This window comes from Corynebacterium glaucum (assembly GCF_002287505.1).
Lineage (GTDB): Bacteria > Actinomycetota > Actinomycetes > Mycobacteriales > Mycobacteriaceae > Corynebacterium > Corynebacterium glaucum.
On the sequence record NZ_CP019688.1, the window covers coordinates 1,865,809 to 1,922,498 of the forward strand.

Annotated in this window: 57 protein-coding genes and 1 tRNA gene (2 of these 58 only partly in view); 21 read left to right on the forward strand and 37 right to left on the reverse strand. The window is 60.4% G+C overall.

From position 1 onward, the window contains the following. Positions 1-602, forward strand: partial view of a polysaccharide pyruvyl transferase family protein gene (locus CGLAU_RS09060; protein ID WP_095660413.1) — the 3' portion only. It extends 529 nt beyond the left edge of the window; only the last 602 of its 1,131 coding nucleotides appear in the window; its start codon lies beyond the left edge, outside the window; it ends in the stop codon at positions 600-602. Between the two features lie 219 nt (positions 603-821). Here the strand turns inward: CGLAU_RS09060 and CGLAU_RS09065 are convergent, their stop codons facing one another. Then, a complete protein-coding gene (locus tag CGLAU_RS09065; protein WP_095660414.1) occupies positions 822-1,421 on the reverse strand; it encodes a hypothetical protein in 600 nt (199 codons plus the stop codon). Further along, the gene (locus tag CGLAU_RS09070; RefSeq protein ID WP_095660415.1) at positions 1,408-3,465 is read right to left on the reverse strand and encodes a glycosyltransferase; all 2,058 of its coding nucleotides are present in this window, start codon (positions 3,463-3,465) and stop codon (positions 1,408-1,410) included. Before CGLAU_RS09070 ends, CGLAU_RS09065 begins: the two co-directional genes overlap by 14 nt. A 551-nt stretch (positions 3,466-4,016) precedes the next feature. Here CGLAU_RS09070 and wecC point away from each other — a divergent pair. Further along, positions 4,017-5,270 (forward strand): UDP-N-acetyl-D-mannosamine dehydrogenase, encoded by a 1,254-nt coding sequence (wecC, locus tag CGLAU_RS09075; protein ID WP_095660416.1) that lies wholly within the window; start codon positions 4,017-4,019, stop codon positions 5,268-5,270. Positions 5,271-5,341: 71 nt separating this feature from the next. Here wecC and CGLAU_RS12630 read toward each other — a convergent pair whose 3' ends face one another. After that, positions 5,342-5,827 (reverse strand): DUF6270 domain-containing protein, encoded by a 486-nt coding sequence (locus tag CGLAU_RS12630; protein WP_415877158.1) that lies wholly within the window; start codon positions 5,825-5,827, stop codon positions 5,342-5,344. Here CGLAU_RS12630 and CGLAU_RS12635 point away from each other — a divergent pair. From CGLAU_RS12635 to istB, 3 genes are read left to right on the forward strand one after another with little or no spacing between them, the layout of a single operon-like run. Further along, the gene (locus tag CGLAU_RS12635) at positions 5,823-6,176 is read left to right on the forward strand and encodes a helix-turn-helix domain-containing protein (protein ID WP_415877129.1); all 354 of its coding nucleotides are present in this window, start codon (positions 5,823-5,825) and stop codon (positions 6,174-6,176) included. The genes CGLAU_RS12630 and CGLAU_RS12635 overlap by 5 nt on opposite strands. Further along, positions 6,089-7,033: a Mu transposase domain-containing protein gene (locus CGLAU_RS09085; RefSeq protein ID WP_157731316.1), complete on the forward strand. Its 945-nt coding sequence runs from the start codon at positions 6,089-6,091 to the stop codon at positions 7,031-7,033. The genes CGLAU_RS12635 and CGLAU_RS09085 overlap by 88 nt, the downstream gene beginning before the upstream one ends. After that, entirely contained in the window at positions 7,030-7,824 is a 795-nt protein-coding gene (gene istB / locus CGLAU_RS09090; RefSeq protein ID WP_095660419.1) for an IS21-like element helper ATPase IstB, read from the forward strand. Before CGLAU_RS09085 ends, istB begins: the two co-directional genes overlap by 4 nt. Here istB and CGLAU_RS12290 read toward each other — a convergent pair. Beyond that, entirely contained in the window at positions 7,766-8,509 is a 744-nt protein-coding gene (locus tag CGLAU_RS12290) for a DUF6270 domain-containing protein (protein WP_157731318.1), read from the reverse strand. The two genes, istB and CGLAU_RS12290, sit on opposite strands and share 59 nt — an antisense overlap. A 224-nt stretch (positions 8,510-8,733) precedes the next feature. Between CGLAU_RS12290 and CGLAU_RS12525 the strand changes: the two genes are divergently transcribed. The 4 genes from CGLAU_RS12525 (at position 8,734) to CGLAU_RS09110 (ending at position 12,940) form a co-directional block, all read left to right on the forward strand. Further along, complete coding sequence (locus tag CGLAU_RS12525; protein ID WP_232507094.1) at positions 8,734-9,573, forward strand: DDE-type integrase/transposase/recombinase; 840 nt, start codon at positions 8,734-8,736, stop codon at positions 9,571-9,573. Between the two features lie 110 nt (positions 9,574-9,683). Continuing rightward, positions 9,684-10,373 carry a Mu transposase domain-containing protein gene (locus CGLAU_RS12640; protein ID WP_415877149.1) on the forward strand — a complete coding sequence of 230 codons (690 nt, stop codon included), beginning with the start codon at positions 9,684-9,686 and terminating at the stop codon, positions 10,371-10,373. Positions 10,374-10,376: 3 nt separating this feature from the next. Beyond that, the gene (locus tag CGLAU_RS09105; RefSeq protein WP_095659072.1) at positions 10,377-11,144 is read left to right on the forward strand and encodes an ATP-binding protein; all 768 of its coding nucleotides are present in this window, start codon (positions 10,377-10,379) and stop codon (positions 11,142-11,144) included. A gap of 602 nt (positions 11,145-11,746) precedes the next feature. Continuing rightward, on the forward strand, positions 11,747-12,940 hold the full coding sequence (locus CGLAU_RS09110) for a glycosyltransferase (RefSeq protein ID WP_157731320.1): 1,194 nt from the start codon (positions 11,747-11,749) through the stop codon (positions 12,938-12,940). Between the two features lie 42 nt (positions 12,941-12,982). Here CGLAU_RS09110 and CGLAU_RS09115 read toward each other — a convergent pair whose 3' ends face one another. The 9 genes from CGLAU_RS09115 to CGLAU_RS09155 form a co-directional block, all read right to left on the reverse strand. Next, complete coding sequence (locus CGLAU_RS09115) at positions 12,983-14,932, reverse strand: glycosyltransferase (protein ID WP_095660422.1); 1,950 nt, start codon at positions 14,930-14,932, stop codon at positions 12,983-12,985. 10 nt (positions 14,933-14,942) lie between these two features. Next, the gene (locus CGLAU_RS09120; RefSeq protein WP_198304906.1) at positions 14,943-17,315 is read right to left on the reverse strand and encodes a CgeB family protein; all 2,373 of its coding nucleotides are present in this window, start codon (positions 17,313-17,315) and stop codon (positions 14,943-14,945) included. Between the two features lie 95 nt (positions 17,316-17,410). Continuing rightward, complete coding sequence (locus CGLAU_RS09125; RefSeq protein WP_095660424.1) at positions 17,411-18,280, reverse strand: ABC transporter ATP-binding protein; 870 nt, start codon at positions 18,278-18,280, stop codon at positions 17,411-17,413. Continuing rightward, positions 18,264-19,187 (reverse strand): ABC transporter permease, encoded by a 924-nt coding sequence (locus CGLAU_RS09130; protein ID WP_095660425.1) that lies wholly within the window; start codon positions 19,185-19,187, stop codon positions 18,264-18,266. Before CGLAU_RS09130 ends, CGLAU_RS09125 begins: the two co-directional genes overlap by 17 nt. Positions 19,188-19,237: 50 nt before the next feature. Then, positions 19,238-21,265 (reverse strand): glycosyltransferase, encoded by a 2,028-nt coding sequence (locus tag CGLAU_RS09135; RefSeq protein ID WP_095660426.1) that lies wholly within the window; start codon positions 21,263-21,265, stop codon positions 19,238-19,240. Beyond that, positions 21,262-21,846 carry a hypothetical protein gene (locus CGLAU_RS09140; protein ID WP_095660427.1) on the reverse strand — a complete coding sequence of 195 codons (585 nt, stop codon included), beginning with the start codon at positions 21,844-21,846 and terminating at the stop codon, positions 21,262-21,264. The genes CGLAU_RS09135 and CGLAU_RS09140 overlap by 4 nt, the downstream gene beginning before the upstream one ends. Continuing rightward, on the reverse strand, positions 21,843-23,123 hold the full coding sequence (locus CGLAU_RS09145; RefSeq protein ID WP_095660428.1) for a glycosyltransferase family 4 protein: 1,281 nt from the start codon (positions 23,121-23,123) through the stop codon (positions 21,843-21,845). Before CGLAU_RS09145 ends, CGLAU_RS09140 begins: the two co-directional genes overlap by 4 nt. Before the next feature lie 46 nt (positions 23,124-23,169). Further along, a tRNA-Ile gene (locus tag CGLAU_RS09150) sits at positions 23,170-23,243 on the reverse strand. Beyond that, positions 23,243-24,892: a glycosyltransferase gene (locus CGLAU_RS09155; RefSeq protein WP_095660429.1), complete on the reverse strand. Its 1,650-nt coding sequence runs from the start codon at positions 24,890-24,892 to the stop codon at positions 23,243-23,245. Before CGLAU_RS09155 ends, CGLAU_RS09150 begins: the two co-directional genes overlap by 1 nt. Here CGLAU_RS09155 and CGLAU_RS09160 point away from each other — a divergent pair. Beyond that, positions 24,816-25,628 carry a YqiA/YcfP family alpha/beta fold hydrolase gene (locus CGLAU_RS09160; protein ID WP_232507097.1) on the forward strand — a complete coding sequence of 271 codons (813 nt, stop codon included), beginning with the start codon at positions 24,816-24,818 and terminating at the stop codon, positions 25,626-25,628. The two genes, CGLAU_RS09155 and CGLAU_RS09160, sit on opposite strands and share 77 nt — an antisense overlap. Here CGLAU_RS09160 and wecB read toward each other — a convergent pair. Next, on the reverse strand, positions 25,625-26,779 hold the full coding sequence (gene wecB, locus CGLAU_RS09165; RefSeq protein ID WP_095660431.1) for a non-hydrolyzing UDP-N-acetylglucosamine 2-epimerase: 1,155 nt from the start codon (positions 26,777-26,779) through the stop codon (positions 25,625-25,627). The genes CGLAU_RS09160 and wecB overlap by 4 nt on opposite strands. Before the next feature lie 167 nt (positions 26,780-26,946). On the opposite strand from wecB, the gene CGLAU_RS09170 reads away from it, so the two are divergent. Beyond that, the gene (locus CGLAU_RS09170) at positions 26,947-27,222 is read left to right on the forward strand and encodes a hypothetical protein (protein ID WP_095660432.1); all 276 of its coding nucleotides are present in this window, start codon (positions 26,947-26,949) and stop codon (positions 27,220-27,222) included. Between the two features lie 3 nt (positions 27,223-27,225). Here the strand turns inward: CGLAU_RS09170 and CGLAU_RS09175 are convergent, their stop codons facing one another. The 8 genes from CGLAU_RS09175 to CGLAU_RS09205 all read right to left on the reverse strand — a co-directional run bounded on the left by CGLAU_RS09175 (position 27,226) and on the right by CGLAU_RS09205 (position 33,346). Then, positions 27,226-28,206, reverse strand: a complete 981-nt coding sequence (locus CGLAU_RS09175; protein WP_095660433.1) for a Ppx/GppA phosphatase family protein — start codon at positions 28,204-28,206, stop codon at positions 27,226-27,228. Continuing rightward, entirely contained in the window at positions 28,206-28,733 is a 528-nt protein-coding gene (locus CGLAU_RS09180; RefSeq protein ID WP_095661154.1) for a DUF501 domain-containing protein, read from the reverse strand. Before CGLAU_RS09180 ends, CGLAU_RS09175 begins: the two co-directional genes overlap by 1 nt. Positions 28,734-28,762: 29 nt before the next feature. Continuing rightward, positions 28,763-29,677, reverse strand: coding sequence for a hypothetical protein (locus CGLAU_RS09185; protein ID WP_095660434.1), 915 nt, complete (start codon positions 29,675-29,677; stop codon positions 28,763-28,765). A 103-nt stretch (positions 29,678-29,780) separates the two neighbouring features. Continuing rightward, on the reverse strand, positions 29,781-30,155 hold the full coding sequence (locus tag CGLAU_RS09190) for a type II toxin-antitoxin system death-on-curing family toxin (protein WP_095660435.1): 375 nt from the start codon (positions 30,153-30,155) through the stop codon (positions 29,781-29,783). Further along, positions 30,155-30,343: a hypothetical protein gene (locus CGLAU_RS12295; RefSeq protein WP_157731330.1), complete on the reverse strand. Its 189-nt coding sequence runs from the start codon at positions 30,341-30,343 to the stop codon at positions 30,155-30,157. The genes CGLAU_RS09190 and CGLAU_RS12295 overlap by 1 nt, the downstream gene beginning before the upstream one ends. Before the next feature lie 129 nt (positions 30,344-30,472). Then, positions 30,473-31,075: a septum formation initiator family protein gene (locus tag CGLAU_RS09195; protein WP_095660436.1), complete on the reverse strand. Its 603-nt coding sequence runs from the start codon at positions 31,073-31,075 to the stop codon at positions 30,473-30,475. Between the two features lie 125 nt (positions 31,076-31,200). Next, positions 31,201-32,475 carry a phosphopyruvate hydratase gene (eno, locus tag CGLAU_RS09200; protein WP_095660437.1) on the reverse strand — a complete coding sequence of 425 codons (1,275 nt, stop codon included), beginning with the start codon at positions 32,473-32,475 and terminating at the stop codon, positions 31,201-31,203. A 64-nt stretch (positions 32,476-32,539) separates the two neighbouring features. Continuing rightward, entirely contained in the window at positions 32,540-33,346 is an 807-nt protein-coding gene (locus CGLAU_RS09205) for a lytic transglycosylase domain-containing protein (protein ID WP_095660438.1), read from the reverse strand. Between the two features lie 142 nt (positions 33,347-33,488). Here CGLAU_RS09205 and CGLAU_RS09210 point away from each other — a divergent pair, with 142 nt between their 5' ends. Next, positions 33,489-33,956: a hypothetical protein gene (locus CGLAU_RS09210; RefSeq protein ID WP_095660439.1), complete on the forward strand. Its 468-nt coding sequence runs from the start codon at positions 33,489-33,491 to the stop codon at positions 33,954-33,956. A gap of 70 nt (positions 33,957-34,026) precedes the next feature. Here CGLAU_RS09210 and CGLAU_RS09215 read toward each other — a convergent pair whose 3' ends face one another. Next, positions 34,027-34,617, reverse strand: coding sequence for a MazG nucleotide pyrophosphohydrolase domain-containing protein (locus CGLAU_RS09215; protein ID WP_095660440.1), 591 nt, complete (start codon positions 34,615-34,617; stop codon positions 34,027-34,029). A gap of 18 nt (positions 34,618-34,635) precedes the next feature. Here CGLAU_RS09215 and CGLAU_RS09220 point away from each other — a divergent pair, with 18 nt between their 5' ends. Continuing rightward, complete coding sequence (locus tag CGLAU_RS09220) at positions 34,636-35,283, forward strand: 8-oxoguanine DNA glycosylase OGG fold protein (RefSeq protein WP_095660441.1); 648 nt, start codon at positions 34,636-34,638, stop codon at positions 35,281-35,283. Positions 35,284-35,300: 17 nt separating this feature from the next. On the opposite strand, the gene CGLAU_RS09225 is transcribed toward CGLAU_RS09220, so the two are convergent. Genes CGLAU_RS09225 through dnaG form a run of 3 tightly spaced genes read right to left on the reverse strand, consistent with a single transcriptional unit; the run spans position 35,301 to position 38,896 of the window. After that, positions 35,301-35,855: a hypothetical protein gene (locus tag CGLAU_RS09225; RefSeq protein ID WP_157731332.1), complete on the reverse strand. Its 555-nt coding sequence runs from the start codon at positions 35,853-35,855 to the stop codon at positions 35,301-35,303. Beyond that, a complete protein-coding gene (locus CGLAU_RS09230) occupies positions 35,839-36,921 on the reverse strand; it encodes an AAA family ATPase (protein WP_095660443.1) in 1,083 nt (360 codons plus the stop codon). The genes CGLAU_RS09225 and CGLAU_RS09230 overlap by 17 nt, the downstream gene beginning before the upstream one ends. Before the next feature lie 43 nt (positions 36,922-36,964). Beyond that, a complete protein-coding gene (gene dnaG, locus CGLAU_RS09235) occupies positions 36,965-38,896 on the reverse strand; it encodes a DNA primase (protein ID WP_095660444.1) in 1,932 nt (643 codons plus the stop codon). Between the two features lie 37 nt (positions 38,897-38,933). On the opposite strand from dnaG, the gene CGLAU_RS09240 reads away from it, so the two are divergent. The 5 genes from CGLAU_RS09240 (at position 38,934) to CGLAU_RS09260 (ending at position 42,932) form a co-directional block, all read left to right on the forward strand. After that, complete coding sequence (locus tag CGLAU_RS09240) at positions 38,934-39,479, forward strand: guanyl-specific ribonuclease (RefSeq protein WP_232507098.1); 546 nt, start codon at positions 38,934-38,936, stop codon at positions 39,477-39,479. Further along, positions 39,472-39,735, forward strand: a complete 264-nt coding sequence (locus tag CGLAU_RS09245; RefSeq protein WP_157731334.1) for a hypothetical protein — start codon at positions 39,472-39,474, stop codon at positions 39,733-39,735. The genes CGLAU_RS09240 and CGLAU_RS09245 overlap by 8 nt, the downstream gene beginning before the upstream one ends. Before the next feature lie 169 nt (positions 39,736-39,904). Next, on the forward strand, positions 39,905-41,692 hold the full coding sequence (locus CGLAU_RS09250) for a carbon starvation CstA family protein (RefSeq protein ID WP_095660447.1): 1,788 nt from the start codon (positions 39,905-39,907) through the stop codon (positions 41,690-41,692). A gap of 2 nt (positions 41,693-41,694) precedes the next feature. Further along, a complete protein-coding gene (locus CGLAU_RS09255) occupies positions 41,695-41,952 on the forward strand; it encodes a cory-CC-star protein (protein ID WP_095660448.1) in 258 nt (85 codons plus the stop codon). Then, a complete protein-coding gene (locus CGLAU_RS09260) occupies positions 41,943-42,932 on the forward strand; it encodes an ArsA family ATPase (RefSeq protein WP_095660449.1) in 990 nt (329 codons plus the stop codon). Before CGLAU_RS09255 ends, CGLAU_RS09260 begins: the two co-directional genes overlap by 10 nt. Positions 42,933-42,945: 13 nt before the next feature. Here CGLAU_RS09260 and CGLAU_RS09265 read toward each other — a convergent pair whose 3' ends face one another. Continuing rightward, positions 42,946-44,208: a deoxyguanosinetriphosphate triphosphohydrolase gene (locus CGLAU_RS09265; RefSeq protein ID WP_095660450.1), complete on the reverse strand. Its 1,263-nt coding sequence runs from the start codon at positions 44,206-44,208 to the stop codon at positions 42,946-42,948. A gap of 58 nt (positions 44,209-44,266) precedes the next feature. Between CGLAU_RS09265 and CGLAU_RS12570 the strand changes: the two genes are divergently transcribed. Then, positions 44,267-46,369 (forward strand): TPM domain-containing protein, encoded by a 2,103-nt coding sequence (locus CGLAU_RS12570; RefSeq protein WP_095660451.1) that lies wholly within the window; start codon positions 44,267-44,269, stop codon positions 46,367-46,369. Between the two features lie 11 nt (positions 46,370-46,380). Here CGLAU_RS12570 and CGLAU_RS09275 read toward each other — a convergent pair whose 3' ends face one another. The 3 genes from CGLAU_RS09275 to CGLAU_RS09285 are packed head-to-tail and all read right to left on the reverse strand — an operon-like array spanning position 46,381 to position 48,734. After that, positions 46,381-46,827: a hypothetical protein gene (locus tag CGLAU_RS09275; RefSeq protein WP_095660452.1), complete on the reverse strand. Its 447-nt coding sequence runs from the start codon at positions 46,825-46,827 to the stop codon at positions 46,381-46,383. Continuing rightward, positions 46,824-47,333 (reverse strand): hypothetical protein, encoded by a 510-nt coding sequence (locus tag CGLAU_RS09280; protein ID WP_095660453.1) that lies wholly within the window; start codon positions 47,331-47,333, stop codon positions 46,824-46,826. Before CGLAU_RS09280 ends, CGLAU_RS09275 begins: the two co-directional genes overlap by 4 nt. 18 nt (positions 47,334-47,351) lie before the next feature. After that, on the reverse strand, positions 47,352-48,734 hold the full coding sequence (locus tag CGLAU_RS09285) for a glycine--tRNA ligase (protein ID WP_095660454.1): 1,383 nt from the start codon (positions 48,732-48,734) through the stop codon (positions 47,352-47,354). Between the two features lie 252 nt (positions 48,735-48,986). Between CGLAU_RS09285 and CGLAU_RS09290 the strand changes: the two genes are divergently transcribed. Continuing rightward, complete coding sequence (locus tag CGLAU_RS09290) at positions 48,987-49,448, forward strand: ArsR/SmtB family transcription factor (protein ID WP_095660455.1); 462 nt, start codon at positions 48,987-48,989, stop codon at positions 49,446-49,448. 11 nt (positions 49,449-49,459) lie between these two features. Then, entirely contained in the window at positions 49,460-49,903 is a 444-nt protein-coding gene (locus CGLAU_RS09295; RefSeq protein WP_095660456.1) for a Fur family transcriptional regulator, read from the forward strand. Here CGLAU_RS09295 and CGLAU_RS09300 read toward each other — a convergent pair. The 7 genes from CGLAU_RS09300 to CGLAU_RS09330 form a co-directional block, all read right to left on the reverse strand. Next, positions 49,900-50,661, reverse strand: a complete 762-nt coding sequence (locus CGLAU_RS09300; protein ID WP_095660457.1) for an isoprenyl transferase — start codon at positions 50,659-50,661, stop codon at positions 49,900-49,902. The two genes, CGLAU_RS09295 and CGLAU_RS09300, sit on opposite strands and share 4 nt — an antisense overlap. 7 nt (positions 50,662-50,668) lie before the next feature. Next, positions 50,669-51,427 (reverse strand): DNA repair protein RecO, encoded by a 759-nt coding sequence (gene recO, locus CGLAU_RS09305; protein WP_095661155.1) that lies wholly within the window; start codon positions 51,425-51,427, stop codon positions 50,669-50,671. After that, the gene (era, locus tag CGLAU_RS09310; protein ID WP_095660458.1) at positions 51,417-52,499 is read right to left on the reverse strand and encodes a GTPase Era; all 1,083 of its coding nucleotides are present in this window, start codon (positions 52,497-52,499) and stop codon (positions 51,417-51,419) included. Before era ends, recO begins: the two co-directional genes overlap by 11 nt. 263 nt (positions 52,500-52,762) lie before the next feature. Continuing rightward, complete coding sequence (gene pdxY, locus CGLAU_RS09315; protein ID WP_095660459.1) at positions 52,763-53,581, reverse strand: pyridoxal kinase; 819 nt, start codon at positions 53,579-53,581, stop codon at positions 52,763-52,765. A gap of 22 nt (positions 53,582-53,603) precedes the next feature. Continuing rightward, positions 53,604-54,590 carry an Abi family protein gene (locus CGLAU_RS09320; protein ID WP_095660460.1) on the reverse strand — a complete coding sequence of 329 codons (987 nt, stop codon included), beginning with the start codon at positions 54,588-54,590 and terminating at the stop codon, positions 53,604-53,606. A 98-nt stretch (positions 54,591-54,688) separates the two neighbouring features. Further along, a complete protein-coding gene (gene pdxY, locus CGLAU_RS09325) occupies positions 54,689-55,600 on the reverse strand; it encodes a pyridoxal kinase PdxY (RefSeq protein WP_095660461.1) in 912 nt (303 codons plus the stop codon). 24 nt (positions 55,601-55,624) lie between these two features. Continuing rightward, positions 55,625-56,690: the 3' portion of a hemolysin family protein gene (locus tag CGLAU_RS09330; RefSeq protein ID WP_095660462.1), read on the reverse strand. 257 nt of this gene lie beyond the right edge of the window; the window shows 1,066 of its 1,323 coding nt (coding positions 258-1,323); its start codon lies off the right edge, out of view — the gene reads right to left on this strand; the stop codon is at positions 55,625-55,627.

Consider the following 56,690-nt stretch of genomic DNA (forward strand, 5'->3'; position numbering starts at 1 on the left):
AGCGGCTACAAAGGCAATTACGCAATCCCGAACCCGGAGTTACGACCTTCTCAGGCACCCAATTTAAACGGCATGAGGAACTGACGTGGTTAGTGAACATTGCGAAAAGTGACGGTTACCTCATTGAACCCGTATCGAGATTCCATCACCGGGCCCACCTCACCGCAATAAAAGGAAAGCCCTTTGCGGTCCCTCCGCATCTGAGAAAGGTGCCAGCTTCCGAAGTCTCCTCGGCCCAACTAGTTGATCTTTTCAAGAATCGTTATCGCCTTTTCCACAACCCCGACGATTGGATTGATTTCAACAAAAAAGTTGTAGCCTTCGGGTTTGGAACAAGGTTCCATGTAAACATGGCAACCTTGCTAGCCGGGAAGCCTGCACTCTGGGTTACGCACGACAGCAGAACCAGGGAACTAGTCGATTTCCTTAACCTACCCAGCGTTAGCCTGGCCGAACTCGAAGGCCAGACGCTCAAGGACCTTCCCAACTTGGCTGCATACGACTCAATGTTCGAGCGTCTTGAAGACCGATTTGATAACTGGGCGAACTACATGGAGGCACATGACCTCCCTTATCGTCGCCCGGATCTAAAGCTCTCGTAAATCCAAGAAGCTTAATGCGTTGTGTTACCTCCAGCCCAAGGTACCCAGATGGTGCATCACAGCTCTTAGAACCGATTTGCATTGACCCAGTCCCATAAGTCTGTCGGGTTTCAATGTATCCGAGGTGCGACGCGATCAGGGCCGTCTAGGCTGACCTCCGCGACCCCACAATGGACATGCGCCGGGAGATGGCACCTTTGACCCAATCGAATCGCTGGATCATGAAACGGATCCTCCTTCTAGGGAGAGACCCGCTGCGCTGCTCAACATTTGGAATGGTTCAAGCTGGGCTTCGAATGCAGGCAGGATCTTAAGAGTTCTCGCGTCCAACTCTCCAGCTAGAAGAATTGCGGCCGCGATCAACGGCCTCACATCGCGCTCGCTCGTTCTAAAGAATCCGGTATTGGACGCGACTACAAGGGAAGATGTGGATCTCAGACTCCCGTTCCACTCAGAAGAATCGAGGCAGACAAGCGAGTTGGGACCGATGTCCCTGATTGAATCGGAAACATGAGTCAGGCCAGTACCCAACGGTAAAGCTTTCGGATAAAACTCGATCGGCCCAGGAAACATTGCGATTCCTGAGTGCTGGGCTATGAGACTCGCAGTATTGGGGCCGAATTTCTGGGGGACGGTGAACTCTCCGCCACACCAGGGACCAAAGATCATGTAGAGGGCAAGCGCTTCGAGTTCGGGGTTGACCCTCCAAGGCAAATCATCGAATACCCAACTCTTAGACGGCGGCTCGGCATCATACTCAGAGAGTTCGACGCTGTACGCCACCTGGCGCAACTTGGTCTTGTGCTTAGTTATCTTCAACGTTCTCTTCCCAAAACTCGTTGCCGAAGATCAACCACTCTCGATCTTCCGCAAGCAGACTGCCAACTTGATCTCCCTGGCAAATTCTCACTTCCCATGGAAGCGATTCAAGGGAGGAGCTTTCCTTTCGACGCATGAGGACAAAATGGTTGTCTAGTCCGTGCGACTTCATGACGGAATCAGCACAATCCAGAATCACCCGAATTTGCGCCGCGATTTCGTTCGGCGCTGCCGCCGTCGCTTCATCCCCAATAACGGTGTAATTCAGCCCATGCTTGCGGGCCCTGACCATGTCGTCAAAGCTCGCGCGCTTGAGGATCTGTACAGGGACATCCGGGGCCTCGTCGAGGCCAGTGGAGATTGTGGCGACAACCAAATCGCCCTCCCAACCTGATCGGGGTAAGTCCAGATCGTGGCCGGACGAGAGAAGAAGATTGCGTTGGGCTAGGTGATCGGGGAGAAACAGTCGCGCTTCCTCCAGCATTGCTTCGCGGGATGGAGTTTGTGGATATTCTCCTGTGTCTTTAGCAGATTTAGTGATCTCCTCTATCGCATTGGGGTCCAGACGCCATTGGATAAACCTCAGGGCAGAGTTGGCGTTAGATAGCTGACGATCCAAATCCAGAACTGTCACTTGTCGACTGTGCATGCGCCTAAGGGTTACGACCTCACCAATGTGGCTCAGTTTCGCCCCCGATCTGAGGAGGCGGAGCATGAAGTTATTGTCCACCCCGCTGGTTAAAGTCTCGTCGTACTTCAGTCGCCGAACAACATCCGTTCGGATGAGCCAGGTGCTATGCCCCGGAGCTGATCCCCTTTCCATCGCAGTTTCGATAGATGGAACCTTGGAGACGATCAGTGCAAGCTCGCCGGTTTGGTCGTCGAAATTTACAAAGGACCCAACGTTTCCAACGAAGCCTGGCTGGATGCCTGCAACCTGCCGCTCGAGACGCCGCGGGGGCATGAGATCATCATCATCGAGCACGGCCGTGTATAGACCTCTACTCAATTCCGCAGCTCGATTTCGAGCTGCAGAAATCCCCGCTTTCTCTTGCCAGTGGTACTTGATCCTCGGGTCAGCGAAAGACTCCAGCACTTCTCTGGTATTGTCATCGCCCCCGTCGTCGACTACGACGATTTCGAAATCCTGCATCGTCTGGGCCAGCACCGATTTGATCGAATCACCTATCAAGGTGGCGCGGTTATGGGTGCAGATCGCCACGGTTACTAGCGGAGGCGCATCCGCAGGACGGTGAGTCCAGTCGAGATAGTTTCTTACGAACGATCGATCGTTGTACACGATTTCCCGATTCCTTTGAACTACCTCACGGCTTTCTTCATCTTGATCAACCGCTGCGCGGGTTGAAGGATGCCACATGTGGTACATGCGTACTTTAGGGTCATTCACCCACACAGTTGGGTATCCAGCTCGACGAGCTCGTTGAGCAAAGTCCAAGTCCTCACCCCCGTAGGTGTGGAAGCGCTCGTCGAAGCCCCGGATTTCAAAGAACCCCCTCCGCGAAATGGCCATCATGCCGCCCATACCCCAACGCGGGCGCAGCCTAGCTACTTGCTCTAGCTCGTCCCACGAACCGGGATTCGCTTCGACCCATTCGTCGTCGAATCCTCTCGGAAGATCGCGGCATTGCAGAAAGTATGCGGCACCCTTGTCAACTTTTGAAATCTCAACAATCTTTTCGAATGAGCCCGGCGAGAACAACATATCTGCATCAGTGGAGACCAAAAGCTCACCTTGGCTGATCTCAAATCCCGCGTTCAACGCCCTCGATCTAGACCACACCGCCGAACCGTGTGTGTAAACGTATTGACACCCAAGGTCGTCGGCAAGGTTCTTATTTTGCTCAGGATCGATTGAACCGTAATCGGAGATTATGACCTCCCCCGTGCAATTCCCGAGCGCCTCTTGAATCGACGTAACAGCCAACCGGATACGCCGCAGACCCCAATCGCGGAAACCGATTACTACAGAAACGTCTGGCCTAAGCGAAAGACTCTCTACCCCCGAGCTGGTGCCAAGCGCCATTATTGTGCCACCCCTTCAAGAGCCAGTTTTCCAAAGTGCTTCCAAGGAGCGTCGATCTGAAGACCCAAGGATTCGAGTTGCGCTCCGTCACTTTCGACATGCCACGGAACAGCGTGAACTGTTAGGGATCCCTCGCTTACCGGAAGTCGGAAAAACGAAGTGCGAGCTACTGCACCTTGTTGTTGAGGGCTATAGAGGAAGAGTGAATCCAAATTTTTCGAATACGAGACTCTAAGCAAATCAGCGGTCTCGGGAGTTGCTTCCACCCCTGCGAACTGGAATTTGAGCACGTAATCCCTGAAATTCAACGGACCCCGGGACCGGACAATGAGTCTCGCAGGGACATCTGAAACGGGCAGGTTGAATCGCCAAATCACAGATCAGAATCTACCAATTCGCAGGACGTTTGTAGAGATCTCTCATGGCGTTTCATTCTCGTTAATCAACGCAATATGCGCACCAGGACTCTATGACGTGCCGCAGGGTTGATTGTTCAGGCAGTGGCGTTAGAATTTACCGCATCCATTCAATCGTTCTGAAAGACCATATTTATGAGTGCACACGTCGCGTTTATAGGCCTCGGCTACATCGGTTTACCCACGGCAGTAGTAATGGCCAATAGTGGTCTCGAAGTGACAGGTGTGGATGTCGATCCCACCAAGGTCGATTCGATTAACCGCGGTGAAGTCACCATCGTCGAACCCGGTTTGGAAGAGGAGCTCAAGTCCGCCCTCGACAGTGGCCGGTTCCGAGCCTCCATCGACATGCCTAAGGCGGACGCCTACATCATCGCCGTACCTACCCCGTTCACCGAGGTTTACGACGTTGACATGCGCTTCATCTACTCGGCAGCGGAGGCTATCGCACCCCAGCTCGAAGGCGATGAATTGATCATCCTCGAGTCCACCTCTCCTCCACGCACGACAGAACGCATGGTGCAGCGAATCCTGGAACTCCGTCCGGAGTTCCACGCCGACGGTTCCGAGGGCACCGGGCCTACGCTCTATTTCGCACACTGCCCCGAGCGCATCTTGCCAGGAAAAGCGATGGAAGAGCTGCGTACCAACGACCGCATCATCGGCGGCATGTCGCCTGAGGCCACCCGCCGCGCTGCCGCCATCTACGCCAGCTTCTGCCGCGGAGAACTCTTGGCGACGAACGATCGCACCGCCGAGATGGCGAAGCTCACTGAGAACTCTTTCCGCGATGTCAACATCGCCTTCGCCAACGAGCTGTCCCTCATTTGCGATGACCTCGACATCAGCGTCTGGGAACTCATCGAGCTGGCGAATCACCACCCCCGCGTGAACATTCTCCAGCCAGGCCCAGGCGTCGGTGGCCACTGCATCGCAGTCGACCCCTGGTTCATCGTTTCGACCGCACCTGAAACTGCGCGCCTCATCCGCACAGCCCGTGAGGTTAATGATTCGAAACCGGAATGGGTGCTGGACAAGATCGACCAAGCGATGAGCGAGCACGGCGACGAAGCCACCATCGCGCTCCTCGGTCTTGCCTTCAAGCCGAACATCGACGACCTGCGCGAGTCACCGGCATTGGAGATCGCCGAGCGAGTGGCCCAGAGCTACCCCTCCGCCCAAATCCTCGCCATTGAACCCAACATCACCGAACTTCCGGCCAATCTCACCAGCTACCCAAACGTAAGGCTTGGCGTCTATCCTGATTCCCTCGAAGCGTCGAACCTCATTGTGCTGCTAGTCGATCACGATGAGTTTCAAAGCTACGATCCCGCGTTGGCCGCGAACACCGTGGTCATCGATACTAAAGGCCAATGGCTCAATATCTAGAGGGTTAAGCTGAGCTTAATGGCCTCGATGATTCGCAGTAGGCAGCACATCAAGGTTCGGCGATCCACCAACTAGCCACGGGTAAGCGCACTCAGCCTTTCGCCCTGATACGTATTGAAGTCCTCACCGTAGTGAAATGGGCTTTGTCCCCATTTGTGATGCTTCGCCGCAACGAGCTGAGTCGGATACTCGATGAAAATCGGCTTCCGGTCGTATCGCGAGATAATGTCATACAGTCTCGAGAGCTTGTTGTTCTGTCTCGAGATTAACTCCTGGTTGGGGAGCGGTTCCCCGCCCTCCGCCTCAGTAGCCCAGAAAACCTTGTTCAGAATCACCGACTTATGCCTCATAGCTGTCATGAAGTAGCGCCAACCATCCTCGAACAAGTCGAAGTAAGCGGAAGAAAACACGTCCAGCGACTCGCCTGTAATTGCAAGATCCGTTGCACGAAACTCAGGGCTACAGGTGAAACGCTTCTGCCCTGTCAGCGCTCTTTGAAAAGTAGCCCAAAACGCTCCTCGAAAAGTAGCCCATCCGAAAAAGATTGGATGGGTGATTTCATTGGATCAATGGGCTCAGATCCGGTTTCTGCGTGGGCAGGGACTGTCGATTAGGAAGATCGCTGCCGAGGTCGGCTGCGCGAAAAGGACTGTTGAACGGGCGCTGGCGTCTGATTGCCCACCTGAGTACTCGCGGCGGCCAGCGAAACCGACCACCTTCGATCCTTATGAGCCGGCAGTGCGCGCCCTACTGGCCGAGTCGCCCCGGTTGAATGCGAAGGTCATCGCCCAGCGGGTCGGGTGGGAAGGATCAGAATCGTGGCCAGAATCCGCCCGGAGTACCTGCCACCAGACCCGGTTGACACCCTGGACCACCTGCCGGGACATGAGATCCAGTGCGACTTGACGTTTGCCCCGGGCGGGCTGCCCGATGACACCGGGCTATTTCGAACGCTGCCGGTGTTGGTGATGGTTGCTTCCCATTCCCGCTTCGCCGGGGCGCGGATCTTGCCGTCGCGCACCACCGACGACCTGCTGGCCGGGATGTGGGACCTGCTCGAACACACATTCTCAGCAGTTCCCACCAGGCTGGTGTGGGACCGCGAACCCGGCATCGGCAAAGCCAGACTGCGCGACCCAGTCACCGCGTTCGCCGGTGCATTGGGATGCAAGATCGTACAAACCCCGCCCAGGGACCCGGAGTCGAAAGGCATCGTGGAACGCACCAACGGGTACCTGAAAACCTCATTCTTCCCGGCACGGCGCTTCACTAGCCCGAAGGATGTGCAAACCCAGCTCGATGACTGGTTTACCACCGTGGCCAACGTGAGAACACACGCAGTGCTGAAAACCTCACCAGCTGAAGCATTCACCACAGATCGGGCCGGGATGCGGCCGCTGCCGCCGTTCACGCCCACATTCGGCACCCGCCCCGCAGTGCGGCTGCCACGCAACTACTACATCACCGTGGATACGAACCATTACAGCGTCGACCCTGCTTACGTCGACCGGCTCGTCACGGTGCACACCACCTTGCACCAGGTCATCGTGAACGGCCCGGGCGGGGAAGCGATCGCCACCCACCAAAGAATCTGGGCGAAAGGCCGCACAATCACCGATCCTGCCCACCAGGCCGCAGCCAAGGCGATGCGACAGCAACGCGTAACCACCCCTGCGCCCCGAACCAGCTTCGACATCGACATCGCCGATTTAAACGTCTACGACCGCCTCACCTCAACACCGACGACAAGGACCACCGCATGACCCGCGCCACAGCACAAGACACCACCGCAACAATCCACCGCTACGCCAAACAGCTCAAAGCGCCGCGCATCGCAACCATCCACGCCACCATCGCCGAACAAGCCCGTACCGAATCCTGGACACACGAGGAATACCTCGCAGCGGTGCTGTCTGTGGAAGCCACCGCCAGAGCAGAATCCGGTGCCGCCCAGCGCGTCAAACGTGCCGGCTTCCCCTCAGTGAAAACCATTACCGACTTCGACTTCACCGCCCAACCCGGCATCGACCGCGCAGACATCGCCCGTCTTGAAACCGGTGCCTGGGTCGCCACCGCTGAAAACGTTGTCCTGCTCGGCCCGCCCGGCACAGGCAAAACACACCTCGCCACAGCACTCGGCATCACAGCAGCCCAGCAAGGCTACAGGGTCTTGTTCGACACCGCCGCCGGGTGGATCAACACGCTGACCGAAGCACACGCCATAGGCAAACTAGAACCAACCCTGAAACGCTTAAGCGGCTACCACCTACTCATCATCGACGAACTCGGATACATCCCGGTGGAAGCAGACGCCGCGAACCTTTTCTTCCAACTCGTGTCCCGCCGCTACGAGCACGGCTCGATCATCGTCACGTCCAACCTGGCATTTTCCCAATGGGCACAATGCTTCGGCGATGTCACAGTCGCCACCGCCATGGTTGATCGCATCGTCCACCACGCCAAAATCTTCCAACACCGCGGCACCAGCCACCGCATCAAAGGCAGGGAAATCCCCGCAACAACCCCCACGCCGCAATCACATCAGGCACAATAACCAACGACCACACTGGGCTACTTTTCAAAGAGCACCAGTGGGCTACATTTCGAAGAGCACTCACATGCCCATCTATTTGCAGAGGCAGTCTCTCATCAATGAGATCGACGAGAACATAATTGCCTGGTGCCTTCGAAGCCAACTCAACATTGGTTTTAGCGAGATCACCTTCGACCATCCGCCTCTGAAACTCGCTTGGGTTCTTCTCCAGTGCACGTCGATCAAACTGCACCGGCGACGAGTGCAAACTGGAGAAACTGAATCGAGCACGGTAGCCAGCGAGTGGGCGACCAGAAAACTCGAAGCTGTCCCTAGAGACACAGCTACCCATTACGAAGATGAAGTTATCCCACTTGATGGAGTCGACATTGAAGAACATGACTGAATCCGAATACCATCTGCGCAAGAACATTCGAATATGTCTTGCGTTGCTGGCGCGGAACGTTTTCTCGAATCTACGAACCTCGCCCGCACCTACCAGATAGATGAAAAAGAACCCCGCCGATGATTCAATGAAACCTTCGGGCGGATCCTGCAATTGATCTTTTCCGATCCCAAGAACAATTTTCTCCCCCGGGGCGGCCATATACGATCCTGAGATAGAGAACGTCCCCTGCTCATCCGGGGTAACCACAAAGTTGACAGCCGAATCGAGTGCGTAGAGACCTGGTGGATTTAGTGTCACGTGTCCATCGCTTCCTGGTAGTGAAATGATGCCGGAGGGCTACTCCGCCTAGTGGCCACGCCTTCCAAGCACGAAGTTTCCAGCCCAAGTGTTGCGCGGTCGTGTCTAGTAACACCGTGGTGAGTATTGAGTAACGCATTGGTGAGCATCCAGTAACGGTCCGGGGGAGGATTCTGGTGACCGCGTGACTTCAGGGCACGCGGCGTTACCAGAGGAGTCTGATTGTGACTGACTACCGGGCGGTAATGGATCAAGTGCTGAAAGGCTGGTCTGTCCGCCAAATCTGTTCGAGTTTGCGGTGCTCGCACACCACTGTGCAAAAAGCCCGCGGTGCGCTGGTGGAACACAACATCACAACGCGTGAGCAACTTCGTGGGGTTGCTGATCATGAGCTGGCGGACTGGTTCGTCGACGGGCGCAGCCATGCTCAGGGGGATTTCGTCCCGATCGATTTCGACGCTGTCGCCAAGGCGCGCACCGGGCGCAACAAGGTGACCTTGCAGGTGCTGTGGGGCCGCTACACCGCACAGTCTGCGGGCACAGGCCAGCGGTATTACAGCTACGAGCGGTTTCGCCAGCTTGTGGCTCAACACGTTGATGCAGCCGGGCTGACCGCCAGGATCACCCATGCCCCAGGCCATACGATGCAGGTGGACTGGGCAGGCACGAAGATGCCGCTGTTTGACCCCACCGGCGGGCAAGGCTTGCAGGTCAGCATCTTTGTCGCCTCGCTGCCGTATTCGGGCATGGTATTCGCCTGCGCGTGCGCGGATGAGCGCCAGGACGCGTGGCTTGCAGCCCATATCCGCGCGTTCGAGTACTTCGGCGGGGTCGCCGAGGTCATCGTGCCAGATAACGCCTCGACAGCCTCGAACGCGATCAGTGCCGCGATAAAAATCGCCGGGTCAACTCCACCTACGAGGAGTTTTTGGAGCACTACAACACCGCCGCGTTGCCGGCCCGCGCGAAACGACCCAAAGACAAGGCCAGCGTCGAAGCCGCAGTCAAGATCGTCACCCAGAACGTCATCCACGCACTCGATGGCCACCAGTGCGTCGGGATAGACGAGCTCAACGCAAAAATCACCGCCCTGGTCGATGGGATCAACGCTGCCGAACCGTTTCGCGGCAATGCGACGAGCAGGCGCGCATTGTTCGATCAGTTCGAACGCGACGTGCTCACCGCGCTGCCTACAACACCGTGGCAGCGCACCGAATGGAAACGCGCCAAAGTCGCGCCCAATTTCCACATCAGAGTGCACAACGTGCATTACTCGGTACCGCACCAACTGGTGGGCCGCACCGTGGACGTGCGTATCACCGGTGACAGCCTCGCCGTCTTCGACGCCGGGCAGCGTGTGGCCACCCACCAACTCGCACGTGTCCGCGGGGTGTACGTCACCGACACCGACCACATCCCGGCGAACATGGGTGACACCCGGGGGTTGTGGACAAGCGAGTACTTCCTGCGCGAAGCCGCCAAAATCGGGCCGGCCACCCGCCAGGTGATCTTTGAGCTCATCGAAACCAAAGCGATCCCTGCCCAGGCGTACCAAGCGTGCCGCAACGTGCTCAACATGGGCAAACACGCCAACAAGCCAATCCTCGAGGAGGCCTGCCGGCGTTTGGTGTCCACCGACGGCGCCAGGCGTGCTGTGTCGTATACCGCGGTGAAAAACATGATGGCCGCCGTGCGCAAAGACACCTCCACACGACCCACAGGCACTGACCTTTCAACCGATCTGCCAACAAGCAGACCCACCCGTGACGTGCCTACCCCGACAGCGCGTGACACGCGCGGCGCCTACCTCGGTGGTGCCGCCCAGTTCAGCCTCGAAAACCTCACCAAGAAGGGATCTGCATAACCCATGCCCCGCCCACAACCAGCATCAGCATCCGCCCGCTTCCTCGACGAATCAGTCCTGCCGATCTTTACAGATCTGCGGATGACCGCCTTCGGACAAAGTGTTATCGACATCGCCGCCGATCCCGCATTCGACGATTGGAGCTTCTCCGACAAAGTGCTCTACGCACTCGATAAAGAGGTAGCGGCCAAGCGTGAGAGGCGAGTCAACAAACTGCTCAAAGCATCCCGATCGCCAAATCCCGATGCTTGTATCGAAGACGTCACCTACACGCCCGACCGCACCATCAACAAAGAGCAAATCACCCGACTCGCTCACTGTCAATGGTGCCAAAGCGCACAAAACATTGTCATCCTGGGCAAATCCTCCGTCGGCAAAACCTACCTCGCCCAAGCACTGCTCACCGCAGCGTGCCGAAACGACTACTCCGCACGCTTCTTCCGCACCGACACACTCGCCAACCACCTCGCCGTGCTCAAACACGACGACCCAGCCCGCATCACTTTCCTCGAAGACCTCCACCACACAGACGTGTTAGTCCTCGACGACTTCCTCACCACCCCAATCGATGCCGCCACCGCACACCAGCTGCTCAACATCCTCGCAGAGCGCGAACCCCGCGGATCCACCATCGTGACATCCCAGTTCACACCCGACGAATGGTACAAATCCATCCCCGACGCCGTCATCGCCGAATCCATCCTCAACCGACTCGTCGCCGGCGCCGAAATCATCACACTCGAAGGCACCAACATGCGACTGACCCCATAACCCCCGCCACCAACCCAAACGCCCGGGCGTTACTCGATACTCACCCGGGCGTTACCGGAAACCCACCACGCCGTTACTAAAAACGTGGTCTAAACACCCAAGAGCGGATAAAACACCCAGCTCCAGCTCGAGGCGCCAGATGTATGAAGGTGCGGGCCTCTCGTAGAACTTGCAGAATCGATTGTCTTAAAGATTGATCCTCTTGAGATAGTATTCCATTTATGGATATCGCCCTGCGAATTGACTCGATGGGCGCGACGAGAGGAGGCGCAGGCACTGGTCGGACCTATATTTCAGAGACGATCGATCTAATCCGAGAATGGCCCCTTCCTTTCGCCGTTGCGCCAGCAGGAGAGCACGATATCTCCGTTTCGCTTTCCCACCCTTTCGATCTTGATCCGGCCCCACTGACGAAGCTTAAAGGGCTGCAAAACTTTTACCGGAAGCCGCCGAATCGGTTCACGAGAGGGCGTTGGCAACCGTCACCGAGAGGGAAATCAGGTCACTCTAACCAGGGAAGTAGTGTTGAAGTAGTTAACTAACTGTATGACTAACGGCTCCACGGAATGGGGCCAACGAAACCTATCGATTTAGAGGAAAAAATGGTTTTCATTGGGACCACAAGGTTCAGTCTTTTCAAGCCGGACTCTGGGGCGTGGCGGTCGTCCGCAAACGGCGCATTCTCTAGTCCAGAGCAGTATAAAGAGTATTTGTTCTCGCCTCGGAGGATCGAACCGAGAATGAAGATTTTACGTGAGGTCAGTCTTCCAAACCTCGCTGTTGCGGCTGAATCCCACACTATTCGCCACATCATCCACTATTCGCCGGAGCTCCCATCTCAATATTTGCGACAGCTGGAAGCATTGCAACGCGATTTTCCTTTCGTTGTACTTTCCGACGCCAGCGATTCAACTGGGGCGAGACACCCTTACACCATTGCGAACGAACTAAATCCTCACCAGAAGCCGTATGTAATTTACCGATTGGACGACGACGACTTTCTGTCAACGAGCTACTTTGATCAACTTGCCCCGCTTGTGAGCGAGGCCAACCTTGGTTTTCGGGTCTCATTGGCGGCGGGGTTAACCGGCATTTTCGATGGCGAGCGATTCTCAACCATCCGATACTCGTACAAGCCATACATCGCGATCGGCCTAGCTGGCATATACGGACGGAATTCCCAAGGGCAATTCGTAGCGCCTGCTGAGACAGCACACAACCTTTCGGACCGCGTCGGCACTGTGATGGTGGATGCAACCGAGTGCTCATACTTCTGGACCCGTCACGCGGGGCAAGACACCGATTTCGGCAAGAATGAGGGCTTTGACGTAACGAGGAAAGAGGTGGCATCGCTCCCTCCAATTCCAACGAATTGGAACCTATTCGAAAGTTTTCCGAGCCTAAGAGACCATACAGATAGCTTAAGCCGATCTGAGGTAATCAGCGATACCGACGTTTCGGAAGACGGGAAACCGCTCAGAATTAATGCGACTGGACGATTCTCACTCTTGTTGGATGCCACCTTCCCCGATGGAATGCAGGCCAACGCTGGCCTAATCAGTTTCCAGATTGAACGTGACGGGGTCCCGACAGACGACATTGAAGTCCAGGGCATGACTCGATCCCCGAACCCAACTATCGGGCAGTACCGCTACATCACGACGTACGCGGGGCGCAGATCAAACCAATTTGACTTTGAGCTTCCTCCCGGCTGTGAAGTGATTGGTGCCAGGATTACTCCATTTGGCGCATTAGGCAAGCCATTCCACATAAATAGTCTTTACATACTCCAGTGATCGCTCTTCGCAAGCGCGGCCACGTTTGGCCGGTGGCAACGATTACGGGACGTTGTAGGGAACGGGAACTGTGGCAACATAGAGCTGCTTAAATCGTTCCATCGAGTAGCGGGTCTGAACGTATTCATCGCCTACCCGACGGCGGCTCTCATAAGTGCCGAAGTCTTGGCACTCAAGGACGTAGTCACGCATCTCGATGAGGCTATCGAAGATGTACTCATTTGGGTACATGTATTCGGCACCTGCCCAAGGACGCAGCAAGGTAATGTTTCCCGACGCAAAGCCTTCAGCTGCAGCTACGTGTGACCCCTCTGCATCGCTAAGTGAGAGGATAAATCCCTTGTCTGCAAGTGCTTCGGTGGTGTCCACCCACCCTTCAAACTTCACGGCCGACTCGAGGCCATTCACGCGAACGAACCTCTCGCATTCCGCAAAGTATGCCCGCTCGGCGGGGTCGTTGAAGACCCAGCTCAGTTCATCCGGTCGGCGGCCGAAAACAGTGAGGGTGTAGCGGTCATCCACTTCTCTCAACGACTTCAGCAACTCGAGTGCCCGACGGTACCCCTTCCGGATTGGGATACTCCCGACCATCACCAGATTGAAAACCTTGTCTGGGTCGTTCGACCTCTGGTACTTCTCGACCTCGATGTAGTTCGGAACGTAAACCACTTTTTCCCTATCGAAATCGAATACCCGTTGAGTCTCCTCAAACATTCCAGGAGCAATGGTGATGACCCGATCAAGCGCGTCCCGCTTGATCTGGTTCCCGTAGTCTTTACCGGTCTCAAAACGATGCAGGCGCACAGTGAGCGATTGGCGAGGATTCTTATTCTCCGAGTACCACACCGCATTGCCGAGCATCCATTCGCAGTGGATAGCGTCAGCCCAGTCTCGAAGGCGCTTGCTTTGCTCCAGATCGTGAGTCTCGTGCCCCGTCCACTCGTCCACCTGGACCTGGTAAAACGACTCGAGTTCTGGGACTGCCGGCAAAATGAAGCGAAGATCGTACCCCGCGATTAGAAGCCGAATCTTGATCTTTTCAAGGAAAGCGTCGTAGTCCTTGTTCAAGAGTAAGTTACAGATTTCCGCAAACCGCGGCCCATACGTGAAGGTGCGTACGGCTATCTCGTGCTCTCGGAGGAAATCGGCTAAAAGATTGAACGAGCTGCGCTTGAACCCGCCTTTGTTGAACCGGATCATGTTCTGGATCGCTGCCGAAAGTGCCATTTGGCCACGTAGTGCGAAGTAGTCGATGCCTATCCGGCCGAGGATTTCAGTCGACTGGCGCCAAGCCGATACGTGGTTAAGCAGTTCACGGTCCTGATATTGCTGGGTGCTCGACGCTGCACTGGAGTCGAGCTGAACGTTATAAACGAAGTCCGGCTCATCCGAGTATTCGATCTTCCCAAGTTCAAGCGCGCGGTAGAGATAAATCGCGTCTTCTGCGAGACGGAGATCTTCTGGCCACCTCAATTTATTGGCTTCGAGGAACTCCCGGCGGTAAAGGCTGCATACCGTCGTGCTGTGTTCACGGACCACCCGTGCCACGCGTTCAGCCTGAGTAGAAGTTTGATCCCAACCGTCAATGCGATTCATGACGACCCGCTCGCGGCCGTTGTCGCGAATTAGAGGCGCACGCACCAAGTCTGCGTTGGTTCGCTGAGCCAAGCCCAATTCGGCCGCCACGCCAGCCGGAAGGATTTCATCATCTGGATCGAGATGGAAAATATACTCACCGGTCGCCATTGTGAGCGCAGTGTTCCTCGGCACCGATGGTGTACCGCTGTTCTTGGCTAGTCGCGCCGCTTTCACCCAAGGTCGGGTCGCTTGGAAGTTCTCAATTTTGACGTAGGTGTCATCGGTTGAAGCATCGTCGACAAACACAACCTCTGTGCCCGGGATGGTGTTCTTGAGCGCATCGAGGGAGTCGAAACAGCTCGAGATCTTCGAGGAAACGTTGTAGCTGGGGATGAGAACTGAAAGAGTCGTCATTGTGTTTCCTCTAAATCACGTAGTACAGGGACGGTTGACCGCTTTGCAGGTCTTGGATAAGGCCCTTGAAGTGAGTGTCCTTAACCAGCGTTGGTGCTGATTCAGCCAACCTAACCTGCGAGAACCTTGATTGGGCGGTGTCACTCACCAGATCCGTTGCCGCAACCACAGGGATATCGGTGTACTGCGCGTGCATGGCGTGATCCGCAAACGTTTCTGGCCGGATGTTGCCCTTGCTTAGCCGCTCTAACGGAATCAGCACGATGAGTTCATTGCCAGAGTAGAGCTGGTTCATCGGTGTTTCCCCTGACTGCAGCATCGGTTCCCACACCACCGCAACCCCGCCTCGGTTGAATTCGGTGAGAGCATCCGCGTAAGCGAGATTGTCCACCGCGCTGCTCAAAAGGATAGTTCTGGGAGCACCCCATTGCCCGACACGCTTGAGCGCTGCGAACGCGTCGCTTGCTTCTTCAAAACTGTTCACACGGACCACGAGTGGCGGGACGGAAACCGACCGATCATTTGGCACCTGAGCTACAGCCAATATGTCAGCGAAGCGCTCACGGTACGTATGCGACGAGAGCACCTTACGGAGGTTCACCTCTCGAGCCCGATTCATTTCTTCGTCGCTGAGCCGCTTTAAGCCGGATGGGTTCTTGTCCAGATAGAGCACATCGTCACCGAAGAGTTCATAGACCCCATTGGAGTAGTTGGAGACGACGTAGGTATTGCAAGCCATGAGTTCAAAGATTCGGCGCGCAAACATGGTTCGGCTCACCGTCTCTGTGTTCACGGTCATGCCGATCTCGGATTCTTTGTACACATGGGCCATGTCCTCTCCGGAAACGGGAGGATTAAGTGCGTACTGGAACCGGCGCGGGAAGATCTTCGTCGGGTCATCCGATCCGTAGAACCGGTCGTAGATCTTCAGCTCTCGATCCGAAGCTTCAACCGCGTCGAACATCGTCTCCATGTCGAGGCTGCGTTGCTCGTGATTGGAGTACCATCCGCCGGCGAACACCACGTCGCGGGAACGATGCGCCCCGTTCGTCGGGTTGAAAAGGCGAGGCTGGACAGCAAATTGCATGACGTGCACGCTCTGGTGGCCGTACTCACTGCGGTAACGGGCCGCAGACTTGTCGTCGGTGGTGAAAATGTGGTCGAAGCGAAGCGCCGTGTCTACGAAGTTGTGCTTCTTGTCCTCGTAGTGAGAGGGGTCTTCCTTGTTCCAGAAGACAGTGGGAATGCCGCGAGCTCTGCAGTACTCGAGGATCTTCAGCAGTTCGGTGCGGTTCTCGTAATTGAAGTTCTCAGACGCGTACACGCGTCCCTTCCAAGGACGAGCCTTGGAGTCATGACCGCTCCACGCCGACTCGCAGAAGAAGAGATCCGGTTGGTGCGCTTCGATTTGCTCTCTCCACGTGGAGTAGTCAAGTGAGACAAGGTCGCATTCATATCGAAACGAGTTGTAAGAAAACTCGTCGAGAATCGCGGCAACCTTGATGTCTGCGGGCTTTCGACTCGCGTACCACTCAGGATTCTTGCCCGAGAAAGTTACTCGAACCCTGTTCTGCAGATTGGTCGAATCTCCCCACTGATAAAAGGACAGAGCCAGTTTCTTCGCTCGGCGCGGTAGACGAACCGCTACGCGGTTTTCGCTCACCGAGCCGGTGACACCGAGGTATGAGAAGTAACCGTACTTGTCACTACGAGAGGGCAGAACCGGGAAATCCATCTCACTGCCCGCTTCACCGAGCACCTTCACCGCCACGAGAGCAGCCTTCGCATTAGCTTTCCCGTCGCGAGTCAGCAGCGTGAGATCGATGTTCGCTTCCGTTGCTCCTTCAACATCCACTGTGATCTCGAGAGGCGACGCTGTGAGGTGCACCGGCTCGTAAGGAGCAAGAAACTTATCGACGTCTACATCCAACGTGGTGGTAAATTCGCCAGCCCGGGTTTGCTTGGTTTCAGCGTTAGCGACACCGAACTCTCTAGCTCGCTTCTTACCGTTGGGAGACGGAAATGTAATTGTTGGCTGTGTCTCCAGTCGCTCGGCGAGCACCGTGTCGATCCAACTGGGGAGCCGATCAATCCTCGACGATAGTTCGTTGAGTAGCGCGGATGTCCCGAACTCCGGATCCTGCAGTTGTTGCGTTTCTGAGATAAGGCGATCCAGGCGAGCGTTGAGACGCTGGTTCTGACGCTCCTGACGAGCCGATCGAACGATCAAGCCCGCCCCCAGTGCTGCGGTCGCAGTCGAAGTGAGAATCGATGCAGTCCGCGCGTTCTTCGCACCCGTAGCAGCTGCAGAAGCCACCGCTCCAGTTAAAGCTGCCCCACCTAAAGTAGCGATTTCGGCGATGAAAGCTTTTGGCTTCCGCATGTCAGCGATCCTTCTTCTCGTAGCAAGCGATTCCGGCATATCGTAGCAAGCATTGCGCTTGCGCTCTCCGCTGAAAAAGACGGAGATTTTTAGACCTAGCCACCACCGGAGTTCGTGAAGAAGATCGCCGGCCGACTGTAGTTGAGTTTCACACCTTCGAGAAAGTCGTAAGCCGGGGCTTTATCTTCCTTGCCTAGGAGCCGAGCCCACTCGTGGTACAGCGGCGAAATCTCTTCCATGGGGCCGTCTTCGATGACCTCACCTTTGTGGATCCACACTGCTCGATCACAAAGCTTCTCGATGGTGCGGATGTCGTGCGAAACAAGCAAAAGGTTGCCCGCCTTGTCGATGACCTCGCCGATCCTCTGTTCAGCTTTGGCTCCGAAGGCTGCGTCGCCGGTCGACAACGCTTCGTCGACAAGCAAGATCTCCGGATTGACTGAGGTGGAGATGGCGAAGTTGAGGCGAGCCCCCATGCCTGAGGAGTACGTGCCCATCGGGCGGTGAATTGCTTCGCCGAGTTCTGTCCATTCCGCGATGATCCCGATCTGCTCGCGCGCCTCCGCGGGGGACATGCCGAGTGCTAAGCACCCGAGGTAGATGTTCTGCTCGCCGGTGAGATCGCGCTGCAGCGCGGGTGCGACTCCCATGAGCGTTGGGCGGGATTTCACCAAGATGCGCCCCGTTGTCGGCTCCTCGCCACCCGAGATGAGGCGCAGCAACGTTGATTTGCCCGAGCCATTCAGGCCCATGATGCCGACGCTCTCCCCTGGCGAGACCACCATGGACACACCTTTCAGGGCTTCTACTCTCTGGCGGCCTCTGAGCATCCGCGAATTTTTCAAATCCTCCGAACCGCCGCGGCCAATCGCGTAGGTCTTGACCACGTTATCTACGACTATCGTGGGGTCCAGGTTGCGCGATACGCGGTCAGATTCGGTCAGGTTGCTAGCTAAGTCGGACATACTTCGCCTCCGCTAACCAGAAGTAGAACAACCCGACGACAAACGTCCCGAACGTCCACAGGGCCAGGATTCCCCACGTCGCCAGATCTGGCGGACTGCTGTAGATCACGCTGCCTCGCAGGGCCTGCAGGAAGAGGTACGCCGGGTTCGCCGTCATCAATGAATGCAGCATCGGGTGGTCCACAAAACGGTCGATCGAGAACATGACCCCGGAGAGGAAGAACCACGCCTGGCTGGCGAACGTGATCAACGCGCGGGTATCCGGTATCTCCGCGGTGAGCCTGGCTGCTATCAGCATGAGGCCGCATCCGAAGATGTGCATCATCAGAAACAGTGGCACGGCCAGAATGATGGACCAGTTCAAGCCCTCAAACTTTTGGTACCCAATTGCCATGATGACGGCGATGAGAGCCGGGAGGATGTTGTCCAACAGATTCCGCAGCGTCTGCGAAATCGCCAAGGCCGCCCGCGGAAATTGGAAAGTCTGGATGAATCCCCGTGAGTTCCGGATCAGCATTGAGCCCTGATTGAGCAGCGCCACCATCATTCGCATGAAGATCACGCCGATGACAAGGAACCCGAGGAAGTTCTCCACGCCCTTCGAGGTTTTCAGAACAAGGCCGAATAGGAACGCGTAGAACAACACGTCCAGCAGCGGTTGGAGCACAAGCCAGAGGCGCCACAGGCGGTAGTCCTTCGTGGTCCGCAAGGCTTTCAATCGCGCATCCGCCCAAATGAAAGACCGGTAGTCCCACAGCTGCTTGCAGTAGGCGAAAAAGCCCGGGCGGCTCTGAAGCGATTTCAGCCCACCTGAATCTACGAAGTGGACTGGCTGACCCGCGCTGAGCACGCCTTCCAAACGCTCGAGCGAGGCATCAGCCTCTGATTCGCGTTTAGCTCTTGTCATCCCCACGGTCCCATTCTTATTTGAAATAGATATCCTTCAGGTTAGGCAGTTTACCGCTGAAGGCCAAGCAGCCGCTTCAGAACCGACTGCGCCTGCTCCGCTGACCCGAGTGCGGAGGCGAACTCAAGCCCTTCCCTATCCAGCGGCGATCCAGCCTCCACCATGGCCCAAATCGGCACACCCGAGCCTTTGTAGTCCGAGTACTTCGACGGCAAGAAGGGGTTCTTTGCGTAGCTCGTTCCACTGGTATCCGTGTCCACCACTAGCAACGCGTCGAACTGCGTCAGCGCGTTCAGAAACTCGAGGTAACTCAAGGCCGGGTGCAGGTGCACGCCGGGTACATCCGCCCCCGTCGATGCATCTGCGTTCGAGAACACGTGCAGCGTGGGTCGCTCCGCCTCCGGAATCGCCTCTAGTGCATGGACATAATCACCCAGCCCACGGTTCGTGTAGAAGTTGCCGAAGTACCCGATGTTGAAGCGGTTCGGATCAAGCTCGAGCTCCACAGGCCGGGCAGAGTACGCCGCAGCCGGTGGTGCAGGCTGTGCGCTCACTTGAACTTTTCGCTTAACGACGTCTTGGAACCGCGGTTCATAAAAGCCGAGCACCTCATCAACCTGGTTCTGATTACTGAATGTCAGCGTGTCGGCGAGAATCAGCGTCGCAATTTCCGTGAGGGCGAAGTGGTTCGGGGTGAGAAGGTGACCCCAGCCGGCCTCTTCTACGGCGCGCTTGAGTTTTGTGGTGACTCTCCCCTTTGTCAGCGGTCCCTGGCGCTGCGCACCAGTTGCATCGCGTCGGAGCGGGTCGGAGAACTCCGCTTCCCACGAAATGGCAGGATGCTTGAGCTTGTACAAGCATCCCGCCACATGCGAGCCTGACCACAAAGCTCGGGAATACACCTTGGTGTACTTACCTCTTGCCGAGCGCGCTGCACGCTGGCCGAAGCGAGCAATCTGGTCCCACGAGGAAAAGGACGGGTACTCGTCGATCACCGTGTGCTTGCGCACCCATGGGTCGACGAGCACCGCGCTGGAATCGTCGACCTTGCGCACCGGCGTCATATCGGCGCTCACCACGTCAACCACTTCCTGGCGAGCAGCGAGTCGCTTAGCGACAACATTCGCGGCCGGGTCTGCAAAGGGAGGGAAGCAGAACGAGAACACCAGCGTCTCGTATGCTGTGCGTTCCTTGTGCGGCCAGGGCAGCCCAGTCAGACCCCGTTCGATGGCGAGATCGACCGCCCGGGTCGAGTCCTCCGGGTGCGCGGCAAGATACTCTGCGGCGAAATTGAATTGCGCCCGCTCCAGTGATTCTCGCGCCCGCTTATTTTCGTCTGGCACGTCGATTGCTTGTAGTGCCCTAATGACGTCAAGACGCTCTCCGACAGTAAAGGCGAAGCTCTCGGCTTTTCGGGACACTGAATCGGCGCGTACTTGCCTGATGTACGCAGCGTTAGCCGTGTCCTTCGGAACGACGAGCTTGAGCTGCGGGTGGTGCAGCAAGTTCGCGAAGAACGCTACGTCTTCACCCGACTGAAGCGCGGCGTCGTAGCGGTAGTTCCGAATTACCGACGCGGGTAAGAACTTGCACGCGTTGAAACCGAGTACCCAGGGGCTGGTGGAAAGTGGCGAGGCGCGTCCCGCAATCATTGCGCGGCGCGTGTTGATTGAGTTCGCTTCGGTGACACCGCTGTCGGTTGCATCCTTTATCGGTAGGAACACCACCGCATCTTCTGCCGAGGCATCGAGGCCGACCTCGAGATAGCGCGGTTCAATCCAGTCGTCGTCGTCGATGAAGGTGATCACGTCGCACCGCGCGTTGGAAAGCCCCGCGTTCCGCGCGCGCCCTGCGCCGGCTTCGGGTACGCGCAGTATGCGGGTCTGGATATCCGAGGCGTTGGCCCAGTCGTCGAGAAGCGAAAGCGATCCATCGTCGGGACCGTTCTGGATGAAGATGACCTCGAACCGGCTTCGCACCAGCGTCTGTGCCTCGAGCGAGCGTAGGAGGTGAGGAAGCCGCTCGACGCCGCCATGGGTTGGGATGATGACTGTGGCCTTGGGCTGAGCTGGGCTCATTTCAACGCCCCCAAAAGCTTGTAACCAGCGTGGATTATAGACGGCGGCAAGTACGGTTTGAGCGGCTTCGCTAAGTGAACGACTTTGGTTAGAAGAACCGCCCGTCGGCTGGGCTGGGTTTCTGCGCGAGGCTCTTCAGACACTAATTTGGTGTCGGGTCGCTTCAGCCGCTGGCCGATAAGAAAGCCGCTAATTAATTCTGCTGACGACCCGTCCGTGCGGGTCGCCCCGGTGAGGTCGAAGGCTATCCACTCCCCCACGGGTGTCACGCCGTCGATTGCAACCATGTCGAGTGACTGAAACACCATTTCCAAGTGTTGAGCACCGGCGGCGTTTGCCCAGTAGCTCAGACGGTCGCAGCCGGCTTCCGTGGCTACTTGCCAGAACTCGCCGAGTGACCGCGCATCGAGGTTGATTCCCACGAGCCAATCATCCGGAGCGATCTCGAGGCTCGGAGGGTGTTCGGTGAAAACGGACCCGCTGTCGAAGTGAGAAAGCTCGTACGGCGCGCCCAGGTCGTCGACGAAAACGATTGCTGGGCCGCTGCGCAGCTCCCGCGTTTCTACTGAGCGTAATTTCATTGTCGGTCCCCTACTTGCTCTACGAGGTTCAAAAACGCTGCGGGTGCGACCTCCTCGCGCTGATACTCAACCCAAGTTTTGCCTTGATCGCTTATGTCCAACCGCTTCGGTTCACGGGCAAGCGCTACCCACAAATCAGCAAGGGCGCGTGGGTCCTCCGGCGGCACAACGTCGCCGGCGTGAAGCGTCTCAATGAGGCGCGCAGTCTCCCCCGCAACCACGCCGCTGATGTGGATCTGATTCGCCATCAGCTCGTAGGTCTTAGACGGCACGGCGACCTCAAGCGAGTCCCAGTTGGTGAGGTGCACGAGTGCCGTGTCCGCCCAGCGGTAGCTCTCCTGCAATTCGTCCGGCGCTTGCTGATGTTGCAAGTCAAGATCGACTGCGAGCTCGTCGGCTGTTCGCCGAAGCGGCCCCCACGTCGCACCCTCGCCGACGAACCGGAGGCTGACCTGCACGCCTTCATCCTGCGCAAGCTTGGCAGCGACGAGCGCGTTCTCCAACTTCTGCGCTCGACCCAATGTCCCTGCGTAAAGCACGTGCAAATGGTGCCCACGATCGCGTTCTCTGGTTCGGTCCCGACTTGTGGACACGCTGGGGAAAACGTTGCGCACCGTCGCAGTCGGTTTGCTGAGCTCCGCCTTGAGTTGGCGCTCGAGCGAGCTCGAGGTGGTTGAGATGCCGGAGCAGCGTGACATCACGAAATTAAGTGACCATTCGGTCAACGAGATAAGAACCTGGAACGGCGCCCGCAGGAGGATCGTCTCACGCGGCGAGCGCCGACCCGTACCCGCGTTCCACTGTTTGCTCTCTCGGAACAGTGCGGGCCATGCGTCGCGTAAGTCGAGGATGTACGGCACGTTGAGTTTGCGGGCCGCGACGAAAGTCACCACGGACGTGGGAAGCGCCGGCACTGTCCCAATCACTAGGTCGGGCTCGAACTCTTTGATCTGACGGTTGCGGAGCAACCCGAACATCATTGCGGCTGCAGTCCACCCCTGGTTCAGTATCCGACGACCGAGCGAAGTGCCGGAAGGAAAGTACCCAGAGCGGTAAACGATTTCCCCGTTAGGTCCTGATTCCTCTCGGAAAGCCGTAGAGAACCCCCGATGCGCAAACCAGGTTTTGAACGTCACCGTCCGTTTGTAATGCGGCGGCGGTGCTACGACGCGCACCTCGTGGCCTGCTCGTTGAAGAATCTCCGTTAACCAAGCCCAGCGCCGCTGCGGCACCCCGTTCTCTGGGTGCCAGTATTGAGATAGGACGAGGATTCTCACGCGTCGACGTACCTCAATTCGCTACGGCAAGGACACAACTTGTACGTGGGGCCAGCGGGGCTCGAACCCGCGACCAGCGGATTATGAGTCCGCGGCTCTAACCGACTGAGCTATAGCCCCTAGCGTCGTTTCAGCTTAGCAGCTACTGAATTGACTACTGAATTAGTGCGTTCAGGTCCCAGCGCGCGTGTCATCCACGGCATGAGTGCGGGTTTCACACGTGCCGCAACCCGACCCGCAGTGTCTCGGATTCGGTGGCCTCCGGAGACCAGCTGCCGAGCAACTTGATCCAACGCATCCACGGCCACTCCCGCCCCTTGGTGATCAATAGCGATCGAGTCGATCCGAATATCCCGCGCACCGCGGACAAGTGGAATGATTCGTGCGAGGCGGATCCTCGTCTCTCCCGGAACGAACACGCTGACCGTCGCGACGAAGTCCCCTTCCGAGACATCGAAGTACGCAAACTGGCCGATTGCGCCGTCGAGAGAAGTAGCTATTCCGGCGAGCTGCTTTCGCGGGCCAAGGTCACGCCCGGATGCAGACTCGAGAGAGAGGGACAAGGCCAGAGGATGTTTCCTCAACCCTGCAGGTGCAGCCCCCTTGATCGTCACCGTGATTCCGCTCGTATCGCCGTCGATAAGGAGCTTGACCCCGTCGTCGACCGGGGCTGACCAGATCGTTTCGAAAGAGTCTTGAGTGTGCAGAACTTTGTCTGCGACAGCTGGGAAGCTGTCAGATATCGCGCTGAGGTTGTTCACCGCGGGGTACTTGCCCATGTTGGTCAGCAGCTGATCTTGCACCCGTTCGCTCTGATGGCGAAGCAGGTTGTCTTGCCCGGTGTGATTGATGCGAAGGTAGCCGAGTTTGCTCGCGTCCATGATGACCGGAGCGAGGCGGTCAGTTTTGTCGTGGGCGCCGGCCCTTGGCCCGTGAATTGCGCCGTCGTTCTCTAGCTTCGAGACGTAGAGCAGTCCCATCGAGTTCATGGGGACGTGAACTTCCCGGAAGTTGTAGAAGTGGTCCTGGTGGTAGATCGCCTCGATACCAAGCGGCAAGCTCACCGCCATGCCAGTGAACTCATTCTTCACGTAGTTCGCCATGAGCTCGAAGTAGTGTTTGGAAAGCACATCGTCATCATCCAAGCGGTACCGTCCGAAGACGCCGGGTTCGATGAGTTGCGAGATGAGTCGTTCCGACGGACCCCAGTCTCCGGTGCCGTCGGCAAGCTCTTGGAGAACTAAGAATGGGTACTTGGCCGCGGTTTCCCGCAGCGAGTCTTTGTATTTGTCAGGCAGCGACTCTGAGTACGACACGACGTGGTGGACATCGAAGTGCTCGGCTGCGTCCGCGATCGCTGGCACCGTCAACGTTGTGAAGCTGCGCTCCCGGAAATCCAGTCGCTCAGGCGAGTATAGGTAGTTGCGGTACTCCGCTTCATCCTTCTCGTCTGACTCCATGCTTGCTCTCCACGCGGCGGAGTTTGGGATGAACAAGCTGTAGCGCGTTTGCCCAATGAATCTCGGCTCCACTTTTTGCACACTCCCATCCCACGACAGTTGCTGCCCTGCAGAAACACGCACGGCGCTTAGGTCATGGTAGCGAACGATTCCGTTACCATTGACGCACCAAACGCACGAAAGGCTGGCATTGCCTCTAAAACGAAATTTCGCACGGTACGCGTCTGCCACCATGGACGGAAGCGTGTACCTCTTCAGATCGATTGCCGAATTCGAAGCGGCCGAGGTTCCCGCAGGTATTTCTTCCATCGCCTATGGCGCAGGCACGCTCGACCTTCTTCTCGTGCACCGGCCGTCGCAGAATCTCGTCGTGATTTTTCACGCCGCGGCCGATCCCGCAACTGTCTCGCTGCCGATCTTCGTGGGCCAAGGAATCACGCAAAACCTGGACGCGTCGGTGCTATTCGTCTCCGATCCGGCGCTTGACTTCCGCATCCCTATCGGCTGGTACACGGGCGATGAGAAGCGCCACCTCCAAGCTGATCTTGCAAGGGTGATTCGTCACGTCGCTTCAACGGTCGGTGCGGAAAACATCATCTTTGAAGGGTCCTCCGCTGGCGGCTTCGCGGCCCTTGTCTATTCGCATGCCTTTCCGGGCTCGCTCGCGATGGCAGTCAACCCGCAGACGGACATTTACCGCTACCACCAAGGCAAAGTGGATGAGTACCTCACTGCTTGCTGGGGTGGAGGGAAACCGCCCGCGAAAGAAACGGTCACCAGTGCGATCGAACTTTACCGCGAGTCATTTCCCAACTACGTGCTCTACCTGCAGAATCAGCGAGACGAGTTCCATGTGATGAACCACTACGAACCGTGGGCACAGCGCTTCGGCGAGTTATCCGGAACGCGTTGGACGACGATCGAAGGAGACTGGGGCGACGGTCATGCGCCCCCGCCGCCCTTCCTGCAGGAAGCGATACTGCAGTACGCCCTATCGTTTGAGGGGCACTGGGATCGACTCATCCGAGAGGGCGACTTCGATTAACCCACCGAGGTAGGTTCCAGAAGCTGCGGTTCAAACTCCTCGATTCGTTCCCCGACTCCGGTGAGTTGGGCTATCGCTGCAACCGCTCGATCAGCGGCCTGGCCGTCGCCGTAGGGGTTCACGGCGTTTGCCATCGCCTTGTACGCAGCCTCGTGGCTCAGGAGGTTTTTCGCCTCAGCCACGATCCGTTCGCGATCTGTTCCTACAAGCTTCACGGTGCCTGCGACGACAGCTTCCGGACGCTCAGTGTTCTCGCGCATCACCAGCACCGGCTTACCCAACGACGGCGCCTCTTCCTGCACTCCACCCGAGTCGGTGAGGACGAGGTAAGAGCGGTTCATCAGCGCAGTGAATTGGTCGTACGGCAGCGGGTCGGTGATGATCACGTTGGGTAGCACCTCGACCTGCGGCATCACTGCGTTTCGAACCCGAGGATTGAGATGCAGCGGGAGAGCAAAAACATGCTGCGGGTAGGACATAGCGAGGTCCTGCACTGCGCCGCCGATCTCCGCCATGGCTTCGAGATTCTCGCGTCGGTGGGTGGTCACCAATACAACTTTCTCGTCAGTTTCCGTCAGGGCTGCAAGGCGGGGATCGTCGAAGTGTACCTGCCACTTCGATGCCGCGAGGAGTGCGTCGATGACCGTGTTACCGGTGACCACGATGTCGCGCGAGCGGATGTTTTCGCGACGCAGATTCTCGCGCGACTCCTGGGTAGGCGCGAGGTGGAGGCTGGTGACCTGGCCGATGATCTTGCGGTTCGCTTCCTCGGGAAACGGCGAGTGAATGTCGCCGGTGCGAAGGCCTGCCTCCAGGTGGACTACTCGGGCACCGCAGTGAAAGCCTGCGAGCGCGGCCGTCATGGCGGTGGACGTGTCACCCTGGGAGATCACGACGTCTGGCTGTTCCTCCATGATGATCGGATGCAGGCCGCTTAGCGCGCGGGAGACAATTTCATTGAGGGACTGGCCGGGCTTCATCAGCGCCATGTCGTAATCCGGCACGATGCCGAAACGCTGATTGACCTGTTCTAACATTTCGCGGTGCTGGCCAGTGGAGACGACCACGGAATCGAATCGGTCATCTGCTTGCAGCGCGGTGACGACGGGGGCGACCTTGATGGCCTCTGGGCGGGTGCCATAGACGGTCATGATTTTTGGCTTGGTAAGTGGCACGCGATCCTCATTAAGCGTTGAAATCTCTGGGCGTTTCCGACAAACTTAATACATCTTTGCTTGGGGTTCCCTTTTACATGCAGAAAAGTTCATGCTTCGCCAGATGAAAGGGGCTGTGGCTGCGCATCTGTAGGGTGGGGTGCATGATTCAATTCGTTGTCGGTGCCGCCGCTGGGTACGTCTTTGGCACAAAGGCCGGCCGCAAGCGCTACCACCAGATTGTTAACGCCACGCAGGCTGTTGCGAACTCCCCCGTAACAAAGCAGGTGACCAACTCGGCGCGCAAGGCGATTGCCAACAAGATTGATCCGGAACCGCGGATGCGCGAGGTGAAGGACACCCGCAAGGGTCGGAAGCTGCGCGGTAAGAAGCGCAACGCGGAGATTGAGAACCAGATCCTCGAACCGGATCAGGATTAATCGCTAGTTTGGGGTCTGGTTCGGGGCGTCGTCGATGAGGGTGGCGACGATGCCGTCGAGAATGTCTTTCTCGCTGATGATGAAGCTTTGAGTGCCCGCGAGGCGTTTGAAAGCATCCATGAGTTCCTCGACCACTGTTGAACCAGCACCGATGACGTCTGCGCGGCCGGGGTGCATGACGGGGTTTTCGAGGCGCTGCTTCGCGGTTTTCGCTCGAAGGTCAGCGGTGACCTCGCGCATGCGGTCGAAGGGGATCTCGGACATGTGAATCGACTGCGGGTCGTAAGTCGGCAGATTCTGTGCCAGCGCAGAGAGCGTTGTGAAGGTGCCCGCGCAGCCGACGACGGTGCGAGCTTGGCCGAGGGGAACGACGTTCTCGGCCTCGGCGATGCGCTCACGAATGTATGTGCGGGCCTCGTTGGTTTCTTCGGCGGTGGCAGGATCGGTGTGCATGAAGCGCTCGGTGACCCGGACGCAGCCCATGCGGGTGGAGCAAGCGTGGAGGCCATCGGCGGTTTCCATCACGAACTCGGTGGACCCGCCGCCGAGGTCGATCACGCAGAACGGCTCGCGGCCGGTGCCCGCGAGATCAATGGTGGCGCCGCGGAAGGACAACGCAGCTTCTTCCTCACCGGAGATGACCTCGGCGACTGCGCCGGACTGGATCCGGCCGAGGAGTTCGCGGGTCATGGCGAAGAAGCCCTCACGGTTTGAGGCATCCCGGGTCGCAGAGGTAGCGACCATTCGCACGCGGGTCACCCCGGCGCGCTCCATCTCATCGACGTAGTTAGCGAGCGCTTCGCGGGTGCGCTCGATGGCCTCGGGCTGGAACATGCCGGTTTCGTCCACACCCTGACCAAGGCGCACGATGGTGTTCTGCCGGGTGACTTCGGTGCCGGTCGCGGCGTCGTGAATGAGCAGGCGGATGGAGTTAGTGCCGCAGTCGATGGCGGCGACGGCGCTGGTGGCGTTGGTGTCAGCCATCAGACCAGGTCCTCCCCTGCCTCGGCGAGGGTGATGTCTAGGTCCTCGAGCGTCGGCCAATCCTGCGGGATGGCGGTACCACGCAGGTTGCCGTGCTCGGCGGCGAGTGCGACGGCTTCGTCGCCGAAGCGGACGTGGCCGGAACCTTCGGCAAGCGCGTATGCGATAAGCACGTGCAGGCACTTCACGCGGTCCGGCATGCCGCCGCCCGAGAAGTCGGTGCCAAGGTCCTCGAGTGCGTTGCGCTCGGCAAGGTAGTGCTGGTGCGCGTTGAGGTAGTCGGCGCGCATTGCTTCGCCCTCGTCCGTCTCAGCGTGCAGGCGGGCTTCCATCCATTTCATCACCTGGGCCACCTCGAGCCGCGACGCTTCGGCGGTAAGCCGCGGGTCGGTGAGGTAATAGAGGGTGGGGAACGGCGTGCCGTCGTCAAGCTTTGGTGCGGTTTTGACTACCGCTGGCTGGCCGTCGGGCGTGCGGTAGGCTACGGCCAGTACGCCGCGCGGCTGCCGGCCCAGCTGGGTGGCCATGATGTCGATGTCTGCTTGGGACACTTGATTCACTTTTGCTCCTCTGTTCCAGGCGCCGGGATTTCGCGCAGAGTCTTCTGTAGTCGGTTGGATTGCTGCTTCAGCGATGCGTAAGTCATCCCGCTGGTGATCACGCCACCAACCACCGGAACAGCGCGAGTCACCGCCTTACCGGCAGTGTCTTTGGTGATCTTGATTCCGACCTGCTGAAGCACCTTCTTCGTGAACGGGTACCAAACGGTTTTCATGAGCGCCTTATTTGCCACACTCTTTCCAATTTGGGGAGCTGCGGTTTGAGCAATGAATGAACGCAAAGCATTGGAGGCGCCTCCTACTCCGAGCATGACTCCACGGAACACCGCGAACTGACCCAGCAACTCATCAGTGACCTCGTCAACGTCATCAACCAGAGAACGCCAGCCGTTTAAGTAGGCGAGCTTCTGCATGATTCGAAACGCGTGCCCGTAGTACTGAGCGAGATCGCCGGGAATCGCGAGTGCCATTGTGGCCGCTCCGCCGACTCCGGAAACGAAGGAGATTGCGGAAGACCTATTCACTTCGAAGTTAATGCTGGAACGGGCGATCGCCTCCAGAATCTCTTTGTCAATGCCGGCGGTGATCACATCAGTGGCAATCGCTCGGTCGATCAGTTCTGCACCGACCCCTCGTTCTTTGAGCTGAGAGCGGAGAAATTGCTCCCTATCAACGGCTGCAGCGCGGAGACGCAATAGTTGTTTGAGAAAGGCGACGGCGATCTCCTCTGAGTTCCCGTTCTGCTCGCTGACTGTCGTTGCGAATTCCGTCTTGTCGTGAGCGTTCGCCAAGATTTCGTTTTCTGCGCGCGACCGCTTGAACGGCAACCGGAGTTTCTTTTCGCTATTCCCGTCGTCCGAGATCGAATCCCGGTGGTCTCCTGCGGTGCTTTCGTCGTTCGAGGCGCTCATGAAAACCCATTGTCCCACAGCTCTAGCAGCTCATTGGTAGACGGATGTCGATCGATGGTCGGCTGACGAGCTGACTCGGATGCGTTCCCACCACGGACATCCATTACGCAAGGTGCTGCCTAAGCCACAGTAAGGCTTCGTGTTCTGTCAAGTCATGAGTGGCCAACGCCGCTACAAAGTCAGCGACCTCGGTTGCGGGAATTGGACCCAGGGGCTTCCCCTCTAGATCCAAATAACTGGCAAAACAAACCCACGCTGTTCGCTTATTTCCATCGAAAAAGGCATGTGCTTGCAACACGCCGAAGAGGAGATTCACCGCGCGTTCCTCAGGCGTCGGATACAGCGTCTGGCCGCCGAAAGTGAGAAGCGGCGCAGCGAGGGCAGCTTCAAGCTTGCCCCGATCTAAAACGTTAAAGTTCTTGCCAATCAACCGGCGATTCAGTCTGACCACTTCATCGGGGTCAAGACAGAACCTCATTAGCGTTCGGCCAGCAGGTCTAGGGCATCGGACCAGCGGTTGACATTCCTATCGAAAGTGGATCGAAGCTCCTCGCCGTGATGTTCTGGCGTTTCGCCTTGGGTAACCACACGCTTTGCAAACACTCGTCGCCTTTTATCGTTCCCAGCATGAGTGACTGAGGCGCGCTTTTCCACTCCATAGGTCATCTATTGAGCACCTCCTCCGAGCTTGAGAATCGCGGCTTTCCTGCTTTTGCGCAAGTCTACCGCGCTATAAGCGCAGGTTCACAAGCTGCCGTTGCTCACGCGGCGACACGAAGGATGCGTGACAGAGGTTTACTCGCTAGAAGAGTCGGAAGCATCCACCGGGGCGCCGGCGGGAGCCTCAGCTGGCTCGGGGGCTTCAACCGGTGCGCCCGCCGGAGCGTCGGCGGGAGCTTCGCTCGGCGCTGGTGCGGCGGGCTCCTCCGCGTCTTCGTCCTCGGGGAGCTCGCGCAGGGAGTCCCAGAGGAAGTGCTGCCAGTCGCGGGTGTCCGGGATCTCGTCGGTGGTGATGGTGGGGTTCTGAGTCATGCGGGGATCGATGATGCGCCAAGCGGTCTCACCCTCTGCCAGCACGCCGAGGCGACGGCGCGCCTCCTGCTCGATGTAGGCGGGGTCTTCGTAGCGCGCGATGTCTGATTCGAGTTGCTTCTTGCGCGCCTCAAGCGCCTCAATGGAGGCCTGGGCGCGGGCGATCTCTCCGCGACCTTCGTAGTAATTGCGCAGCGGCACCGCGATAGCAACAAGCACAACCAGCACCGCGGCGATGAGCAAGCCGGTAGAAGCAATGTCCTGCTGGAACAACGCCGGCTTAGTCTTATGCCTGGATTTGGCTTCCCGCTCTTCGCGCTCAGCCTTGTCGCGCGAGGCGACGGGCACGGTGTGCTTGCGATACATAGTGCCCAAGATTGTAGGTCGCGCCGCTGGCGATCCCTGCCGGGACATGCAAACGCCCCCACATCAACCGCGGGAGACGGGAGGTGTGGAGGCGCTAGAAAGGGCCGTCGATAAGCGAATTGCCCTTACTTGAAGCGCGGGAAGGCGGAGCGGCCTGCGTAGACCGCGGCGTCGCCCAGCTCGTGCTCGATGCGCAGGAGCTGGTTGTACTTAGCCACGCGCTCGGAGCGGGCCGGAGCACCGGTCTTGATCTGGCCGCAGCCAAGCGCGACAGCGAGATCCGCAATGGTGGTGTCCTCGGTCTCGCCGGAGCGGTGGGACATCATAGTGCGGTAGCCGTTGCGGTGCGCCAGGTCGACAGCGTCGAAGGTCTCGGTGAGGGTACCGATCTGGTTCACCTTCACCAGCAGCGCGTTCGCGGCGTTCTCCTCGATGCCGCGGGCGAGGCGCTCCGGGTTGGTCACAAAGAAGTCGTCGCCGACGATCTGCACCTTCTGGCCCAGTTCGGCGGTGAGCTTGGTGTAGCCCTCCCAGTCGTTCTCATCCAACGGGTCCTCGATGGAGACGATCGGATACTGCTCCACCAGGTCGGCGTAAACCTTAGCCATCTCCTCGGCGGAGTGCTGGCCGCCCTCGAAGTTGTAGACGCCGTTCTCGAAGAACTCAGAGGACGCGACGTCGAGTGCGAGCGCGACGTCGTCGCCCAGCTTGTAGCCGGACTTCTCCACAGCCTCGACGATCAGGTCGAGCGCTGCCTTGGTGGAGTCGACGGACGGTGCGAAGCCACCCTCATCGCCCAGGCCGGTGGAGAGGCCCTTGCCCTTAATCACAGACTTCAGCGTGTGGTATACCTCTGCGCCCATGCGCAGCGCCTCGCGGAAGGACTCGGCACCGATCGGGGCGATCATGAACTCCTGGACATCCACGCCGGAGTCTGCGTGTGCGCCGCCGTTGACAATGTTCATCATCGGCACCGGCAGGATGTGTGCGTTCGGGCCGCCGATGTAGCGGTACAGCGGCAGGCCAGCGGACTCAGCAGCGGCCTTCGCGGTGGCCATGGACACACCCAGGATGGCGTTGGCGCCGATGTTCTTCTTGTTGTCGGTGCCGTCAAGCTCAATCATGGTCTGGTCGATCAGGCGCTGGTCGTCGGCCTCGATGCCGGCGATGGCATCCGCGATCGCCTCGTTGACGTTCTCCACGGCCTTCTGCACACCCTTGCCGCCGAAGCGCTCGTCGCCGTCGCGAAGCTCGTGCGCCTCGTGCTCACCGGTGGATGCGCCGGACGGAACCGCGGCGATGCCGTGCGCGCCGTCGTCAAGGAACACCTCAGCCTCAACGGTCGGGTTACCGCGCGAGTCCATGATCTCGCGGCCGAAAACGTGGATGATGTCTGCCATCTAAAGGTCATCTCCTTGGGTGGGTGTATGGCATGTACGCCCCCAATTGTTGCAGAATTTGCCGCTACCGGTGGGCCGGCTGATTCAGCGCATAGTTCGCGGCCGCGTCGCGCACCTTCTTGAGGTAATCCTCCGACTGGTTGTAGGAGAAAATCGCGCTGCGCCAGCCCTCTTCGGTGGCCAGGTCACGGTCGTGCGCGCACAGGTAGTTCGCGGCAGTCAGCGCAGCGTCATCGATCTGTTGCGGGTTGGGCACACCGTCACCGTCCGCGTCGCGGCCGTAGCGCACCCAGGTCTCCGGAATAAATTGCAAGGGCCCCAGCGCACGGTCGAACTCGGTGTCACCATCCAGCCGGCCCCCATCAGTATCAGGGATGTGCGCAAAGCTTCCGGTTCCATCCAAAGCTGGGCCGATTATCGACGGCTCGGGGTAACCGCCTTCATTCAACCTCGCACTGTCAAAACTGCGGCCAGTATACGTGCCGTGACGGGTTTCCACCCAGCCGATACCCGCAATCGTGTTCCACGACAAATGGCAGTTCGGCCACGCCTCCTGGGCGATGAGCTGGGCGTTGCCGTACGCGCGCACCGCCTGCGGGCTGATTCGGGTGGCGTCTGCGATCGGTGCCGCCCACTCGGCGAGGTTATCGGCAGTGCGTCCTGGCGCGTGGACGTCGATAAGCGGAGGCGCTTCCGCTGCTTCCGGCGGCATAGTGGTGGGCACCGGCTCGCGCTGCGGGCCCGGCGCGGGGATGTCGGTGAACGAGGCGAGCCAGGCAACCAGTGCAGCGACGAGCACGATTGCGAGGGTGACGGCCAAGAGCCCGGCGCAGCCGCAGCCCCTGGCTGCACGCATGCCCCGGGTCGTCATGCGGGCTGATCCTACCCGGCGCGATTGCGGTCAAGGAAATACACAGCTCGTGTGAAACTTTTCACTTTTATCACACTAGCAACATCTGTAACATGTATACTTTTGCATCGTCCCTTCCCCATAACCTCAAAGGAACTGTTCAATGCGTCGTTTTTCCACAACTCTCGCCGCTGCCGCCCTGGCCGCTACCGCAACCCTGTCCCCGATCGCCGCTCAGGCTCAGGACGCTCAGCCTGCGCAGACCACTCAGACCACTCAGACCAAAACCGACCTTGGCACCTACGTCGAACTGACCAAGGTGCTCAACGGTGAGATCAAGACCGCTAACTGCGACACCTTGTCCACCACCCTGAAGCTGACCAAGATGGTTGACGGCGAGACCACCCGCTCCACCCTGGTCCAAAACCTGAACAAGGTTGTCGGCGAGAACTCTGTGCTGCGCCTGGCCACCGCGCCGACCGTCAATGCGCTTGGCGACCGCGCTCTCGAGTGCGGCATCGTCAAGGCCGACCCAGTCACCCCGTTGGACCAGGCAGTGAAGCTGAGCTCCCAGCTTTCCTCCGAGAACAACCTGCCGGAGCCGCGCAACCTGATGGCGCTGGCGAAGTAAAACCGCTCGGGCGACTACACGCCCAAGCAACTCACCACTGCAAAGGGCCGGGGTACACTCCCCCGGCCCTTTAGTGTTTCTCGCGGGCTTTGCCTTCTGCCCAGAGCCGGTCCTGGGTTTCGATGTCGACGGGCCCGGTCGAGCCGTCGAAGATATACGGCGCGCGCGAACGCATCTTGGCCACAAATGCACCGGCGACATCCGGGAAGCTGAAAGCGCCGCGCTCCGAGGCGATTTCGGAGTGGAAAAGCACTTGCAACAAGACGTCGGAAAGCTCTGTTAAAAGCTCCTCTTCGCTGGCCTCCTGCTCGATGGCTTCGGCGAGTTCTGCCGCTTCCTCGCGGAGGTACGGCAGGAGTGAGGTGTGGGTCATGGCCTGCTCCCACTCGCCGCGGGTGCGGGCGGCGTGCATGACGCGGACGGCTTGGTAGACGGGGTCGTCGAGCGAGGGGACGCGGATGATTTCGGCGTCGGCGGGGGCGACGGATTCGTCGGTGGTGACAAGCCAGGGCTCGGCGGTGGTGTCGGTGGTGTCGGTGCGTGGCAGGGAGCGGGCGTGGGCGGGGACGTCCCCGGTGTAGGTGACCGGGCCGCGGATCTGGTTGAGGACTTCAACTGGGATCATGTCTGGCCAACGGGGGTCGAGCACGAGGACAACCATGCATGACACAATAACCGCATGACGAACCAACTTGCTGAAGCCCTGAAGTCCGTGAACCCGACGCGCGGCGACGTGATGGAGCACTCCGTGACCTTCTCCCCGATTCGTTGGAAGACGGGCTGGCCGCACCACCTGCGCCGCGTGCCGCCGTTCCGTGACGACGCCCGCGCATCGATCACCCGGGCCGAGGTCTTCGACTTCGCGGCTGATGTGCGCGATTCGGGTTGGGCTCGCGAGCAGATCATCGATTTCTTGGGCGCGGTGTTTGCGTACCGTGCGGGCCAGACGAACCAGGTGATGGACCTGCAGCAGTTCCTGCGCAATAAGAACAACGCGTCGCAGCTGCTCGGCGCGATTCGCCAGTTGGAGGGCAAGGACGCGGTTGAGGCATATTCGTCGCTGACTGCGACGGGGCTAGCGCCGAAGTTCGCGTCTGCCGTGGCCTACTTCCTGGCCGGCGAGCAGGAAGACGGAGAGGGCAGCAAGCCGGCGATCATCTGCAACAAGCGCGCCGAGGTGGCCGGCCTTGAGCCGTCTGGCGAGTGGACCGCGGAGGAGTATGGCGAGTACCTCGCGGCGCTGCGCGAGGCGCGCGACGCGTTCGATTCGTCGCTGCCACTGGATGCGGTCGAGTACGCGGCTCGGGAGTTCGCCGGGTCTGCCTAGACAGTTTTCTTTTTCGCCTAGCGGTCGGAATGCTTCCCACGAGCTTCTCCTACGCGACGCTGGCTCCAACCGACGTGCGATGGATTAAACCGAGAGTTGCTCACGGTTATGTGCTTAACCTTCATTGGAGCACATTTCCGATCTAGATTGTCCTTGATGCCAGCCAGGGCAAGCGGAAGCATCCTGTTGTCGCCCCGCATCTCTATGGCGAGGGCTACCCGAATCTCTTCAGCGCTGACCGCGCGCCTGCAAAAATCTTTCTTCGGGTGATTCCCGAAATGAGCGACGAGCATAAGTCTCGCCATTGTGTGGAAGACTTTTAGCGCAAAGATGGTTGCTAGGTTTGGATCCGGGCGCTTGCCTGGGTAGGTATAGTCCTTCACCTCGATTAGCCAAAGACGGTTTCCCTCGAAGGCAATAAGGTCGCAGTCTTTCGCGTTGAATGGGTCGTTCGTCAAGGGTTTAGCGGAGCGCCCAGAACTGTACCAAGTGTCGAAATCTTCTACTTCCCAGTCATCCGGAAATTCAAAAACGACATCCTCTACCACTATCGACCTACTCATCGAATTCATGCTCCAGGTACCTACTGGCTTGAGCAGCCTCTTCCTCTAGGGCGGTCAGAGTCGGCAAATCTGCTTGGGTTGGCCCCACAGTTCCAGACACACCGGTGAGCACGGATCCGTTATCACTGGGCTCATGTCGCTCCAAACCGATGTAGGCGGTTACGACCGGGTCCTCATCACTCAGGAGGCGTAATTCACGCAGTATGAAGACACTATGCGTTGCAATGAAGACTTGCGTGCCATGTTTGGCTAGAAGGTGAATTGTCTTAGCAACAGCTCGCTGCGTTCGTGGGTTCAAATTCGCTTCCGGCTCATCCCAGAACAAGTAACCCTTTTCGAGAAGAACACCCGACTGGACGAGTCGCAGCACCATTGCGAGCTTTCGATAGCCTTCCGAAACCAGGTGGGCCTCAATCTTGCCCGTTCCTCCAGTTGCTGTCTTGAGCTTGACGTAGAATCGCCCATTTTCCTCGACTACGCTGCCTTCTAGAATCTCGAGAATGGGTTCCAGAAGCTGGTTCGCTCGGTCTCCTCGGGGCCCAAGCAAAGGTGTCATGCCCAGTAGCACCGCGGTGTCCCGCCAAGTTTCGTCAAAAGAGACTTCGCGAGATTCGTAGAGGGAGATTAGGCCGGGATATATTGAGAGCAGCTCACGAGACGGTAGGAATACCGCAGTGTCTTCTAGCCTTCGATTGGGCACGCTCTCGACCTTCACCCTGTTGTCAGCTGACGAGGCAAAGTTGAATGCCAACTCAGATCCAACGCCTTTGAATTTGACCGACACGTCTGCCTTGCTACGGCCCCTAACACGGCTAGCAAGACGCCCCAGAGAGTCAGGTTTGAAAACGCCGATCAGCTTGGTTGCGACAGAAGTCGCTAGGTGAGTTTTGCTGGGCTCCTCCAAATTTCCGTGGTCTACGGATTTTGTGGAGGCATACAACAGTTTCAATAGCTGAGTCTTACCGGTGCCGTTATCGCCGACTACGACGTTCAGCTGTGGGCTGAACTGGATATTCAACTCACCAAAAGGACCAAACTGCTTGACCCGTAAAGTGTCGATGGGATACTCAGACATAGCAGAAGCTTAAGTGAACACGAGCTTCTTGTCCGCAAAAGTGCTAACGCACGTCGGGCGGTGTAGAACGCAGCGCGCGCTGGTTCAGTTCGCGGCGGGCTTGTTCCAACGCGAGCAGATCGGAGAAGAGCGCGTTGTACGCCTGCTCGTCGTCGGACGGGCGCATGCGCTGCAGCCGCGCCTTCAGCTGGGCGATCTGGTCACCCACGCGGGTCTCCTGCAGCCGAGACAGCACAGAGTCCACGTAGATCTCGATGTTGTCCGCGTGGATCGGCTCGACGGCGAGCTCGGAGACGAATTTGCGCCCAGCCAGGTCACGCATTTCACCGGCCACCCGGGCGGTGTAGTTCGGGCTCACCCCACCGTCGGCGCCAACGCCCTGCTGCGCCCCGCCCGCATCAGCCATCGCCTGGCGCACCTGCCGGTAGGCGTCGTTCGTGAACGCGTCTGGGTTGATTCCGTCGAAGTAGGTCCCAGCAATTCCCGGGTACTGCAGTGCAACCTTCAGCGCTTCGCGTTGCGGCCACAGAACGGGATCGCGCGGGTTCGGAGCCGCCAGGGCGGGGGCAGCGGAAGATGCAGCGGTTGGGGTTGGGCTGGGCGTTTGACGGGGCGTCGATAAGCGAGGGCCCTTCTTTGGCTTCTTCGATTCCTCCCTGACCTGCTGAACCACCTCATCCGGGTTGGGCCAACCCACCCAACCCGCGAGCCGGCGCGCGTACTCGGTGCGCAGGACCGGATCGTTGATCTCAGCGACAATCGGCACAGTGCGGCGCAGCGCCTGCAGCCGACCCTCGGCAGAATCAAGGGAGAAGTTGGTCAAGGTCGACTCGAGCACAAACTCGACCATGGGGATTCGCTTTGCGACGAGCTCTCGAACCGCAGAATCTCCCTTGGCCAGGCGCAGATCGCAGGGGTCCATCCCCTCGGGCGCGATCGCCACAAAGCTCTGACCAGTGAATTCCTGATCACCTTCGAACGCGCGCATCGCAGCCTTCTGGCCGGCCTCGTCGCCGTCGAAGGTGTAGATGAGCTCGCCGCGGAAGTAGTTGTCATCCAACATGAGGCGGCGGATGGTTTGCAGGTGGTCGTTGCCAAAGGCGGTGCCACATGAGGCGACCGCGGTTTTCACGCCGGCGGCGTGCATGGCCATGACGTCGGTGTAGCCCTCGACGATGACGGCCTGGTGGCCCTCAGCGATGTGCTTCTTCGCGAGATCGAGTCCGAAGAGCACCTTGGACTTGTGATATAGCAGCGTGTCCTGGGTGTTCATGTATTTGCCCATTGGGTCATCGTCGAAGAGCTTGCGGGCGCCGAAGCCGATGACGTTGCCGGCCGCGTCCTTGATGGGCCAGATGAGGCGGCGACGGAACTTGTCGATCGGCCCGCGCTTGCCCATGCTGCTTAAGCCTGCTTGCTGGAGTTCCTCGGCCTGGAACCCCTTGCGCAGGAGGTGCTTGGTCAGGGTGTCCCAGCCGTCCGGGGCGTAGCCGCACTCGAAGTGGTAGATGTGGTCGCGGCTGAATCCCCGGTCCAGGAGGAACTGGCGCGCGGTCTGGGCTTCCTTGGTTTCCAGCTGCTCGCGGTAGAACGCGTGCGCGGCCTGGTTCGCGGCAAGCAGGCGCTGGCGGGTGCCCGGTTTGACGTCGCGCGCGCCCGTGGTACCACCCTGGTAGTTGATGCGGTAGCCGATGTGGTCCGCCACCGCCTCCACTGCCTCCGGGAAGGTCAGCTGCTCCATCTCCATGAGGAAGGTGAAGACGTCGCCGCCCTTGCCGGTGGAGAAACAGTGGAAGTAGCCGCGTGCGGGGCGCACGTGGAATGACGGGGTCTTTTCGTCCTTGAACGGGGACAGACCCTTCATAGAATCGTGGCCTGCGGGTTTGAGCTGCACGTACTCGCCGACGATCTCCTCGATCGGCGCGCGCTCGCGGATAGCTTCGATATCACTATCCGGTATTCTCCCCTTGGCCATGCGTGACATCGTACAAGTGTGTGGAACAATGCTCGATGTGAAGTTGCGCCTTAGAGGGTTCGCCCTGTGCCTGCCCATCGGCGGGCTCGTCTGCGGACTGCTCAGTGGGTGCGCTGCGGCGCCGGAGGCTGGGCCGGGGCCCAAGTCGGAACCGGAGACGACTTCAGTTACGTCGGTATCGTCTGAGACTTCAGCTTCGACAGCGAAGGCTCCTGCGACGCAAGCGTCGGGGACTGGGCCTTCGGGACTCGAATTGTGCGAGGAGCTCCCCGACGAGGTGTGGGACACCGTTGCTCTTGTCGACCAAGGCGGACCATTCCCCTACCCGGACAACGATGATTCGCGCTTCGGCAACTACGAGCGAGTGCTGCCCGATGAGAAGCTGGGCTACTACCGCGAGTACACGGTGGAAACTCCGGGCGTGCGCCACCGCGGCGCGCGGCGAGTCGTCACCGGCGGCGGTGCGGACGGAGATGTGGACTCGTGGTTCTACACCGCAGATCATTACGACTCGTTCTGCGAGATCAGCGAATCGCAGTTAGATGAGAAGCTCGATGAGGCGAAGGAGGCGGCAGGTGTATAGGACATCGCATGGACGCGGACGCAACCCGGTCTTGCTCACCGCCCCCGTAGAGAGCGTGGCCGACCTCGCGACGGGCATCTCGTACGCGGTGTTCGGCCCCGAGCGTCCTGCCCCACACAACTTGGACGGTCTCGCTGACCTGCTCCGCGAGGCAAGGGTGACTCGAGTCATCGCCTCCGACTGGCAGCTGCCCGCCGCCGACACTATGCGGGTACTCCAGGTCTTCAGCGACAACGACGTCGCACTTGTGCGCTAGCGCTTCCCAAAACCCGTCAGTCCGCGCGGCGGACAACCGTGAATCGGTGGTTAAGGCCGAGGCGTTGGGCGGGCCGTCGATAAGCGAGAGTGCCCCCGAGCTGGCACCTTGATGTGAGTTCTGTCATAATCTCCTGCGATGTGAACTGGCCCACCGTAAGGAGCGAACCGTGAACTCCGTGATCCTTGTTTTGATTGGCCTAGCGATGATGGCGCTGGGCTTTCTTCTGTACTCCAAGTTCCTGGGGTCGAAGGTGTACCAACTGTCGGAGTCGTACAAGACGCCGGCGCACACCATGGAAGACGGTGTGGACTTCGTTCCCACGAACAAGTACGTGCTGTGGGGCCACCACTTCACCTCTGTGGCGGGCGCGGCGCCGATCGTCGGCCCGGCGGTGGCTGTGATCTGGGGCTGGTTCCCGGCGTTTTTGTGGGTGACCCTGGGCACGGTGTTCTTCGCGGGTATGCATGACTTGGGTGCCCTGTGGGCCTCGCAGCGCCACAAGGGGCAGTCGATTGGCACCCTGTCCGGCCGCTACATCGGCGCGCGCGGGCGCAACCTGTTCCTGGTGGTCATCTTCCTGCTGCTGCTGATGGTCAACGCGGCGTTCGCGGTCGTGATTTCCAACCTGCTCATTTCCACCCCGACCTCGGTAATCCCGACCTGGGGCGCGATCCTTGTGGCCATCCTGGTGGGCCAGGCAATCTACCGCCTGAACTGGAACTTGCCGCTGGTGTCGATCGTGGGTGTGGTGGCACTGTACAGCCTCATCGTGCTAGGCGACCAGTACCCGATCGCGCTGCCCGAAGAGATGTTGGGCATCCCGGCGCGCGGCTGGTGGATCATCATCCTGTTCGCTTACGCTTTCGTGGCGTCGCTGCTGCCGGTGTGGGTCCTGCTGCAGCCGCGCGACTACATTAACGGCCTGCAGCTGTTCATCGGTCTTGCGCTGCTCTACGGCTCTTTCTTCATCGTCCACCCGGACGTCGTTGCACCGGCGATGCGCGACAACGTGCCAGACGGCACCCCGGGTATCTTCCCCCTGCTGTTCGTGACAATCGCGTGTGGCGCAGTCTCCGGTTTCCACGGCATCGTGGCTTCCGGCACCTCTTCGAAGCAGCTGGATAAGGAAACCGACGCACGCTTCGTGGGTTACTTCGGTGCTGTCGGCGAGGGCCTGCTTGCGCTGGGCACGATCGTGGCCACCACCGCGGGCTTCAAGACGGTCGCGGACTGGGAAGAGGTCTACAAGGAGTGGAACGCCGGCGGCGTCGGCGCATTCGTGCAGGGCGGCGGCAACTTGATGAACGAGGGCTTGGGCTTGCCGACGTCCCTTTCGGCCACCGTCCTGGCCACCATGGCCGTGCTATTCGCGGCGACGACCATGGACTCCGGTGTGCGCCTGCAGCGCCTGGTGGTCGGTGAGGTCGCTGAGCTCATGGGCGTGAAGCTCTCCGCGCTCGCGACCACCACAATCGCGGTTGCCTTCGGCCTTGGCCTGACGTTCTCCACCGGCGTCGACGGCTCCGGCGGCATGCTGATCTGGCCGCTGTTCGGCACCACTAACCAGCTCATGGCGGGTCTGACAATGGCGATCCTGGTAGTCATTCTGACCCAGCTGCGCCGCCCGACTTGGCCGGTGCTCCTCCCGCTGCTGTTTGTCACCGTGATGGCGATGTGGGCAGCGCTGATTCAGCTGGGCACGCTGTGGTCGAGCAAGAACTGGCTGCTGCTGGTCATCGACATCGCCATCATCATCTGCGCAATCTGGGTCATCGTTGAGGCGATCACCGCCATCCAGCGCGCCCGCCAGGCGCCGCAGGTGGTGTGGTCCGACAACGAGACGTGGCCGGGCGAGCACGAGGCTGAGCTGGCTGGTGCGGGCGCTGCGGGCCCCGGGGCTGGCACTGCTGGTGGCACCGGCACCGGGTCGACCCGCGTGGACCCGGGCGCGTAACCGTGCGCGACTTCCTCAAGTCCTTCCGCGCGGGGCTCAACGAGTACTACCAAGCCCCATACCGCGCGGCGTTCAAGCGGGCATCGCGCGAGGAAGACGACTTATTCCACCTGCTCGTCGCTTCAGAGATGCTGGGCATCCCGAACCCGGTGAGCTTCTACACGCTTGAGCTCATGCCGCTGCTTTACGAGGATTTCCACGCCTGGCACACCCGCATGGGCTTGGAGCGCTCACCGTTGGACGGGATCTCATGCTGCTAGCCATCGCACCCGTGATGTTCTTCGGCGGCAAAGGCGGAGTGGGCAAAACCACGGTGTCCGCGGCCACCGCAGTGCGGCTGACTCACGACGGCGCGCGCGTCCTGCTTGTCTCCACAGACCCCGCACACAACCTGGGCCACATTTGGTCGGCAAAGCTGTCGGACACACCCACCCAGCTCGAGCCTGGCCTCGATGTCATGGAGCTCGACCCGGCGGCGACCACGGACCGTCACCTGCGCCAAGTCGGCCAGACCATGCGCGCGATGATGCCGGAGCGGATGCACCGCGAGGTGGACAAGCACCTCGAGCTGTCCCGCAACTCTCCCGGCATGCACGAGGCGGCCATGCTCGAGCGCATCGCAGAGGTCGTCGACGCCGGCGTCGGCGCAGAGTCGAGCGCCACCTACGACCACATCATCTTCGACACCGCCCCCTCCGGCCACACTTCCCGCCTGCTCGCGATGCCCGAACTCATGTCCGCCTACACCGACGGGCTGCTCGAGCGCCGCGCCGCCTCCGACAAGTTCTCCCGCGCCGCGCGCGGCCTGGGCGGTGGTAGCAGGGGCGGAGGCGCCAACATCGTCGACGGCCGCGAAGACCCCGTTGAGCGCCGCAACCAGCAGATCCGCTCGGTCCTCTACAAGCGCCGCCGCAAGTTCGAAGTGCTCCGCAGCGTGCTCACCGACCCCGCCGCCTGCGCGTTCCACATCGTGCTCACCGCCGAGCGCCTGCCAGTCATGGAATCCGCGGAACTCTACCGCGACATCACCGGCAGCGGCATCCGCGTCGGCAGCCTCGTGATCAACCGCCGCAGCCCCGACGACGGCGGCGAGTTCACCGCCGCGCGCCGCAAGGTCGAGCAAGAAGCACTGTCGCTTCTCGACGCCCTGCTACCCGCAGTCCCCACCCGCGAACTGCCGTGGCTCCCGGGCGAGATCGGCACGCGCGCAGCCCTCGGCGAGATCGCAGCCCTGCTCTAGCCGCCGGCTGCCGCTACCCCATGAAGCTCGTCAGCGCCGCGGCCTTCTTCGCCTGGCGCTCAAGCCGCGACTCAGTCATCGACGCAATCTGGTCCACAATCACGCGCTCGCGTTCGCGCGACGTGTTCGCGGTCAGCCACCACTGCTGATAAATCGTGTCCAGCGATCCGGGCGCACCGGCGGACAGGTAGTCGTACACGCGAAAAATCCGCTCGCGCTGGCGGTCCTGCCGCGCCGTGTGCGCCGGCAAATCCATGACATACAGCACAGCGATCGTCTTCAGCAGCCGTACCTCGGCCTCAATGTCCGCAGGAATCACCAGATCGCCGTGCATCCGCCCAAGCCGCTGCCCCGCATGCGCACGCAGCGTCGCGCCGGTCACGGCACCGATATATCGCCCCACCAGCTCGGAAGTCAGGGCCTTCAGCTCGACCCAGCCATTCAGGGAGTAGTTAAAGTCGGCAGCTTTGCTTATCGACGGCAACGTTTGCAGCCGATACGACGCATCGATGAGCGCCTCCGGCGTGCCTCCAAAAGCGGCGGCCCCCTTTTCCGCCAGTGCCGCAAGCTCAACGAAATCCCACAGCACACGCAGTGTGATGCGCCCGGAAATAATGCCGTCCTCAACATCGTGCACGGAGTAGGCGATGTCGTCGGCGAAGTCCATCACCTGCGCCTCGATCGGCGGACGGGCGTCGGTGTGGCCTTCGCGGATCCAGGCGAGCAGCTCCGCATCCTCGTCGTAGGCCGAGTACTTCTTGTTGCTGGTGCCGTCCGCGTTGGTGTGGGTGCGCGGGTATTTGCAGGCAGCGTCGAGTGCGGCGCGGGTGAGGTTGAGGCCGTAGGAGGTGTCGTCGTCAAGCACTTTTGGCTCGAGACGAGTAAGGATGCGCAAGGTTTGCGCATTGCCTTCGAACCCACAATCCGCGACTTGGTCGAGGGCGCGCTCGCCGTTGTGGCCGTACGGCGGGTGGCCGATGTCGTGGGAGAGGCCGGCGAGCTCGCAGAGGTCCGCGTCAAGGCCAAGTCCCTCGCCGATGCTGCGCGAGATCTGCGCGACCTCGAGCGAGTGGGTGAGACGGGTGCGCGGGGTGTCGCCGTCGTGGGGGCCGACGACCTGGGTTTTGTCCGCGAGACGACGGAGCGCGGCGGAGTGCAGTACGCGGGCGCGATCGCGGCTGAACGCGCCGCGGGTGTCCGACTCGGGCGCGATCTGGGATTGCTTTGGGCCCTCGGCGATGCGGCGCTCGATGTCGGCGGCGGAATAGCTGTACACAATCTTCCAGGGTAAAGGGTGGCGCAGTTGTGGCGCGGATACGACTACCCTATCGGGTATGAATCATCGTTACCTCCGCCTCCTTGTGGCCGCGCCCATGCTTACCGGTGCCGCCGCGCTGACCGCAGCCCCCGTGGCCATGGCGATTGCCCCCGCGACTGTGCAGGACGCCGTGCAGCAAAGCGCGCAAGAAGACGTGCAAATTGTGGCCCAGGTTGGCACCGCTTCGGGTCCTCGGCTGCTTACCCAGCCGGTGACCGACGAAGCAGGGGTGCTCTCCGATGGTGACATCTCCAAGATTGAAAATGCGATCCAGGAGCTCAGCGCTGAGAAGAAGAAGTCGCTGCGCGTGATTTACTTGGACAGCTTCGGCGGCATGAAGCCATCGGACTGGGTGGGCAAGGCTGTCGAGGCCAATGGCACAAACACGGCGGTGTTGGCGATCTCGCCTAACGAGCGCGCGTTTGCGGTCTCCGGCGACAGCACTGAGTGGACCACCGCGGAGATTGACGCGATGGAGGACGCCGCGTACGCGCGCCTGACTGAGCAGGACTGGGCCGGTGCGGCGATAGACGCGGCGGAAGCTGCGGTGACTGCAGGCAAGGGTTCAGGTTCTGGTGGTGGTGCTGGCGCTGGTAGCGGTTCCGGCGGATCCGGTTCGGGCGACGGCGGCAGCGGTACCGGCTGGGTCGCCGGCGGCCTCGGCGTGGCGGCGCTGGCTGGCGGCGGTCTCTACGCGGCATCGCGACGCAACGACACGAAGACCCGCTCCAAGCAGCTCGAATCCGCTCGTGCGCTCGACCCGTCGGACACCGATTCGCTGGGCCGCCTGCCGACGCCGACGCTCGAGGAGCGCGCCCGCGAGGCGCTCGTCTCCGCCGACGAGTCCGTCAACCAGGGCCGCGAGGAACTGCGCCTGGCTACCGCCGAGTTCGGCGCGGACCGCGTCCGCCCGTTCACCTCCGCAATGAACTCTGCGACGACGACGCTGCAGCGCGCGTTCTCCACGCACCAGAAGCTTTACGACGCGATCCCCGAGACCGAGCCGGAGAAGCGCGCGATGCTTGTGGACATCATCTCCTCCGCCGGCCAGGCCGAGCAGTCCCTGCGCGACAAGACGCAGGAGTTCAACGAGATGCGCGGCGTGCTCATGCGCGCGCCGGAAGAGGTGGACAAGGTTCGCGCCCGCACCATCGACATCCGTGCGCGCCTCGAACCTGCGCAGCGCACGCTCGATGAGCTGAAGCAGCGTCACCCGCAGGAGATGATCCAGAGCATCACCGAAAACGTCGACATCGCCACCGAGTCGCTCGAGGAGGCAGAAAAACACCTCAACGAAGCCAGCAAGCTTGCCGACGCCGGGGCCGGCCGCCAAGGCGCCCTCATCGACATCCTGGCCAACGCGGAACGCGCCGTGGACATCGCCGACAAGAACCTCGCCGGCATCGAGCACGCCGAAGACAACATCCGCACCGCGCAGAACAACCTGCCGGCACTGCGCCGCGAGATCGAGGACGAGCTCCGCGAGATCGAGCAGATCAAGGGCGCAACCCAGCAGGGCGCGCGTATCGACGTCCGCGCCCTCGACGAGGTGGCCGCCGCTGCCCGCGAGGTGCTGGCGACCGCGGATTCGCGCGTGGACTCCGAGCCGCTTGCGCTTTACACCGAGCTCGCCGACGTGGATGCGCGCGTGGATCAAGAGCTCGAGCGCGCCCGCGGCGCGGCCGGTGACCAGAATCGTCTGCTCCAACTCTTCGACCAGCAGATGCAGGTGGCCACCGCGCAGATCCAGGGCGCAGAGGACCTCATCCGCTCCCGCGGCCGCATCATCGGCTCCCACGCGCGCACCCTGCTCGCGGAGGCGAAGAAGCAGCACGCGCAGGCGCACCAGCTGCGCACCCGCGATACCCGCAACGCCATCGAGTGGGCGCGCGCCGCAACCGACACCGCACGCCGCGCCGCGAAGGCCGCGAACGACGACATCGACCGCTACCGCGCAGCCCAGAACCGCCAGACCGCGAACAGCATGGCGCAGGCTGTGCTGTGGGGTGCGATCCTCGGCGGCGGTGGCGGCGGAGGCTACCGCGGCGGCTCCATGGGCGGCGGCGGATTCTCCGGCGGCGGCGGTGGCGGGCCGATCTCTCGCGGCGGCACCTTCTAATTAGCTTTGGGTTAGTAGAGCGTGCGTCGCGTGGGCGCATCCACATACGTCAGCGCCCACGAGATGAACGCCAGGTCCAGAAACGGCACCTGGGCACCACCAGTCGGCCGCAGCTCAAGATCGCCATTTAGCTTGCCGACGGCCACCGCAACCGGCTCGCCAGCCTCATTGGCAATCTCGCGACGCCGCTCGATGACGCCGCCCGCGCGTCGCGCGGTGTAGCGGCGGCCCCTCTCCCCCGTTGCACCTTCAGCGCTGCAGATGGCCTCGTAGCGCGCGACGGTGATGCTGCGCTTGACCAGGCGGTAGGTGTGGCCCTCCGCGTCGACGGCACGTAGGTCAGTCGGGTCGGTGGAGGTGAACCGAAGCGTCTCTGACCCCGCGACCAAGGTGTTCGACGTTGCGTCGAAATGGGCGTTGACCGGGCCGTCGATAAGCGAAGTGCTCTGCCAGATCACATCAGGAACCAAACTGCGAGCGCGACTGCGGACATGAGCGTGAGTGTAGCGATGAGGACGTTCGCCGACTGGACTTGGCGGGCCTCGGTGAGCGAGCGCGAGAGCCAGGCCAAGCCCGCGATGTCGGTCAACGGCAGGTGGGTTTCGCCCTCGAACTCGAGGATGGCTTTGCGCACGCCAGACTGGTCGCGGGTGAACTGGGCGACTTTGTTGCCGTCGGCGTCGTCGATGATCCAGTTGCGCGAGCTCTCGCCGACCATGAGGTACTGACGGCCCTCGATGTCGACGCGGACGCGGTCGCCGCGGCGCAGCGGATCGTGCGCACGGACAATTTCGTCGCCACCGCGGGTGGCGATCGCGCCGGACTCGGGGCTGACCACCAAGTCCCAGATCTCACCGTTGACGCTTGCCCGGTCGGGTTGGAACACGCCGAGCACCTCAGGGCCTGCCTCGGCGAGCAGCTTCAGGTTGTCCTTGTCGGCGCGGTCCCAGCTCACGTAGTGCATGCGCGAGTACTCCTGCCCCTAGCAGCCGATGAGGCGGGCGGCGAGGTAGCTCTCGAGCTCCGCCAGCGGCACGCGCTCCTGCTCCATGGTGTCGCGTTCGCGCACGGTGACCGCCTGGTCTTCGAGGGTGTCAAAGTCGTAGGTCACGCAGAACGGGGTGCCGATCTCGTCTTGGCGGCGGTAGCGGCGGCCGATTGCACCGGAGGTGTCGTAGTCGATGTTCCAGTGCTGGCGCAGGGTGCGCGCGAGCACCTCGGCCGGGCCGGAAAGCTCCGGCTTCTTCGACAGCGGCAGGACCGCGACCTTGATAGGCGAGAGGCGGCGGTCCAGGCGCAACACGACGCGGGTGTCGGTGCCACCCTTGGTGTTCGGGGCCTCTTCCTCGTGGTAAGCATCGATGAGGAAGGCCATCATCGCGCGACCGAGACCCGCAGCGGGCTCGATGCAGTACGGGATCCAGCGCTCGTTGGTCTCCTGGTCGAAAAAGCTCAGGTCCTCGCCCGATGCCTCGGCGTGCGTCTTCAGGTCGTAATCCGTGCGATTGGCCACGCCCTCAAGCTCGCCCCACTTCGAACCGGTGAAACCGAAAGCGTACTCGATGTCCACGGTGCGCTTGGAGTAGTGGCTGAGCTTCTCCTGCGGGTGTTCGTAGAGGCGCAGGTTCTCCGGGTCAATGCCCAGATCGACGTACCACTGGTGGCGGTTATCAATCCAGTACTGGTGCCAGGTCTCGTCCTCGCCGGGTTTAACGAAGAACTCCATCTCCATCTGCTCAAACTCGCGGGTACGGAAGATGAAGTTGCCCGGGGTGATCTCGTTGCGGAAGGACTTACCGATGTTGGCGATGCCGAACGGCGGCTTGATACGCGCCGACGTCATCACGTTCTTGAAGTTCACGAAGATGCCCTGAGCGGTCTCCGGGCGCATGTAGTGCAGACCCTCTTCATCATCTACCGGGCCGAGGTAGGTCTTCATCAGGCCGGAGAACGCGCGCGGTTCAGTCCAGTTGCCTGGTTGGCCGGTCTCCGGATCCGGGATGTCGGCGAGGCCGTTAGCCGGCGGGTGGCCGTGCTTCTCCTCGTACGCCTCCAGCAGGTGGTCGGCGCGGTAGCGCTTGTGGGTGTGCAAGGACTCCACCAGTGGGTCAGTGAACACCTCGACGTGACCGGAAGCCACCCACACCTGGCGCGGCAAGATGATCGAAGTGTCAACACCCACGGTGTCCTCGCGCAGCTGCACCATGTGGCGCCACCACTGGCGCTTGAGGTTCTCCTTCAGCTCCACGCCAAGCGGGCCGTAGTCCCATGCAGAGCGGGTACCGCCGTAGATCTCACCTGCGGGGTACACCAGCCCTCGACGTTTGCAGAGGTTGACTACTGTATCGATCTTGCTCGCCGGCACGTTGAAATCTCCTGGATAAATGCAGGGACGGAAAGTTATCGTGCCTAGTGTAGCGAACACGTGCGACAAGCTGTGTGCCCAGTGCGCCAAGGCAGCGCCCGCCAAACATAGAGATTTAGACATTTAAGTCTCGTTGTGTACCCTCAGTGCAGTAACATTTTCAGCAGTTTGGCAATATTAACCTATCAACGTTTCATTAACCGCTGACGAACTCCCGGGCATCCAGGAGAGAAGGGAGACGGGCCTTCCGCCATGCGCGATCCTGGTTCTTTGGCACCCCGAGAGCTCGAGCTCGTTGCGGAGCTTCTCGGGGCACTTGACTCCCAACTTCGCCTCCGCATCCTGTTTCTGCTCCATACCGGCGACCACGTCGTGCACGAGTTGGTGACCAAGCTGGGCAAATCCCAGCCACTCATCTCGCAGCACCTACGCGTGCTCAAGTGCGTCGGACTCGTGGAATCACGCCGCGCCGGCCGTGAGGTCATCTACTCCCTGGCGCAGCCAGCGATTATCGACATCATCGTCGAACTATCCACCGTCGCCGGCACCGGCGAACTCGACCACCGCCGCAGCACGAAGGAGTCCTCACGGCGTAAGCCCGCCGCCGCAATGCCCGGCGGGGGCATTGTGGCAGTCAACGAGCCGCCTCCCGGAATCCGGCCCGACAAAGACCCTGGCCTCACCCCGTCCACCGCGCGCCCGAAGAAGGACTAACCTAGGCGCACATGTCCCCGCAGCGCCGCAGCCAGTCCAGCACCCAGCCGATTCCCAAGCTCGGCCCCCGCATGACCAAGCAGCGGACAGCGGTCGTGGAAACCCTGCGGGAAATCGACAAGTTCGCCTCAGCAAAAACCATCCATGAAGCACTCGAAGCTCGCGGAGAGCAAGCAGGCTTAACGACGGTCTACCGCACCCTGCAGTCCCTCTCCGAGATCGGCGCTGTCGATGTGCTCCAGACCCCGGAGGGTGAAACCCTCTACCGCCACTGTCTCACCGACCACCACCATCACCACCTGGTGTGCACCAGTTGCGGACGCAGCGAAGAAGTTGAAGGCGGGCCTGTGGAGAAGTGGGCCGAGCTAATCTCGGAACGCTTCGGCTACGAGCTCGTCGGCCACGATGCCGAGATTTACGGCACCTGCGTCACGTGCCAGGAATCGCGCGCCTAGCTCGACTCGGGCGCGAACTTATCCACCGCACCGCCGAAGCGTCGGTCGCGCTTCGCGTACTCCAACACGGCGTCGTACATGTGCTGCGGGGTGAAGTCCGGAAACAGCGTGTCCTGGTACACCATCTCCGCGTACGCCGACTGCCACAGCAGAAAGTTCGACGTGCGCCGCTCCCCCGAAGGCCGCAAGAAGAGGTCCACATCCGGCATATCCGGGCGGTAGAGGAACTCCGACAGCGACTTCTCCGTGATGTCCTCGGGGCGGATGAGCCCGGCGTTGGCGTCTTTGACCATGGCGCGGGTGGCGTCGACAAGCTCTGCCCTGCCACCGTAATTGATGCACATAGCGAGCGTGACCCCGGTGTTGTCTTGGGTGAGCTCTTCTGCCTCCTCGAGTTCGCGCACGACGCTGCGCCACAGGCGTGGGCGGCGGCCCGCCCACACGACGCGCACGTTCTTCTCGTGCAGTTCGTCGCGGTGGCGGCGCAGCACGTCGCGGCTAAAGCCCATGAGGAAGCGGACCTCGGAGTGTGAGCGGCGCCAGTTCTCCGTGGAGAACGCGTACGCGGAGAGCCATTCCACGTGGCCGAGCGCGATGCAGGCATCGACGCATTCCATCAGCACCGCCTCGCCGCGCTGGTGCCCGGCGGTGCGCGGCAGCCCGCGCTCTTGCGCCCAGCGACCGTTGCCGTCCATCACCAGCGCGATGTGACGAGGGATGAACTGCGGGTCAATTGCGGGCGGCTGCGGGAAATTCACCCCTCTATTATGCCTGCTCCATGATGCGCAGAGACTTCAGACCTGCCTCCAGGTTGTACTGCAGATGCGCCGTAGTCAGCCGGTGCATCTGTTCCACGAACTCCGCGTCGGCGGCGCGCCCGTGCTGAATCAGCCACATCGTGTGCAGCACCTCCGGGTTCACATCCGCCGACCCCGGCGGGCGGCAGTTGTTGCACACCGCGCCGCCGACAGCCGCGTTGAACGCCTTGTGCGGCCCCGGCGCTTCGCAGTTCGCGCAGTTGAACAGGCTTAAGCCCCAGCCGGCATGCTCGGTCGCGCGCAGAATGAAACTGTCCAGCACCATTGTTGGGTGCTCCGCGCGCTGCAGCCGCTCCAGCGCCTCCTCCACCAGCGCAAACAGCACCGGGTCGCCCTGATCGAAGCTGAGACGCTCCGCCGTCTCCATTACCGCACACGCGGCGGTGTAGCGGTCGAAATCGTCGGTGATCTTGTGCCCGTAATAGGTCACCGTGTCGGCACCGGTGATCGTCGACAAGCCATTGCTTTTCGACGGATACACCTGCACGTCCACATCAACAAACGGCTGTAGGCGCGACCCGAATCGGGATTTGGACTTGCGGACCCCCTTCGCCACCCCGCGGACGAGGCCGTGGTCGCGGGTGAGCAGGACAATCACGCGATCGGCTTCGGCGAAGTCGTAGGTGCGCACGACGAAGGCGCGGTCGCGCCACGACGGCCTGGAGCCGCCTGCTCGGAATCCGCGGGAGCTGGAGCTAGAAGCCAAGGCGGCCAAGTGCCTTCGGGTCGGACTGCCAGTTCTTCAGCACCTTGATGCGCAGGTCAAGGTAAACGTTGCGGCCGATGAGGTCGACGATCTGGCGACGCGCGCGGTGCGTGATGCCGCTGAGACGCCGCCCGTCCGGGCCTTCGAGGATCTTCTTCTGTCCCGGGCGCTCGAGGTAGATCACGGCGTAGATCATCATGCGCTTCGGGTCGTTGGTGTCCGCCTCGTCGACGTGCATCTCATCGATCTGCACCGCGACAGAGTGCGGCAGCTCTTCACGCAAGCCTTGCAGCGCTTCCTCACGGATCAGCTCAGCGATGCGCGTTTCCATGTCCTCGTCCGTGACGTGGTCTTCCGGGTAAAAGCGCGGGCCTTCCGGCAGCTTGTCCACCAAAACGTCGAGCAGCACGTCGAGTTGCACACCGGAGGTCGCGGAGATCGGAACGACCTCGGATTCTTCGCCGAGCAGTTCGTGGAGCTCGATGAGGCGCTCGCCGACAACATCCTTCGACGCCTTGTCCAGTTTGGTCACAATGCCGACGATCGGCGCATTCGGCTTCACCGCCCGAATCTGCTCGTAAATGTAGCGGTCGCCGGGACCGATCTTCTCGTCGGCCGGAACGGTGAACCCGATGACGTCGACCTCGGCGTAGGTGTCTTTGACCGCGTCGTTGAGGCGCTCGCCGAGCAGCGTGCGCGGGCGGTGGATGCCCGGTGTGTCCACCACGATGATCTGCGCGTCCTCGCGGTTGATGATGCCGCGAATCGGGTGACGAGTCGTCTCCGGCTGATCCGCCATAATCGCGATCTTCTCGCCCACCAGCGCATTCGTCAGCGTCGACTTGCCAGTGTTCGGCCTACCCACAAACCCGACGAAGCCGGAGCGGAACCCCTCGGGCGTGTCCGTGAATCCCCCGTACCCCGCGCTCTCACCTGTAGCGGCCTCCGCGTTTGCACCTGCGGCAGCATCCCCGCCGGTTCCCGCAGCGGCATCCACGTTCGCATTTGCGTCCGCGGGCAAGTCGGCCTCATCGAAGTCAGGGAAGAAGGCGCCGTCGTTGGTGGGGTTCATGTCGGTGATTCTACCGGCCGAGCGCCGCTGCCCTTGGTGCCCATGCCCAGCCCCAACCACTCACCCCGACGACCCAGCCCGTCCCAGGCCGGGCCAAAACCCATCTCAAACCCGGACAATGCCGACAAACCCGGATAGTTGGTGGCCATTATGTATCTAAGTTTGTACGTAAGACCATGAAGTTATCCGGGTTTGCTGGAATTGTCCGGGTTTGGAGTTGAGTGGGAGGAGCCGGGCGGGGGGCTTGGCTGGTTGGTTGTTGGCTAGACCGGGGTTGGGGTGAAGCGAGAGCGCGGGTCGACGATAAGGTCCTGGCACTCGACGAGCGGGAGTTCAGCGAGGTCGCGCTCGCGCACCACGGAGACGATGTCGAACATCGTGCCAGCCAGGTGTGAGAGCCGGTCTGCGCTGGGTTGATCCTGCATGGCGGCAAAGAGCGCGGTCGCCAGGTCACCCGCACCGACAACGTTCCCGCCCAGGCGCGGCGTTTCCACCAACAGGGCCGCATCAGGCGTGATGTCGAGCATGCCCAGGGTCTCATCGGTGTACGCACCGATGGAGGTGACCAGTGCACGGTCGCAGAGATTCCGCGCCGCAGAAACGGTGTCGCCGACCGTGAGCAAATCGGTTCCGGTCAGAAGGGCGAGTTCCCAATGGTTGGGCGTAATGGCGTCGGCAAGCGGAATGAGCTGCTCCCTGAATACATCCGGGATTTCCTCGCCCACGAACGACCCGACGGTGGCGTTGCCGATCACCGGATCGCACACGTACAGCGCGTCCGGATTGGCGGCCTTGATGCGCTGGACGGTGTCAAACACCACCTCGGCGAGTTCGGGCGAGCCAAGGTAACCGGTGAGAAACACGTCGACCTCGCTGAATGCGAAGGACATCCCGTCGAGCACCGCAGCAACGTCAGAGGGCGCGATCACAGGCCCGCGCCACGACGGGTACTCCGTGTGGTTGGAGAAGTTCACGGTGTAGACCGGCCACACTTCGTGGCCGAGGCGCTGCATCGGAAACACCGCGGCCGAGTTGCCGACGTGGCCGAATGTGACAGCGGACTGCAGCGAAATGATGTTCACACATTGATCCTATGGGATCCCTTCAAGGATTCGACCACAGGTCAAGATCGCGCCAGCCGGCCGGGACACCCATGGACGCAATCGTAATCGAGTCGCTTTCCGGAAAGGTCGAAAGCAATGCGCCAAGGCGCGGCACCCAACCTGTTCCGGTCTCTACAGACCGCAGAAGGTAGGCAACTATAGCGAGTGCGTTATACGTGCCGAATTTAGCTTTCGGAGAGTCAGACTCCACCAGGTGATCCAGAGATGAAATCTGTCCCGCCTTCGGGCGTTTCGGAGCGTGTTGAAGCTTACGGTTGAACAAACGCGAATGATGAGCCGCTACGTTCCGGACGTAGTTCAACGAGCTAAGCCAGCTTGCCATGAGTTTCTTGTTGGGGACACCAAACTGAATCGCAACAGTTTCGGCATCTGCTTGGGGCATGCCTTGGTACAGTCTGGATAGTTGTCCCAACTCGAGGATCTCGGTGAGAGCCCAAATTGGCATTCGATCGTCGTATTTGTCTCGAAAGTGTGCGACAAACCTCTCATCGGACCCATCCCGGCGTTCTTTGACCCTGGTGAGCCACTGGACGTGTTTACTAGCGGCCGGTTGACGGCTGTCGGTTCTTGACTCAGTGAAGGATCGATCGAAATAATCCGGGTTTTCGTGTGTAAACGGCCCGTGCCGGCCAATTTCATGACCGATCCGCATCCTTGCTGCGATTTCGATCCGCTCCACCCCATCTAGAACCGCCAAGCGCAGGCTCCGATCAAAGTCCACTAACTCGATCGCATCGTTTAGCCTTGTGCCCTCTCGATATTTGGGGAGAACCGTTATTTGGCGCCGGCCGTCGAAATCAACGCGGGCTTCGGTTTCTAAGAATGGGTACAGGTACCCGGTGAGTCTGTAGTAACCGATCGAGTTCAGGAGGCGAGCAGCCTGCGATTCGTCATCAATCGTGAGTCCCCGCAAACGCAATCTCTCTATCTGTTGCTCGACCGACAGCCAATCTTTTTGATACTCCACTCTTCCTAACCCCCGGTGGAAGAAAATCAGCCCGCGCACTGGGCAACGGGCTGATCATGATGACGCAATTATAGCACCTGGGGTGTCCCGGTCAATGCCTACAGCGCTTCGACGCTGAACTGCATGCGCGGATTGGCGTAGAATTCCTGCGCCTCGACCAGTTTCAGCTCGCGCGAGTCCGCTTCGAAGGTGAGCTTCAGCATGTCGTAGACGCTGGATGCGGTCTTCGCCAGCGCCTCCGCGATCGGTACGGTCTCGCCCGCAGAAGCGGCCCCGCCCGCAGATGCGGACTCCCCCGCGGCACCCGCGGCGCCCGCGTTCAAATAGTGCCCCGTGAACAGCGCGGCGGTGACGTCGCCGGAGCCGTTGCGCTTGAACGGCAGGCGAGGCGTCTGCACGATCCACGCGCCAGCGTCGTCAACCGCGATCATCTCCACGACGTCCTCCGGCGCATCCGGGCGCTCCACCGAGGTCACCAGCACCACCGACGGCCCCATCTCGCGCGCCGCCGCAGCCGCACGCAGCGTAGAATCCAAATCGGTCGCGTCCTGCTCCACCAAATACCCCAGCTCGAACTGGTTCGGCGTGATCACATCCGCCACCGGCACCACCTTGGAGCGCAGCAGCGGCGGGATGTCATCGGCCACGTGGCAGCCGGACTTCGCGTTGCCCATCACCGGGTCGCACGCGTAAATCGCCGCGGGGTTCGCCTCTTTCACCTGCGCCACAGCATCCACGATGACTTCGGCGATCTCGGAAGAGCCCTGGTAGCCGGACAACAGGGCGTCGATAAGCGAAAAAGCCCCTCTCTCCCCGACTCCCGCAATCACCGAGGCGACATCCGCCGCCGGAATGATCGGGCCCTGCCACTGGCCGTAACCCGTGTGGTTGGAGTAATTCACCGTGTACACGGGCCAGACCTCGTGCCCGATGCGCTGCAGCGGGAACACCGCCGCCGAGTTTCCCACGTGCCCGTAGGCCACCGCCGATCGGATCGAGAGAATGTTCATAGGAGCTATTTTGCTTGTCGACGGTCAGTCCTGCGCAATCGGCTCCTCTTCCGCGGAGATGGGCACGTCAATGAGCACGGTGCGAGTCTTCACGCGACCGCGGCGATCGCGGCCGCCTTCGGCGGTGTAGGTCAGCCCGTTGTGGGTGATGGAGGAGCCGGGCAGGGGCACGCGGCCGAGCTCGTACGAGAGTAGGCCGGCGACGGTGTCGACGGAGTCTTTGACCTCGTCCTCGTAAACCAGCTCGTAGTCGAGGTGGTCGGTGAGGTGGTCGACCAGGTCGTCGAGCGGGAGGCGAGCCTGGACGCGCAGCAGGCGCTCATTGAGGTGCTCGATGGGCGCGGCTTCGTCCTCGTCGTATTCGTCGGTGATCTCGCCGACGATCTCTTCCAGCAGGTCCTCCATGGTGAGCAGGCCAGCGACGCCACCGTATTCATCGATCACGATGGCGATGTGCGTGTTCAGCTGCTGCATCTCCTTGAGCAGCACGTCGAGCGGCTTCGATTCGGGGACGAAAAGCGGCTCGCGGCAGGCGCGCAGGACACGGGTATCTGGGTCGATGGGTGCGCCGTCGTCGCCGAACATGTCCTTCAGGTAGGCGACGCCGACGATGTCGTCGACATCCTCGCCGATCACCGGCACGCGCGAGTGGCCGGAGCGCACCATGAGGCGCGTGACCTGGGCGGCAGTTTTGTCGTCCTCGATCCAGATCATTTCCGGGCGCGGCACCATCACTTGGCGGGCGTGGGTGGACGCGAGGTCGAAAATGTTCTGGATCATGCGGCCTTCGGTGGTTTCCACCACGCCTTGTTCCTGTGCGACCTCGACCATCTCGCGCAGCTCTACCTCAGTGGCATACGGCCCGTCGCGGAAGTCCTCGCCCGGGTGGAAGACATTTCCCACCCTGATGAGCAGGCCGGACAGCGGTCCGAGGAAGCGGTGGAACGCGATAAGCCACTGCGCGGCGCGCAGCGAGATGGTGTACGGGTTGCGCTTACCGGCCGTACGAGCGAAGACGCCGATGATGCCGAACTGCAACAGCGTTACCGCGGCGACGGCGGCGGTGATCGCCCACGCGTCGGAATCGATG

Excerpts from the sequence above, each read along its gene's own strand:
- CGLAU_RS09260 (WP_095660449.1), top strand. The coding sequence starts at position 41,943 with ATGCTGCTAGCCATCGCACCCGTGATGTTCTTCGGCGGCAAAGGCGGA.
- CGLAU_RS09130 (WP_095660425.1), bottom strand. The coding sequence starts at position 19,187 with ATGACAAGAGCTAAACGCGAATCAGAGGCTGATGCCTCGCTCGAGCGT.
- CGLAU_RS09135 (WP_095660426.1), bottom strand. The coding sequence starts at position 21,265 with ATGAGCCCAGCTCAGCCCAAGGCCACAGTCATCATCCCAACCCATGGC.
- CGLAU_RS09190 (WP_095660435.1), bottom strand. The coding sequence starts at position 30,155 with ATGAGGTTCTGTCTTGACCCCGATGAAGTGGTCAGACTGAATCGCCGG.
- wecB (WP_095660431.1), bottom strand. The coding sequence starts at position 26,779 with ATGACCGTCTATGGCACCCGCCCAGAGGCCATCAAGGTCGCCCCCGTC.
- CGLAU_RS09120 (WP_198304906.1), bottom strand. The coding sequence starts at position 17,315 with ATGCGGAAGCCAAAAGCTTTCATCGCCGAAATCGCTACTTTAGGTGGG.
- CGLAU_RS09280 (WP_095660453.1), bottom strand. The coding sequence starts at position 47,333 with ATGCACTACGTGAGCTGGGACCGCGCCGACAAGGACAACCTGAAGCTG.
- CGLAU_RS09230 (WP_095660443.1), bottom strand. The coding sequence starts at position 36,921 with ATGTCTGAGTATCCCATCGACACTTTACGGGTCAAGCAGTTTGGTCCT.
- CGLAU_RS09110 (WP_157731320.1), top strand. The coding sequence starts at position 11,747 with ATGGTTTTCATTGGGACCACAAGGTTCAGTCTTTTCAAGCCGGACTCT.
- CGLAU_RS09160 (WP_232507097.1), top strand. The coding sequence starts at position 24,816 with ATGGACGGAAGCGTGTACCTCTTCAGATCGATTGCCGAATTCGAAGCG.
- CGLAU_RS09185 (WP_095660434.1), bottom strand. The coding sequence starts at position 29,677 with ATGAGCGCCTCGAACGACGAAAGCACCGCAGGAGACCACCGGGATTCG.
- CGLAU_RS09070 (WP_095660415.1), bottom strand. The coding sequence starts at position 3,465 with ATGGCGCTTGGCACCAGCTCGGGGGTAGAGAGTCTTTCGCTTAGGCCA.
- CGLAU_RS09220 (WP_095660441.1), top strand. The coding sequence starts at position 34,636 with ATGACGAACCAACTTGCTGAAGCCCTGAAGTCCGTGAACCCGACGCGC.
- dnaG (WP_095660444.1), bottom strand. The coding sequence starts at position 38,896 with ATGGCCAAGGGGAGAATACCGGATAGTGATATCGAAGCTATCCGCGAG.
- CGLAU_RS09180 (WP_095661154.1), bottom strand. The coding sequence starts at position 28,733 with ATGGCCACCCAGCTGGGCCGGCAGCCGCGCGGCGTACTGGCCGTAGCC.
- CGLAU_RS09210 (WP_095660439.1), top strand. The coding sequence starts at position 33,489 with ATGCGTCGTTTTTCCACAACTCTCGCCGCTGCCGCCCTGGCCGCTACC.
- istB (WP_095660419.1), top strand. The coding sequence starts at position 7,030 with ATGACCCGCGCCACAGCACAAGACACCACCGCAACAATCCACCGCTAC.
- CGLAU_RS09175 (WP_095660433.1), bottom strand. The coding sequence starts at position 28,206 with ATGGCTGACACCAACGCCACCAGCGCCGTCGCCGCCATCGACTGCGGC.
- wecC (WP_095660416.1), top strand. The coding sequence starts at position 4,017 with ATGAGTGCACACGTCGCGTTTATAGGCCTCGGCTACATCGGTTTACCC.
- CGLAU_RS09155 (WP_095660429.1), bottom strand. The coding sequence starts at position 24,892 with ATGGAAGAAATACCTGCGGGAACCTCGGCCGCTTCGAATTCGGCAATC.
- CGLAU_RS12570 (WP_095660451.1), top strand. The coding sequence starts at position 44,267 with ATGAATCATCGTTACCTCCGCCTCCTTGTGGCCGCGCCCATGCTTACC.
- CGLAU_RS09125 (WP_095660424.1), bottom strand. The coding sequence starts at position 18,280 with ATGTCCGACTTAGCTAGCAACCTGACCGAATCTGACCGCGTATCGCGC.
- CGLAU_RS09105 (WP_095659072.1), top strand. The coding sequence starts at position 10,377 with ATGCCCCGCCCACAACCAGCATCAGCATCCGCCCGCTTCCTCGACGAA.
- CGLAU_RS09215 (WP_095660440.1), bottom strand. The coding sequence starts at position 34,617 with ATGGTTGTCCTCGTGCTCGACCCCCGTTGGCCAGACATGATCCCAGTT.
- CGLAU_RS09115 (WP_095660422.1), bottom strand. The coding sequence starts at position 14,932 with ATGACGACTCTTTCAGTTCTCATCCCCAGCTACAACGTTTCCTCGAAG.
- CGLAU_RS09140 (WP_095660427.1), bottom strand. The coding sequence starts at position 21,846 with ATGAAATTACGCTCAGTAGAAACGCGGGAGCTGCGCAGCGGCCCAGCA.
- pdxY (WP_095660461.1), bottom strand. The coding sequence starts at position 55,600 with ATGAACATTCTCTCGATCCGATCGGCGGTGGCCTACGGGCACGTGGGA.
- CGLAU_RS09295 (WP_095660456.1), top strand. The coding sequence starts at position 49,460 with ATGTCCCCGCAGCGCCGCAGCCAGTCCAGCACCCAGCCGATTCCCAAG.
- CGLAU_RS12295 (WP_157731330.1), bottom strand. The coding sequence starts at position 30,343 with ATGACCTATGGAGTGGAAAAGCGCGCCTCAGTCACTCATGCTGGGAAC.
- era (WP_095660458.1), bottom strand. The coding sequence starts at position 52,499 with ATGAACCCCACCAACGACGGCGCCTTCTTCCCTGACTTCGATGAGGCC.
- CGLAU_RS09290 (WP_095660455.1), top strand. The coding sequence starts at position 48,987 with ATGCGCGATCCTGGTTCTTTGGCACCCCGAGAGCTCGAGCTCGTTGCG.
- eno (WP_095660437.1), bottom strand. The coding sequence starts at position 32,475 with ATGGCAGACATCATCCACGTTTTCGGCCGCGAGATCATGGACTCGCGC.
- CGLAU_RS09225 (WP_157731332.1), bottom strand. The coding sequence starts at position 35,855 with ATGAATTCGATGAGTAGGTCGATAGTGGTAGAGGATGTCGTTTTTGAA.
- CGLAU_RS09195 (WP_095660436.1), bottom strand. The coding sequence starts at position 31,075 with ATGTATCGCAAGCACACCGTGCCCGTCGCCTCGCGCGACAAGGCTGAG.
- CGLAU_RS09170 (WP_095660432.1), top strand. The coding sequence starts at position 26,947 with ATGATTCAATTCGTTGTCGGTGCCGCCGCTGGGTACGTCTTTGGCACA.
- CGLAU_RS09205 (WP_095660438.1), bottom strand. The coding sequence starts at position 33,346 with ATGACGACCCGGGGCATGCGTGCAGCCAGGGGCTGCGGCTGCGCCGGG.